The organism is Streptomyces rishiriensis (assembly GCF_003112535.1).
In the GTDB taxonomy this organism is placed as follows: domain Bacteria; phylum Actinomycetota; class Actinomycetes; order Streptomycetales; family Streptomycetaceae; genus Streptomyces; species Streptomyces rishiriensis.
This window is the reverse complement of sequence record NZ_BEWA01000032.1, coordinates 1-46,496: the sequence shown is the minus strand read 5'-3', so window position 1 is coordinate 46,496 and position 46,496 is coordinate 1. Positions and strand designations below refer to the sequence as shown.

38 protein-coding genes and 2 pseudogenes are annotated in these 46,496 nt (G+C 72.0%); 19 read left to right on the top strand and 21 right to left on the bottom strand.

From position 1 onward, the window contains the following. The first annotated feature begins 519 nt into the window (after positions 1–519). From Sri02f_RS38550 to Sri02f_RS38540, 3 genes are all read left to right on the top strand, one after another. Positions 520–1,146, top strand: coding sequence for a DsbA family protein (locus Sri02f_RS38550; RefSeq protein WP_109005958.1), 627 nt, complete (start codon positions 520–522; stop codon positions 1,144–1,146). A 176-nt stretch (positions 1,147–1,322) separates the two neighbouring features. Next, positions 1,323–2,129: an MBL fold metallo-hydrolase gene (locus Sri02f_RS38545; protein ID WP_109005957.1), complete on the top strand. Its 807-nt coding sequence runs from the start codon at positions 1,323–1,325 to the stop codon at positions 2,127–2,129. 1 nt (position 2,130) lies between these two features. Then, a complete protein-coding gene (locus Sri02f_RS38540; RefSeq protein WP_109005956.1) occupies positions 2,131–2,541 on the top strand; it encodes a nuclear transport factor 2 family protein in 411 nt (136 codons plus the stop codon). A gap of 195 nt (positions 2,542–2,736) precedes the next feature. Here Sri02f_RS38540 and Sri02f_RS38535 read toward each other — a convergent pair whose 3' ends face one another. From Sri02f_RS38535 to Sri02f_RS38520, 5 genes are all read right to left on the bottom strand, one after another. Next, entirely contained in the window at positions 2,737–4,491 is a 1,755-nt protein-coding gene (locus Sri02f_RS38535) for a cellulase family glycosylhydrolase (protein ID WP_109005955.1), read from the bottom strand. 137 nt (positions 4,492–4,628) lie between these two features. Continuing rightward, positions 4,629–6,155 carry a glycoside hydrolase family 43 protein gene (locus tag Sri02f_RS38530; protein ID WP_109005954.1) on the bottom strand — a complete coding sequence of 509 codons (1,527 nt, stop codon included), beginning with the start codon at positions 6,153–6,155 and terminating at the stop codon, positions 4,629–4,631. A 50-nt stretch (positions 6,156–6,205) separates the two neighbouring features. After that, on the bottom strand, positions 6,206–8,344 hold the full coding sequence (locus Sri02f_RS38525; RefSeq protein ID WP_109005953.1) for an alpha-galactosidase: 2,139 nt from the start codon (positions 8,342–8,344) through the stop codon (positions 6,206–6,208). 54 nt (positions 8,345–8,398) lie between these two features. Next, positions 8,399–8,539, bottom strand: coding sequence for a hypothetical protein (locus Sri02f_RS41530; RefSeq protein WP_159106858.1), 141 nt, complete (start codon positions 8,537–8,539; stop codon positions 8,399–8,401). Positions 8,540–8,682: 143 nt separating this feature from the next. Further along, positions 8,683–11,436 (bottom strand): LuxR C-terminal-related transcriptional regulator, encoded by a 2,754-nt coding sequence (locus Sri02f_RS38520; protein ID WP_109005952.1) that lies wholly within the window; start codon positions 11,434–11,436, stop codon positions 8,683–8,685. A 171-nt stretch (positions 11,437–11,607) separates the two neighbouring features. On the opposite strand from Sri02f_RS38520, the gene Sri02f_RS38515 reads away from it, so the two are divergent. Continuing rightward, positions 11,608–11,898 carry a hypothetical protein gene (locus tag Sri02f_RS38515; RefSeq protein WP_245970987.1) on the top strand — a complete coding sequence of 97 codons (291 nt, stop codon included), beginning with the start codon at positions 11,608–11,610 and terminating at the stop codon, positions 11,896–11,898. Between the two features lie 63 nt (positions 11,899–11,961). Here Sri02f_RS38515 and Sri02f_RS38510 read toward each other — a convergent pair whose 3' ends face one another. Then, positions 11,962–12,684 carry a sulfite exporter TauE/SafE family protein gene (locus tag Sri02f_RS38510; protein ID WP_109005950.1) on the bottom strand — a complete coding sequence of 241 codons (723 nt, stop codon included), beginning with the start codon at positions 12,682–12,684 and terminating at the stop codon, positions 11,962–11,964. A 246-nt stretch (positions 12,685–12,930) separates the two neighbouring features. After that, positions 12,931–13,920: an aldo/keto reductase gene (locus Sri02f_RS38505; RefSeq protein ID WP_109005949.1), complete on the bottom strand. Its 990-nt coding sequence runs from the start codon at positions 13,918–13,920 to the stop codon at positions 12,931–12,933. A 387-nt stretch (positions 13,921–14,307) separates the two neighbouring features. On the opposite strand from Sri02f_RS38505, the gene Sri02f_RS38500 reads away from it, so the two are divergent. After that, complete coding sequence (locus Sri02f_RS38500) at positions 14,308–16,209, top strand: SMI1/KNR4 family protein (RefSeq protein ID WP_109005948.1); 1,902 nt, start codon at positions 14,308–14,310, stop codon at positions 16,207–16,209. Between the two features lie 155 nt (positions 16,210–16,364). Here the strand turns inward: Sri02f_RS38500 and Sri02f_RS38495 are convergent, their stop codons facing one another. Further along, entirely contained in the window at positions 16,365–16,955 is a 591-nt protein-coding gene (locus Sri02f_RS38495) for a TetR/AcrR family transcriptional regulator (RefSeq protein WP_109005947.1), read from the bottom strand. A 314-nt stretch (positions 16,956–17,269) separates the two neighbouring features. On the opposite strand from Sri02f_RS38495, the gene Sri02f_RS38490 reads away from it, so the two are divergent. The 5 genes from Sri02f_RS38490 to Sri02f_RS38470 all read left to right on the top strand — a co-directional run bounded on the left by Sri02f_RS38490 (position 17,270) and on the right by Sri02f_RS38470 (position 24,881). Further along, positions 17,270–18,109, top strand: coding sequence for an endonuclease/exonuclease/phosphatase family protein (locus Sri02f_RS38490; protein WP_109005946.1), 840 nt, complete (start codon positions 17,270–17,272; stop codon positions 18,107–18,109). 378 nt (positions 18,110–18,487) lie between these two features. Continuing rightward, positions 18,488–19,180, top strand: a complete 693-nt coding sequence (locus Sri02f_RS38485; RefSeq protein ID WP_245970986.1) for a hypothetical protein — start codon at positions 18,488–18,490, stop codon at positions 19,178–19,180. A gap of 251 nt (positions 19,181–19,431) precedes the next feature. Next, complete coding sequence (locus Sri02f_RS38480; RefSeq protein ID WP_109005945.1) at positions 19,432–19,797, top strand: hypothetical protein; 366 nt, start codon at positions 19,432–19,434, stop codon at positions 19,795–19,797. 184 nt (positions 19,798–19,981) lie between these two features. Continuing rightward, a complete protein-coding gene (locus Sri02f_RS38475) occupies positions 19,982–23,854 on the top strand; it encodes an nSTAND1 domain-containing NTPase (RefSeq protein WP_281261922.1) in 3,873 nt (1,290 codons plus the stop codon). A gap of 184 nt (positions 23,855–24,038) precedes the next feature. Continuing rightward, positions 24,039–24,881, top strand: a complete 843-nt coding sequence (locus Sri02f_RS38470) for an SMP-30/gluconolactonase/LRE family protein (RefSeq protein ID WP_109005944.1) — start codon at positions 24,039–24,041, stop codon at positions 24,879–24,881. Positions 24,882–24,963: 82 nt separating this feature from the next. On the opposite strand, the gene rph is transcribed toward Sri02f_RS38470, so the two are convergent. From rph to Sri02f_RS38455, 3 genes and pseudogenes are all read right to left on the bottom strand, one after another. After that, positions 24,964–27,582, bottom strand: a complete 2,619-nt coding sequence (rph, locus tag Sri02f_RS38465) for a rifamycin-inactivating phosphotransferase (protein WP_109005943.1) — start codon at positions 27,580–27,582, stop codon at positions 24,964–24,966. A gap of 376 nt (positions 27,583–27,958) precedes the next feature. Beyond that, a pseudogene (locus Sri02f_RS44395) lies at positions 27,959–28,693 on the bottom strand (phosphotransferase); the annotation flags it as partial. A gap of 2 nt (positions 28,694–28,695) precedes the next feature. Next, entirely contained in the window at positions 28,696–28,923 is a 228-nt protein-coding gene (locus tag Sri02f_RS38455; RefSeq protein WP_307721074.1) for a hypothetical protein, read from the bottom strand. Between the two features lie 74 nt (positions 28,924–28,997). On the opposite strand from Sri02f_RS38455, the gene Sri02f_RS38450 reads away from it, so the two are divergent. Continuing rightward, complete coding sequence (locus Sri02f_RS38450; protein WP_109005942.1) at positions 28,998–29,378, top strand: antibiotic biosynthesis monooxygenase family protein; 381 nt, start codon at positions 28,998–29,000, stop codon at positions 29,376–29,378. A 64-nt stretch (positions 29,379–29,442) separates the two neighbouring features. On the opposite strand, the gene Sri02f_RS38445 is transcribed toward Sri02f_RS38450, so the two are convergent. Both Sri02f_RS38445 and Sri02f_RS38440 read right to left on the bottom strand, forming a co-directional pair. Then, on the bottom strand, positions 29,443–29,796 hold the full coding sequence (locus Sri02f_RS38445) for a hypothetical protein (RefSeq protein ID WP_109005941.1): 354 nt from the start codon (positions 29,794–29,796) through the stop codon (positions 29,443–29,445). Between the two features lie 106 nt (positions 29,797–29,902). Further along, on the bottom strand, positions 29,903–30,757 hold the full coding sequence (locus tag Sri02f_RS38440; RefSeq protein ID WP_109005940.1) for a glycoside hydrolase family 16 protein: 855 nt from the start codon (positions 30,755–30,757) through the stop codon (positions 29,903–29,905). Positions 30,758–31,125: 368 nt separating this feature from the next. Between Sri02f_RS38440 and Sri02f_RS38435 the strand changes: the two genes are divergently transcribed. Then, a complete protein-coding gene (locus tag Sri02f_RS38435) occupies positions 31,126–31,659 on the top strand; it encodes a hypothetical protein (protein ID WP_109005939.1) in 534 nt (177 codons plus the stop codon). A 7-nt stretch (positions 31,660–31,666) separates the two neighbouring features. On the opposite strand, the gene Sri02f_RS38430 is transcribed toward Sri02f_RS38435, so the two are convergent. Further along, on the bottom strand, positions 31,667–32,113 hold the full coding sequence (locus tag Sri02f_RS38430) for a hypothetical protein (protein ID WP_174855791.1): 447 nt from the start codon (positions 32,111–32,113) through the stop codon (positions 31,667–31,669). A 49-nt stretch (positions 32,114–32,162) separates the two neighbouring features. Here Sri02f_RS38430 and Sri02f_RS43415 point away from each other — a divergent pair. Next, positions 32,163–32,311, top strand: a pseudogene (locus tag Sri02f_RS43415) (cytidine deaminase); the annotation flags it as partial. 74 nt (positions 32,312–32,385) lie between these two features. Beyond that, complete coding sequence (locus Sri02f_RS38420) at positions 32,386–33,078, top strand: vWA domain-containing protein (RefSeq protein WP_174855790.1); 693 nt, start codon at positions 32,386–32,388, stop codon at positions 33,076–33,078. Positions 33,079–33,177: 99 nt separating this feature from the next. Here Sri02f_RS38420 and Sri02f_RS38415 read toward each other — a convergent pair whose 3' ends face one another. From Sri02f_RS38415 to Sri02f_RS38395, 6 genes are all read right to left on the bottom strand, one after another. Next, the gene (locus Sri02f_RS38415; RefSeq protein WP_109005938.1) at positions 33,178–33,837 is read right to left on the bottom strand and encodes a DUF5825 family protein; all 660 of its coding nucleotides are present in this window, start codon (positions 33,835–33,837) and stop codon (positions 33,178–33,180) included. Between the two features lie 99 nt (positions 33,838–33,936). Further along, positions 33,937–35,901 (bottom strand): RiPP maturation radical SAM C-methyltransferase, encoded by a 1,965-nt coding sequence (locus tag Sri02f_RS38410; protein ID WP_109005937.1) that lies wholly within the window; start codon positions 35,899–35,901, stop codon positions 33,937–33,939. Between the two features lie 111 nt (positions 35,902–36,012). Next, positions 36,013–36,135: a hypothetical protein gene (locus tag Sri02f_RS43750; RefSeq protein ID WP_281261921.1), complete on the bottom strand. Its 123-nt coding sequence runs from the start codon at positions 36,133–36,135 to the stop codon at positions 36,013–36,015. A 77-nt stretch (positions 36,136–36,212) separates the two neighbouring features. Beyond that, positions 36,213–38,126, bottom strand: a complete 1,914-nt coding sequence (locus Sri02f_RS38405; RefSeq protein ID WP_109005936.1) for a S9 family peptidase — start codon at positions 38,124–38,126, stop codon at positions 36,213–36,215. After that, a complete protein-coding gene (locus tag Sri02f_RS38400) occupies positions 38,119–39,501 on the bottom strand; it encodes an MFS transporter (RefSeq protein ID WP_159106857.1) in 1,383 nt (460 codons plus the stop codon). The genes Sri02f_RS38405 and Sri02f_RS38400 overlap by 8 nt, the downstream gene beginning before the upstream one ends. 709 nt (positions 39,502–40,210) lie before the next feature. Continuing rightward, positions 40,211–40,420, bottom strand: a complete 210-nt coding sequence (locus Sri02f_RS38395; RefSeq protein WP_109005934.1) for a 4-oxalocrotonate tautomerase family protein — start codon at positions 40,418–40,420, stop codon at positions 40,211–40,213. Positions 40,421–40,705: 285 nt separating this feature from the next. On the opposite strand from Sri02f_RS38395, the gene Sri02f_RS38390 reads away from it, so the two are divergent. The 3 genes from Sri02f_RS38390 (at position 40,706) to Sri02f_RS38380 (ending at position 42,635) form a co-directional block, all read left to right on the top strand. Then, positions 40,706–41,566: a helix-turn-helix transcriptional regulator gene (locus tag Sri02f_RS38390; RefSeq protein WP_109005959.1), complete on the top strand. Its 861-nt coding sequence runs from the start codon at positions 40,706–40,708 to the stop codon at positions 41,564–41,566. A 107-nt stretch (positions 41,567–41,673) separates the two neighbouring features. Further along, positions 41,674–42,048 (top strand): PadR family transcriptional regulator, encoded by a 375-nt coding sequence (locus Sri02f_RS38385; RefSeq protein WP_109005933.1) that lies wholly within the window; start codon positions 41,674–41,676, stop codon positions 42,046–42,048. After that, entirely contained in the window at positions 42,045–42,635 is a 591-nt protein-coding gene (locus Sri02f_RS38380; protein ID WP_109005932.1) for an HAAS signaling domain-containing protein, read from the top strand. The genes Sri02f_RS38385 and Sri02f_RS38380 overlap by 4 nt, the downstream gene beginning before the upstream one ends. Before the next feature lie 104 nt (positions 42,636–42,739). Here Sri02f_RS38380 and Sri02f_RS38375 read toward each other — a convergent pair whose 3' ends face one another. Continuing rightward, positions 42,740–43,234 (bottom strand): Asp23/Gls24 family envelope stress response protein, encoded by a 495-nt coding sequence (locus Sri02f_RS38375; protein WP_109005931.1) that lies wholly within the window; start codon positions 43,232–43,234, stop codon positions 42,740–42,742. A 666-nt stretch (positions 43,235–43,900) separates the two neighbouring features. On the opposite strand from Sri02f_RS38375, the gene Sri02f_RS38370 reads away from it, so the two are divergent. Next, on the top strand, positions 43,901–45,088 hold the full coding sequence (locus Sri02f_RS38370; protein ID WP_109005930.1) for a N(5)-(carboxyethyl)ornithine synthase: 1,188 nt from the start codon (positions 43,901–43,903) through the stop codon (positions 45,086–45,088). A 109-nt stretch (positions 45,089–45,197) separates the two neighbouring features. Beyond that, entirely contained in the window at positions 45,198–46,349 is a 1,152-nt protein-coding gene (locus tag Sri02f_RS38365; protein WP_245970984.1) for an amidase family protein, read from the top strand. The last annotated feature ends 147 nt before the right edge of the window (positions 46,350–46,496 follow it).

Below are 46,496 nucleotides of genomic sequence, written 5' to 3'. Positions count from 1 at the left end.
CAGGGCCGAGGGCAGGCCCGCCACGTTGTAGGCGAGGGTGCTGAAGGACCCGGAGGCCGGGTCCGCCGCGGCGGCGGGGGACGCGGTCGCGACGAACCCGCCGCAGGCTACGGCCGCTGCCGCGAGGCAGGTGAGAAGACGGCGCATGAAGGGGAGCTCCTGTGAAGTGGGGGAGGGGCAGCGGGACCGTACCGCTGGTAACCCTCTCCTGTCGCCGGCTCTGGCGAGGGAGATCAAAATTTGACCGCCTGGTCTGATCCAGTGGGTCGGCGGCGGATTGCCGACCGGTGTCGACCGGGTGAACCTCTCGAACGGCACCCGGACGGCGGCGTGTTCGGCATGCACTCACCTCCGGGGCTCCTGGTGGAGTTCAGGGGCTCGGGCGCGACATCCCGGACGGCGGAGCCGGCGGCGCGCCCCCACTGCCGACGAGCGGAATATCTGACGAGTCAGATATTGTTGGTCAGGTGAACCGCCCGCACACGGTGGGCGCCATACCTTTGTCTGCCGAGGTGCGCGATGAAGCTGATCTACGTGTTCGACGCCTACTGCGGCTGGTCGCACGGCTTCTCCCCGACCGTGCGCGAGGTGGCCGCGCGGCATCCGGAGCTCGACGTGGACGTGGTCTCGGGAGGCCTGTTCACCGGATCCCGCCGGGTGCCGATCCGCGCGTTCGGGTACGTCCAGGGCGCGAACGCCCAGATCGCCGAGCTCACCGGCGCCGAGTTCGGAGAGGCTTACGAGCGGCTCATAGGCGACGGCTCGTTCGTCATGGACTCGCAGGCCGCCGCGCGGGGTGTCGCCGCCCTGCGCCGGGCCGCCCCCGCACGGGCGGTGGAACTGGCCACGGCGCTGCAGGACGCCTTCTACGTCGACGGCCTGAGTCTCTCCGATCGGGCGACCTACCGGAAGGTCGCCGAACGGGCCGGTCTGGACGCCGACGTCGTCGTCCCGGCTTTCGAAGGGGCCGAGGCCGAGGCCGCGGCCCGGGCCGACTTCGCGCGCGCGGCCGCGCTGGGCGTCGACGCCTTCCCCACGCTCCTCGCCGCGGACGGCGAGGACGTGACCGTGCTGGCCCGCGGCCGGGCCGGCGCCGAAGACGTGGAGGAGCGGCTCGCGGCGTTCGCCGCCACCCGCTCCTCCTGACACCACCGCCCCGCGCCCCCCGTGCCCGACCCGCCCTCTCCCCACCCCGTCCCCGACCCCGCTCCCCGCACCGTCCTGCGCGGTCTCCCGTCCTGCGCGCCCCCGTCCCCGAGACCTTTCCCCGGACCCCCGTCGTCCCCGAGCCCCTCTCCGTCCCCCTCCTCGAAGGAACCGTCATGAGCACGCTCGACTTCAAGATCCTCGACCTGGACTTCCCGGCCGGCAGCAAGAACAAGACCGCCACCCTCGTCACCGGCGAGCGCGACGCCCTCCTGGTCGACGCCGCCTTCACCCGCGCCGACGGCCACCGCCTGGCCGCCGAGATCCTGGACTCCGGCAAGACCCTCACCACCGTCTTCGTCTCCCACGCCGACCCCGACTTCTACTTCGGCGCGGAGGTCGTCGCCGACGCCTTCCCGGAGGCGAAGTTCGTCGCCACCCCGCTCGTCATCGAGCACATCCAGCACTCCTACGAGGGCAAGCTCAAGGCGTGGGCGGCCCTCGGCGCCAACCTGCCCACCCGCCTGGTGGACCTCGAACCCCTCGTCGGCGACATCACCCTGGAGGGGCACCGCTTCGAGCTCAAGGGCGGCCCGGCCGCGCTGCCCGACCGCCACTACCTGTGGCAGGCCGAGCACCGCGCCCTGCTCGGCGGCGTGCTGCTGTTCCAGCAGGAGCACGTATGGGTCGCCGACACCCCCACCCCGGGCGACCGCGCCGCCTGGATCGACCTGCTGGACGAAATGGCCGCGCTGGAGCCGCAGTTGGTCGTGCCCGGCCACCGTCTGCCCGGCACGGCGGCGGACGTGTCCGCCGTCTCCGCCACCCGCGACTACCTGGTCGCCTTCGAGGAGGAGCTCGGCCGGGCCGCCGACGGCGCCGCGCTGACCGAGGCACTGGTCGAGCGCTACCCCGGCAACGGCATGCTGATCGCCGCGCAGATCGGTGCGAAGGTCGCCAAGGGCGAGATGAAGTGGGGCTGACATGAGCGACTTCGCGACCTCCACCGCCCCCGCCGACGTCGTGCGCCGCCAGTACCTGGCCTCCGCGGCAGGCGACCTGGAGGCCCTTCGGGCCACCCTCGCCCCGGACGTGGAGTGGACCGAGATGGCGGGATTCCCCCTCGCCGGCACCTACCGCACCCCCGAGGGCGTCACCGCCAACGTGATGGAACGGCTCGGCGCGGACTGGACCGACTGGACCGCCCACGACGACACCTACGTCGTCGACGGCGAGAACGTCGTCGTCCTGGCCCGCTACACCGCCGTCAACAACGCCACCTCCAAGGCGATCGACGTGCGGGTCGCGCACCACTTCGTCGTGCGCGGCGGGCTCATCGCCCGTTTCGAGCAGTTCGTCGACACCGCGCTCGTCCGGGAGGCGATGACCGGCTGACCCGCGGCCCCGTCCACACCGCCCCCACCCGTACGCCGTGGCGCTCCCGCGTCGCGGCGTACGGCCGCTCGGGCAGATCCTCTCCCTTCCGGACCGGCAGCGGTCACCATCGCGTACATCGCCGAGTCCGCCGGCGTCTCGGTCCCCACGGCGTCGAAGGTCTCAACGGGCGGTCCGGCGTGTCGGACGGGCCCGTCAGCCGACGGTGCCGGTCACGGAACTTGCGGACTTCGTCACGCGGTACGTCGCGGTGGCTCCGCTCCAGAAGTGGAAGACGAGCGTCGCCTGCGCGCCGTCACGCAGCGAGTTGACGAACTTCGAGGTCAAAAGCAGCGCGTCGTCGGGGTAGTCGGGCGAGAACGCCTCGTTGAACTCCTGGTAGGGAGTCCAGTCGGTGGGGCCGGCGTTGCCGCCGTCCGCGTACGTGGCCTCCATGGTGGCCAGCAGGTCGCCCCGGAACCGGGTGGGAATGGTGACGCCGTTGGTGTCCCCGGTCGCGTCCGACAGGACCGGCCGGTCGTAGGTGGTCACGTGGATCTTCCAGGGCAGGCCCCGGGAGAAGCGGGCCTCGACGGTCGCGTTGATCCCGTACGCGCGGTTGCCCGCCAGCCGGGTGAGCGCCGCCGCGGTCAGCGTGAGCCGGTCGCCGGAGACGGTGTAGTCCCGGCCCCGGGCGAGCTTGCTGCTGCCCTGCCAAAGCCCCCGGAAAGCATGGCCGTTCGGGTTGAGGGTGAGGGTCCTGGCCGTGATCGCATCCGACTTCGCCAGGAAGATCCGGTCCGAGGACGCGGTTCCCGAGCGGGTGGTCCAGCCCGACTTGATCTGGTCGATCAGCGCGGGGTCGCGCCACTGCAGCGTGCTGCGGTTCAGGAAGTTGAAGGCGTCCCACAGGGCCGTGGTCACGCCGGCGGCGCGGGCCTCGTAGCCGAACTGCTCGAAGTACTTCAGCGCCTCGCCCAGCTCTACGCGGGCGGGGTGGTTGTGGTCGGGGTACGACAACAGGCCGTACTCGCCCAGGTAGACGGGGATTCCCTGGGAGGTGAGGGTGGTGCGGATCCGGCTGAAGGTGTCGCTCATGTCCTTCTGCGCGGTGGCGTCGAACTGTGTGCCGCCGGCGATGTTCACACTGAACGGGTACCAGCCGTAGAAGTGCACGGTGGCCACGAGCCGGGGGTCGTTCAGTGACTTCATCTCGCTGACCAGGACGTCCAGGAAGTCCTGGCCGGCATTGGTGTGCAGGCTCGGCAGCATGAGCAGGCGGGTCGCGTTGCCGCCCCCGGACCGGCGTACCACCGTGTGGAACGCTGTGTTGAGTTCGTTGTTGTACTGGTTGCCCTGGGCGTCGGTGGTGTTGTCGAACTGCGGCTCGTTGTTGCTCTCGAAGAGCAGTGCCTGCGAGGTGTCCCTGAATGCGGCCGCGATCTGGGTCCAGGTGGCCTTGAAGCGCGCGAGGACGTTGTCATGGTCGGTGGCCATGGCGGAGATCCACTGCCACGAGTCGTGGTGGACGTTGATCACCACGTAGAGGCCGTCGGCCAGCGCCCAGTCGACCACCTGCTCGACGCGGTTCATCCAGGTCGCGTCGATCGTGTAGGGGGCGGTGGAGGACTGGTGTCCGCTCCAGGTGACGGGGATCCGCACGCTGCGGAAGCCCTGGGCCTTGATGGTGTCGAACAGGGCCTTCGTGGCCAGGGGGTTGCCCCAGGACGTCTCGTCGGGATTGGCGTCCAGGGTGTTGCCCAGGTTCCAGCTGGGCTGCATCGCGGCCACCGTGTCCCGGGACGCGGCGGCGAGCCGGGGCAGCCGTGCCGAGGACGCGTGCTCGTGGCGTGGCACGGCCGGCGCGGTGGTGCTGGTCAGTCCGATCGCGGCGACCAGCGCCAGGAGGAGGCCGAGCACCCGGCCGGGGCCGCGGCTGCGGCGGCCGGGTGTGCGGTGCGTTCCCTTCATCTTCGGACCTCTTTCTCTGTTGGCCGAGCGGGGGTTCCGCCCGTGGGGGGATGGAACGACAGGGGGTCGAGGCAGGGGATCGTCTTCCGGCGGGGATGCGTGCCCGTGCGCGGCGCCGGTTCAGGCCCGGCGCCGGTTCAGGCGCGGAGCGGTTCATAGTCGAACCAGTCGAAGTGGACGGTGCCGGACGAGGCGTACAGGCCGATGACCCGGCCGGTGAAGCCGCCGGCGACCTCGGTCGACAGATAGCGGCCGTCGAGGGCGCCGAGCGCGGTGAACGTGCCGTCCGGCTCCTCGACGCCGAGCGTGAGCGTGTCCGGCCCGCTGCGCGAGTCCCGCTGCGGGGCGCCGGTGATCCGTGCGGCGAGAGTCACGGGCCCGGCGGGCACGGGCCGGGACGCCTCGACGGTGCGCAGCGGTCCGACCCGGCTGAGCACACGCACCTCTCCTTCGCGGGCCTCGATCTCGTAGTGGTGGCGTTCGTCCAGGCGGACGGCGAGGCCGCCGTGTCCTTGCGCGGGGTCGATCCGGGTGCGCGCCCGGCAGGCCAGGTGCTGTTGGCGGCGGCCGACGAACACGACGTCCGGATCGTCCAGGGAAGCCCCCCGGGCGCGCAGGGTGAGCCAGCCGGACCGCTCCTCGGTGGTGCAGTGCTCCGCGGGACGGTCGCGTACCGAGATCCACTGCGGGCGCAGCTCGCTCAGGTCGAAGTCGTCCCGGACGGGTTCGACGGGTCCGGGGACCAGCGGCCAGGAGGGCGCGGGCAGTTCGGTCGTCACCCTGGCGACGACGGGCCAGCCGTCCACCCATGTGACGGGCGTGAGGAAGGTCTCGCGCCCCAGCACGTGCCAGCCCGGGGTGCCGCCGCGCGGCCGGACGCCCAGCACCACCATCCACCAGGAGCCGTCGGGACCCTGGACCAGGTCCGCGTGGCCGGTGTTCTGGACGGGATGGTCGGTGCCGCGGTGCGTGAGGATCGGGTTGTCCGGGCACGGCTCGAACGGGCCGTCCGGCGTGCGTCCGCGAGCGATCGAGACGCCGTGGCAGCGCTCGGTGCCGCCCTCGGCGATGAGCAGGTACCAGTGGTCGCCGATCCGGTACAGGTGCGGCGCCTCCGGAGCCTTGGCGTCGGGTGCGCCGGACCAGAGCTTGCGGGGCGTTTCCGACGTCTCGCCCGTGTACGGGTCGATACGGACCTGGGAGACCCCGGCGACGGTGCACCAGCAGGCGCCGTCCTCGTCCCAGGCGAGGTCGGGGTCGATGCCGGGGACGCCGGGCAGGCGGATCGGGTCGGACCAGGGCCCGGCGGGGTCGGTGGCGGTGAACAGCATGTTGCCGCCGCCGTCGGTCACGTTGGTGACGATCAGCCAGAAGCGGCCGTCGTGGTGGCGCAGGGTGGGGGCGTAGATGCCGCCGGAGGACGGCGCGTCGGCGGGCAGGCGCAGCTGGCTCGGCCGGTCGAGGGCGTTGCCGATCTGTGTCCAGTGGATCAGGTCGCGGCTGTGGAAGACCGGGATGCCGGGGAAGTACTCGAAGCTGGAGCAGACGACGTAGTAGTCGTCGCCCACGCGGCAGACGCTGGGGTCGGGGTGGAAGCCGGGGATCACCGGGTTGGGGAACGTGGCGGGGCGAACGGCGGCGTCCGTCTGCGACTCGTCTGACACTCGTTCAGTTCCTTTGTCTCGTACGGTTGTCACGGTATGCACGGGTGGTTTCACGGCGTGTCCGGCACCGGGTGGGTGAGGCGGACGAGCACGGCGGACGGTGCCGTGGGCAACGTCAGCGTGAGGTCGGCGGTACCGGGGTCCCAGGCCAGGGCGGCCTGGTTCGCGGCGGGGTAGAGCACCTCGACCCGGGCTGCGGCGCCGCGGAGGTGGAGGAGGGGGAGAGCGGCGGTGGCCTTGCCTCCGGGGCGGCGCCAGACGGTGAGGTACGTGGTGGACGGGGTGCGCAGGGCCAGCGCGAGCCAGGGATCGTCCCAGGCCGGCAGGCCAAGCGGCCAGGCGGGCACCGCCCGGGCCAGGTCGGAGCGGATGGCCTTGTGGACGGCGACGCCTTCGTGCACCAGGGCGCGGGCGTCGGGGCGCAGCTCGGGCAGCAGGCCGGACAGATGGATCCGGCCCAGAAGCGCGTTGGCCATGGTGAAGGCCACCTCGTCCAGGGAGTCCTGCGGCAGCGGGTAGGCCCAGACCGCGCCCTGCTCGGGGGTGACCGCGGTCGGCGCGGAGGCCGCGATGGGGGCGTATCGCTGAAGGTTCTGCTGGTCGCTGGTGGACTGCAGTTGCAGCCGGGACAGCAGCGCGTAGTCCCAGCGCATGCCGCCCGAGGAGCAGTTCTCCAGCACGAGGTGCGGGTGGCGGTCCAGGACGCCGTCGAGCCAGTCGAGGTGGGCGCGGTTGTGGCCGAGCAGCCCGGCGGCCGGGGTCTCGCCGGGGTGGGCGCTGGTGCCGGAGCCGGGGTCGACGTTGTGGTCGAGCTTGAGATAGCCGACTCCCCAAGCGCCGACCAGCCGGTCCACGACCTCGTCCAGGTGGGCTCGGGCGGCCGGGTGGCGCAGGTCGAGATGGTGACGCCCGGTCTCGATGACGCGGATGCCGTCGCGGCGGAAGAACGCCTCGTCGGGCAGGGACCTGGCCATGGGGCTGCGGACGCCGATCACCTCCGGCTCCAGCCACAGGCCGGGCACCATGCCACGTTCCCGGATGCGGTCGAGCACTTCGTGGATCCCGCGCTCGCCGGGGAAGCGGGAGGCGGCGGGCTCCCAGGCGCCGACGCTGTCCCACCAGCCGCCGTCCTCGCCGTCGTACCATCCGGCGTCGACGACGAAGTACTCCGCGCCCGCCTCGGCCGCCGCGTCGACCAACGGCAGCAGCTTGTCGGTCGTGGGGTCGCCCATCAGGCAGTTCATGTAGTCGTTGAAGATCACGGGGAGCCGCCGGTGGTCGGGGTGCGGGCGGCGGACGGCCCGGCGGTAGCGGGTGAGCGCGGCGAACGCCTCGTCCGGGCCGCCGTCGTCGCTGAACGCGAGAGCCACCGGCACGGAGCGGAACTCCGTCCCGGCCTCCAGGGGGTGGCGCCAGCCGTGATGCGTGTCGTTCGGGCCGAACAGGGCCAGATAGGCGAGCCGGTCGCGCTCTCCGCACTCCCAGTGCCAGCCGCCCCCGTTGTGCTCGATCTGCCACAGCCAGGTACGTCCGCAGTCACGAACGGTCAGGCCACCCATGGGCAGTCGGCCGCAGCTGGACCACACGCCCCGGCCGCTCTGCGCGAACTCCCCTTTGCCGTTGCCGTAGACGACACGGTCGTCGAGGACCGGCGAGGTCACCCGCATCGGCCTGCGCTGCCAGCGGCATTCGGCGACCCAGTCGTTCTCGGCCCACAGCAGGTCCGCGGCCTCGACGGCTCGCGGACCGTCCGCGAGGCAGCCCACGACGAGGGACGAGACCGACTCCAGGTGCAGGGTGTCCTCCCCGGTGTTGCGCAGGACCACTTCGCCGCGCAGCACCGGCACGCCGTCGGGCGAGGAGTAGCGCACCTCCGCGACGAGACCGGTCCCGGGGTCGTGGAGTTCGACGGTGAGCGAGTGCCGGTCGCCGTCGCGGGATGCTCGGTGCGTGCGGTACCGCAGCCGCCCGCCGAGGGTCGTGTCGATGAGGCGTGCGCCCGACCAGGAACGGCCGTGGCCCGCGGCCGTCACCTCCACCAGGGGCAGGGGAGGCCGTTCGCGTCGCTCGGCGGGCGCCCCGCCCGGGAGCCCGAGGTACGTGAGACGGGCGACGCCGTCGTCGTCGACGCCGATCTCGACGCGCAGAGCCGGGTGGCCCCATCGGATGATCTGCGGTGGGCTGCTCATGGCGGCCTTTCTGGTGGGCGTCACCAGGGGCGACGAGGCGCGTGCGGCGGGCGGTCAGCCCGTGACGGCGCCCGTCAGCACACGCGTGCGCCCTTCCCCTGTGTCGAAGCGCTTCACTTGGCCGCGAACGTTAATGACACGTTTCTCGCGAAACAAGAGGGCGAATGCCGGGAAACTTTCTTCCTGTCCGGTCATTGACAGTCCTGCGCGACCGGTGGCAGCGTCGAAGCGCTTCAACACTCCGCGCTCTCATCAGGCTGTGTCGGCAACCGGGGAGGAGGGTGAGATCCAGGGGCGCTGGCGACGGCTGACGTCAGCGGGCGCTCCCCTGGCGACGCTCAGCCACCGTCCGACGCGCGAGACCCCGGAACCGTCCTGCCGCCGGACGCGGCGCTGTTCATCAGCATGCGGGTGAGGCTGGTGCGGTTCGAGACGCCCAGCTTGCGGTACACCTGCCCGAGGTGGGTCTCCACCGTCCGCACGCTGAGGAACAGGCTCTCGGCGATCCTGATGTTGGTCATGCCGGTGCTGACCAGGCTCGCGATCTCCCGTTCGCGCGCGGTCAGGGAAGGCAGGGAGTCGTCGGTCCCGACGCACGCGGCCAGCCGGGTGCGCCACCCGGCGACATCCCTGCTCAGTCGCGCGGAGCCGCACTGCTCGGCGAGGACCCCGGCGCCGTCCAGCCGGTCGGCGACGCCATCGGTCCTTCCCGCGTCCAGGCACAGCGCCGCTGTCGCGAGCAGGGTGACGCAGGCCTCGACGCGCTCCCCGCTGAAAGAGAAGTCGGAGACCGCTTCCAACGCGTGTCGCAGCGCCGCCTCCGTTTCCCCGGCGGCGGCGTGGGCGCGCATGCGGGCCCGCAGAGCGAACCCCCTGCGGCCGGGGGAGGGGAGCTGTTCCAGGCACTGCTCGGCGAGGTCGGCCCAGTGCTCGACCGACGCACGGTCGCCCAGCGCGTGCGAGGCCTGAGCCAAGGCGTCGCACCAGCGGGGCTTGCGCCAGGTGGTGAGCCGGGGGAGCGCGGGGCCGCCCGCCGCGTCCAGCAGCAGCCAGCGGGACCGCGCCGGATCGCCGGCGCGCTGCACCCACTCGGCGTGAAAACACCGGACGGTGACCCCCCACGCGGTGGGCGAGGCGCTGGCGACGGCGAGGGCGCGTGCGGCAGACGCCTCCGCGTCCGTCCGATCGCCCGGACCGTCCCGCCAGAAGAGCACCTCGGCCCGCACCATCGAGCTGACGGCTTCCTCGGCCGGGCTCGCCTTTCCCGAGGCGTGGCGGTCGATCTCGTCGAGGGCGTCCAGCGCACCGGCCAGATTGCCGCGCCGCAGCTGGGCGTTGGCGAGCACCGTGAGGATCTGCGGCTGGACGTACGTCTGACCGGTGCGCCGGGACAGGGCCGCCGCACGCGTGAGGTGCCGTTCGGCGTCGGCCAGCCGGCCCAGCATTCCCTCGGTCAATCCCGTCTGCAGCGAGGCGTGCAGATTGGTGAGCAGAGCGGTGTCGGGTGCGGCGTCGACGAGCGCCGCCGCGGTCGTCGTCCGCTCCTGCGCGGTGGCCAGATCGCCCGTGAACAGGTGACCGAGGGCGCTCTGCGCCAGTGCCTGCGCCTCACCGACCCGGTCGTGGTGCTGCCGTGCGATGGCCGCGGCCGTCTCGGCGTGCTGCCGGGACGTCACGTACTCCTGGAGGTCGTAGGCGTGGTCGGCCAGTTCGGTGTGCAGGGCGGCCGCGATCGCGGCGTCCTTGTCGGCCAGCGTCGCGAGCCCCGAACGGGCGAGTGCGCCCGCCTCGGCGTACCGTCCCAGGGTCCGCTCGATCCGGCTGGAGTCGGCGAGCGCGCCCGCCTCGCCGGACCGGTCGGGCATGGCCGACCGCAGGGCGTCGAGCAGTTCGCGGCTCTCGGCCGCGTCCCCGGTCAGCAAGCGGGCGCGAGCCAGCAGCACCTGCGCTTCGTGCCAGTGCGCCTGGCCCGGGCGGAGCGACGGCAGCGCGGCCTCCAGGTGTCCGGCCGCCACGGCGGGGGAGCCGTACAGCGTCTCGCGTGCGGCGGCGATCAGGGTGGTCAGGTGCTCGGGCCGGTTCGGGTCGGCGGCGCGGGCCACATGATGGGCGCGCTTGGTGATGGGAGCGCCCTGCTCTGCCAGCACGGCTTCGGCTCGTCGGTGCAGGGTGACGCGGCGGCTGGGTTCGAGCCGTTCGTAGACGACGTCGCCGACGGCTCGATGGCGCAGCGCCAGCTGGGGTGCGGGTTCGGCGGGCCGGACGAGGTCGACACGGGTGAGCGTGTCCAGCGCGCGGACCGTGGCGGCGACGTCGTGCCCCGCGACGGCGGCCAGCAGCTCGGGGTGGAACGGCTCGCGCAGGACCGCCGCCGCCTGGAGGACCGCGAGGGAGTCGGCGTCGAGGCCGGCCAGTTCCCCGAGGACGGCCGTCGAGGCGGCCGCGGCGTCCTGGCCGCGGGCGCCGAGCACCTTGAGGTACTGCGGGTTGCCCTGGGCCTCGCGGTGGATCTCGTCGGCGTCCGGATGGTCTCCGAGCAGTTCGGCGGCCTGCTCGCGGGACAACGACCCGAGGGTCCACACCTCCAGCAGACCCGCGGACTCGGCCCGGGAGACCAGTTCCGCATGCCAGGGCGACAACTGGCGCTGCCGGCAGACGATGAGGCACAGCACCGGCCCCGCCGAGGCCGCATGCAGCAGTCGTTCCACGTGGAGTCGCCGGTCTGCGGGAACGAGGTGGAAGTCCTCCACCACCGCCAGCAGGGGGCTGCCCTGCGCCGCGCGCGCGGCGACCTCGCGCACCTCCTGCAGGCGCAACTCCCCGACGTCGGCGGACGCGTCCGCGGCGCGGCCGCGAGCAGTGCAGACGGGTATGCCGACGGCTCGGGCCTCGGCCACGACGGCCCCCACCAGCGCGCTCTTGCCGATGCCCGGTTCCCCGACGAGCGCGACGGCCCTGCCCGATTCCCTCTCGAGACCGGCCAAGGCTCGCACCAGCTCCTGGACTTCCGCCTCACGGCCGACCAACGGACGTGCGTCACCGAGCACGCGGCGGGCGGGAGAGGGCGCTTCACCCCGTGGATCATCGGACATGAAAGGGCACGATAGTGGCTGCCGATGACAATCAGGCAAAGGGGACGTACTCCGCGCCCCGGCGATCGGGAGGTCCCTCGACCCGAGGCGCCCCGGAGCGCATGAAACTCATCCCGGTGCGGGGGATTTGGCGATTTCGTGGTGCGCCCACGACTGATTATGATCTTGGTCATGTCTGTGCAGAGTTCGGAGAAGTCCCTTTCCCGCAAGCAGCGTCTCCAGGAGAAGCAGCGCCGTCAGCTGGCGGTGGTGGACACCGTGGACAAGGCCGAGGCCAAGATGCGCAAGGCGGAGGTCGAACTGGCCGTGGCCGTCGCCGAGGCGGTGCAGGTGTTCGGCGACGAGGAGTCCGCTTCCGAGGGGCTCGACATGCCGGTCGAGGCGATCCGGCGCTTCCTCGGCATGGCGCGGGACGAAGCCGCCGGCGCCGACGAGGCCGCCGAGGCCGCCGGCGCATCCTGAGCCGGCGGTCGTGACGTCGCCGGACGCGGTGATCGTCCGGCGGGTGGAGAAAGGGGCGAGAGGTCAGCCGGTGACGGTCAGCAGGAGACCGGAGACGATCAGGCCGACCTCGACCACCAGGACGAAGACAGGGGCGGAGAGCCGGTCGACGGTCTTCTTGCCGACCCAGGCGCCGGCCGTCGCTGCCGGCGCGAGGGCCAGGCCGACGACGGCGCTGGACGCGGTCAGCACGGCCGCCGCGCCGAAGACCACCAGCTTGGTCAGGTGCATCACCACGGCGGCAGCGGCTTCGGTGCCGATGTAGGCGCCCTTGAGCAGGCCGCGGGAGAGGAAGAACGGCGCGACCATCGGCCCCACCGAGCCGACCAGCGCGGAGCCGAAACCGGAAGCGGCGCCGAGGGCGGCGAACGCGGTGTCGTCCAGCCGGGCGGCCTGCGGCTTCCAGCGCCGCCAGGCGACCATGACCAGCAGGAACACGCCGATGGCGCGGGTGAGCGCGGGCAGCGGCGCGGTGGCGAACAGCAGCGCCCCGGCGGCCGCGGCCGGGACGGCGCCGACGGCGAACACGCCGACCAGCCGCCGGTCGACCTCGTGACGGTTGAACCACACCCGGCTGCCGTTGCCGGCCAGTTGGGCCACGGTGAGCACGGCGACCGCGTCCCGGGGGCCCAGCACGGCGACGAAGACCGGCAGCAACAGCACGCCGCCGCCGAACCCGGCGATCGCGGACAGAGCGGCGGTGCCGAAGGTGGCGACGAGGGCGACGACCTTCAACGCCAGTTCCATGCGGGCCATTGTCCTGCCCACGGCGGCGGCGGAGAGGGGCGGGGTGACGTGCCCGACTCGCGCACAGCCACAGCCCCGCCGGCGGGCTTTCACGAAGGGGCCCGCAGACAGGGCTTCGCCGCACGGTCACTGCGGCTGAGGCTGAGGCTGCGAATGCGGCTGCGGATGCCCGGATGCGGCTCGGGCGGTGGACGGTGCTTGCCGTCGGGGCGCATGAGGCCGCATTCGCAGGCTCCCGGGCGACGGTTACCGGTCGACGGCCCGCATCCCCGCCTCGTCGTACCGCTCACCCGCGACCTCGGGCAGCTCCGCGTCGATGCGGGCGAGGTCGTCCTTGGTCAGCGTGATGTCGACGGCGCCGGCGTTCTGCTCCAGATAGGTGCGCCGCTTGGTGCCCGGGATCGGCACCAGGTTCTCGCCCTGGGCCAGGACCCAGGCGATGGCCAGCTGCGCCGGAAGCACCTCCTTCTCGGCGGCGATCTCCTTCACCTTCGCGGCCAGCCGCAGGTTCGCCTCCAGGTTGGCGTCCTGGAAACGCGGGTTCTGCCGGCGCCAGTCGTTCGCGTCCAGCTCGTCCGGCGAGCTGAACCGCCCGGCGAGGAAGCCGCGACCGAGCGGCGAGTACGGCACGAAGCCGATGCCCAGCTCACGGCAGGCGGGCAGCACCTCTGCCTCGACGTCCCGTGACCACAGCGAGTACTCGCTCTGCACCGCGGTGACCGGGTGCACGGCGTGGGCCCGCCGGATGGTCTGCGCGCTCGCCTCGCTCAGGCCGATCGCGCGCACCTTGCCCTCGGCGACGAGCTCGCCCAGCGCGCCGACCGTTTCCTCGATCGGGACGTTCGGGTCGACCCGGTGCTGGTAGTACAGGTCGATGTGGTCGGTCCCCAGACGCTTCAGGGAGCCGTGGACGGAGCTGCGGACGTGCTCCGCCGAGCCGTCCTGCGGGCCGACCGTGGTGATGTCGCCGGGTACGGCGTCGTCCATCCGGTAGTTGAACTTCGTCGCGATCACGTACTCCTCGCGATGCCCCCGGATCGCCTCGCCGACGAGCGATTCGTTGGTGAGGGGACCGTACATCTGCGCGGTGTCGAGGAAGTTCACCCCGACGTCGAGGGCCCGCCGGATGGTCGCGATGCCCTCCTCCTGATCGGCGGATCCGTAGAAGGCGGACATGCCCATGCACCCCAGGCCGATGGCCGATACCTGGAGGTCCCGCAGACTGCGCTTCTGCATGCCGTGTTCCAGCCTTTCCCTGCCACTCGTGCGTTGCCACTCGTGCGTTGCGTGCGTTGCCACTCGTGCGTCCTCTCGGACGCCACGAGGCCCGTCATCCATTCAGCGACGATTTCCGCTGCCCGGCATCCCGGGAGGGAAGCCGGGCGGTGCGGGCCTCGTGCGCCGCGGTGTCCGCAACGCTACGACCTGGAGCGCACTCCAGCGCAAGTCGGCCGGTCAGCGGGAGCGGCCGCCGGGAACGGCCGCTCCGAGCGGTTCCCGGCAGCGGATCCCCGGCCGCTCGGCTTTGCCGTCGCTTTGCGATCGGCCGCGGAGGCGCGCGGTGCGCCGCGGGGACGGTCGTCGACGGGCGGCGTTGTCAGTGCCGGATGGCAGTATCCGGCTATGAACGGCGAGACTTTCGACTGGCACGATTTCCTGGGGCGTTGGCAGCAGGAGTGGGTTCCGGGCGCGGACGAGGGCGAGGGCGAGGAGGGCGGGACCGGCGTTTCCCTGGGCAGGCCCGGGGCCGACGAGTCGGCGATCGTCGCGGCCGAGGAGCGGCTGGGCCGGCGTCTGCCGCCCTCGTACCGCGAGTTCCTGGCCGTGAGCGACGGATGGCACGTGGAACAGACGGCCGGGATCTACCAGCTCGGCGGTGCCGCGGACGTCGACTGGTTCCGGGATCCGTTCGACATGACCCCGCTCTACGAGGAGAGCCTGGGCGACGACCCTCGCGAGGAGGAGGTCCTGCTCGCCGGGATGTGGCGACGGGCGCTACGGCTGGAGACCGACTCCGACATGTCGAACGCCCTGCTCGACCCGGGCGACCGCGACGAGAACGGCGAGTGGGCGCTCTACGTCTACAAGGGCTGGGGCGGTGAACTGCCGGACCGTTACCCGTCGTTCCGGGCGTACATGGAAGCCATGTACCGCGCCTTCCACGCCGACCGGGCGCCGAAGCCGGACTTCGTGAACGCGACCACGCGCGCACAGGACGCGCATGTGGAGGAAGGCCGCCTGCTGGCCCTGCGCGGCCGGTACGAGGAGGCCCTGCCCCTGCTGGAAGAGGCGCTGTCCTTCGGACGGCCGGGGAGCGCCGACCTGCTGAACCAGCTCCGGCAGCTGCTGGAGCCGCGCGGCTCCCGCGAGTACGGCCACCTCGTGGCCGACCCCCGGTACCTGCCCGACGTTCTGCCCCTGCAGGCCATGGAGCCGGCACGCGGCGAATGGCGGTTGGGCGGGGACGATCACTGGCTCGCGATGATGGCCGCCCGCGGAGTCGACCGGGAGACCGCCGAGAGCGTGCTGAGCGCGATGCGGGACGGCACTCACGGCTACGCGCCGCCCGGCGCGTGGGGCCGGGCCGTCGCCGAGGCGCGCGAGTCGGCCCGTTGGGGGGTCACCGACGCCGCATGGCGGGTGCTGCGCGACGCGCTCCCGTTGTGGGAGGCGCCCGGACCCTCGCTGATCGCCCCGATCGGCCTGCTCGCGGATCCGGTCCTGGGTCCGCTGATCACCCCGGAGCGTGGCCGGGAGATCCTCGCGACGCCGCGGGCGGGGGAGCCGGGAGCCGTTCCCGAGCCGGTGCCCGATCTCGATCCGCCGGGCCTCGTCTGGCTGACGGAGCCCGCGACGAACCGGCGGCCGTCCGACGGCTACCGCTGTGTCTGGGCGGAGGGCGTCGACCCGGCTCGCCTTCCCGCCCTGATCGGGGAGGAGGGCGCCGAACTGAGCGCGCCCGTGGATCTGCGCAGGGCGTCCTGGCGGGCGCCCCGGCCCCATGAGCGCGAGGGTGTCGAACTCTGGGAGGACCGGGCCCTGGTCGGCGTCGGCCGCACCCTCGAAGCCTGGGCCTTCGCCTTCGACGGTCACTCCCACCGCTACCTCGACGACAGGCTCGTGTCCCCCGCCGCGGCGGCCTCCTCGGCGGGCCGCGCTGTGGTGGTGTGGCGCGAGCAGAGAGGCTCGTCCCCCGGCGACCGCCCGGCCGCGTTCCACCTCTCGGTGGCCGAACGGGGCGCGGAGCTCTACGCGTTCACCGTGCGGGGCACGGACATCCGGCGGCGCGGCGCGATACCCGAGGCTCTGGACCCCGCGCGGCTGTTCCGCCCGGAGGACGCCGAAGCGGACCGCGAACGGCGTGCGTTGGAGGCCCTGCACTCGGAACTCGGGCTCTCCCTGCCCCGGTTCGCGCTGACCCGGGGCAGGCTCCGCACGTTCACCACCCGGTCCTGGACCCGAGCGCCACGCGAGGGCGAGGGATTCGTACACGCCCGCACCGGCGGCGTGCAGCACCGGCTCTGAACCCGGCCGGCCCTCACGGCCTTGCTCGCCGGCCTGCCGTCCTGCCGTCCCGCCGTCACGGGTCACGCCGTCCCGCCGTCCCGCCGTCCTGCCGAGCGGTCGTCGCGTCGGGCCGTCGGGCCGTCGTCCTGAGGAGGAATCTTCGGGTGCCCGGGTCAGCCGGCTCGGCGCAGGCCCGTCAGGAGGAGCGCGACCAGCCGGCGTGCGTCGTAGCGCGGGTCGCTGTCGGCGCCGATGCAGAGGTTTCCGATGCCCCGCATGAACGGGTAGGCGTCGAGACCGGAGGAGATCTCACCGGAGGCGGCGGCGGCGTCGAGCAGCTGGGCGCACACCGGCAGGAGGCGGTCGAGGAAGTAGGCGTGCAGCGTCTCAAAACCGGCGTTGTCGGTCTGCAGCGCTGCTGCGAGGCCGTGCTTGGTGACCAGGAAGTCGACGAACAGGTCGACCCATCGTTCGAGGGCGACGAAAGCGGAAGGGCCGCTCGTCAACAGGGCGGGCCCTGCTTCGGCGCAGGCGTCGACCTGGTGGCGGTAGACGGCGATGACGAGGTCCGCCCTGGTGGGGAAGTGGCGGTATATCGTGCCCACCCCCACGCCGGCCTTGGCCGCGATGTCACGCACCGGCGCTTCCACGCCCGAGGTGACGAAGATCGCGGCGGCGGCGTCCAGCAGAGTCCGCTGGTTGCGCCGGGCGTCCTTGCGTTTGGACCCGGCCGCGCTCGCCGAGCTCTGGCCTGTGTCGTTCACCGCGACCTTCCTCGTCGGCGGGATTCCCGTACGGGACCCGTCCTGTCGTCCACGGAACGAGGTTCCGCTTCCCCCATGATGGCAGACCGACGGGGCGGCCCCAAGACGAAGCCGTTCACCCGGCGGAGGGTGGCGACACGCTCCGCGCACTCGGCCCTCGCCGCTGATTCCGGCTCCTCCCGTCAACTCGCCGCGACGGCGGACCTGTTCAGAAACGCCGGTCGCCGGCCGAGGCGTGTGTCGCCGGCCGGCGGCTTCGCATAGCCTCGTGCACGGGTGTGGCGGGTGCGGTGTGCGTCCGCGGTGAGGAGGCGGTGGTGCCCGGAACGGGTACGCGGTGGCTCGCGGGCGTGGTGACCCTGCTCTGTCTGGTGCTCGTCGGCCCCGGTGCGCCGGCTGACGCCCCTCTCGGGCGAGCGCTGCCCGTCGGCGCCGTCCGGGACGTCATGACGAACCGGGTCATGACGTGGAACATCTGCAACCCCTGCGGCGAGAGCAGCGTCGACCGGGCGGCCGAGATCGCCGCGTTCGCGCCTCAGGTCATCGGCCTGCAGGAAGCCTGCGTGCGCGACGTCGACCGGATCCGCGACCATCTGGAAAGCCTTTACGGGCTGGTCTACCACGTCGAGTACGGCATGGTCCTGCGCGACTGGGGCCGGTGCGGGGGAGTGCCGTGGAACCCGGGCGGGTTCGGGGAGGCGATCCTGTCGGCGGCGCCGATGACGGACCGCGTCAACGTGGAATATCCCGACGGCGGCTCCGAGGACCGTGGATACATGGCGGTGACCACCGTGGTGGGCGGCCGGTCCGTGCGGGTCTTCAACACGCACTTCGCCGAGCGCCGCCAGGAGGCGGTCCGTGCGGAGCAGGCCCGCGTGCTCGCCCCGGTGGTCGCCCCGTACGAGCGCGCCGTCGTTCTGGGCGACTTCAACGCGCAGCCGGACGCCGTGGAGCTCGCCCCGCTGTGGGCGCTGGCGGCGGACGCAGATCCCCGGTGCCGTCCCTCCGGCGCACACGCCTGTCAGCCGACCACCGACTGGCACAGCAAGTTCGACTACGTCTTCCTGCGAGGCATCGCCGCGCTCGCGCACGGGGTGGAGCACACCCGGTACTCCGACCACGACCTGCTCCATGCCGATCTGGACCTCACCTGAGGCGGTTCCGCCCGGCAACCGACGGCGCGGCTCTCCCCTCTTCCTGATCGATTGATCGACCACCCGGTCCACGGTTCGATCGGGCGATCGGGCGATCGGGCGATCGGGCGAATAAGGTGATCGGTCGATCGGGTGTCGTCGGCGGTCCGACCGTCTTCTGCCGAGGGGGAATCCGTGTTCCGCAAGGCAGTCCGATCCGTGTGCGCGGCCCTCCTTGTCGCGCTGCCCCTGCTGGGAACGGCGGCAGGGAGTGCGTGGGCCGGGACACCGGGCCCCGGCCCGGCCGGCAGCCCGTCCCCAGCGGTCCGGCTGGACTACCACGCGCCTCAGGACGGGCGCCTGCGGGCAGGGGACGCCCCGTGGTTCAGCCTCGAGGGGATGCCGCCCGGGTGGGACGCCGTGCAGGTCACCTCCCCGGCCCTTGAGGCGCCGATCGTCCTGACCCCCGTGAAGAAGGGGGCCACGCAGTCGGCGCAGGTCGGCCGGCCCGGAACGGAGCACCGCGTCCGTTCGGACCTGCCCGCCGGGACCTACCCGTTCACCGCGACCAGTCACGGCCGTACCGTCGCCACCGCACGACTCGCGATCACGGCGGAGGACGCGGCCGAGATCGGCCGGTTCGTCATCGGGCCCAGGGACGCGTTCCCCGGCGGCGACACATCGGCTCCCGTGCGACCTGGCAGCGAGGTCCGTGTCGTCCTCATGGACCTGCGGCCCGCACCGGACGAGGAAGCGCTGACGGTCACCTCACCCGTCTTCGACCGTGCCCTGACCATGGAGACGGGCAGTGCGGACGACCCCGGATGCAAGTGCGACGACGGCGGCACCGTCTACGCGGGGCACGCCCGCGTGCGCGACGACCTGGCCGAGGGCCGCTACACCCTGACCGTCGTCAGCCACCACGGACAGCAGACGACCAGGCAGCAGGTCACGGTCGCCGGCGCGCCCGTCGCCCATGTCCCTGCCTCGCTGGTCATCGCCGTGGCCGCGATCGGCGGTGCGGCCCTCGTCGTCGCGGCCGCGGTCCTGCTCCGCCGCCGCTCACGCGACGCTGCCGCCTCCGCCGGATAGCGAGCGGCGAGGCGCGTCCCTTCCCCGTCCGCGTGGCCGCTCGTCCGCACAGCCGGCCCGACCCCGCCGGGTGCCGCGCTTCCAGGGCGTTGCCCTCTTCCGGCTGTTGATGCTGGTCGCGGCTGGTTTCCCGGCGCGCCTCGGGAACGGGAAACAGGAAACCCGTCGACCTCTCCCGACCCGGCGGACAGTCTGATGCCGAAAGACCGAGCACGACCTGCGACCAGGCAGGACCACCGCAAGGGGGAAACATGCGCAAGTTGTTCAGTGGGGCCGTCGCCCTGGCCACCGCGGCCACCGCGATGGTGGCGCTGGCCGGGACGGCCGAAGCCAAGCCGGCCGCCGACTGGGCCGGGTGTCCGTCCGGCGCCGTCTGCGTCTACCCGCAGAACCAGAGTCCCGCCCAGAGCCCGAGCGCCGTCTACTGGAGCTACGGGGGCCATGACCTCAGCAACCAGGTCGGCTGGCACTGGGTCCTCAACAACCAGACCGGTGGCGCCACGGCCGAACTCTGCCTGAACTACGGCGGCACGAACTGCAACTACACCATCGGGGCGCAGAAGGGCGTGTACGCCGACCTGACGCCGATCAACTCGATCAAGCTGAACCGGCCGTAGCGCCACATCTCACGGGGGATCGTCCGGAACCGCGTCGGCGGTTCCGGACGTCCGTGTGCCCGCCACGCCTTCCCGCCAAGCCTTCGCGCCACGCCGGTGCAATGCGTGATCGGTCGTCATATGCCCGCAGTACCCTGAGTGTCGGCCGTCTCACGGCTCATGCGCGCGACACCCGGGGGATGTGGTGGGGGAGCAGCAGCACACCGGCGACCGAAACGAACCGCCACCGTCCGACACCACGGTTCAGGACTTCCCCACCCAGCTCAGACGCCTGCGTCGGCAGCGCGGCCTCTCGCTGGCCGACATGGCCCGCCGGACGCACTACAGCAAGGGCTACCTCAGCAAGATCGAGACCGGTGCGAAGCGGGTCACCGTCGACGTCGCGCGGCGCTGCGACGAGATCCTGCAGGCCGACGGCGGGCTGCTGCACCTGCTGACGAAGACCGCCCAAAACTCCGAGGAACCGCGGCCGGAGCCCGAGGGCGTCCGCCCCTACCGGGGGCTGTCCGCGTTCACCGCGCAGGACGCGCAATGGTTCTTCGGCCGCGAGCGGGCCACCGCCGCCCTGGTCGAGAGGGTCTTCGAACGGATCGGCAACGGGCCGCTGATGGTCGTGGCGCCTTCGGGCGCCGGCAAGTCGTCCCTGTTCCACGCCGGCCTCGTACCGGCCTTCCGTACCCCCGGCGGCTTCCCCATGCCGGGCGCCGAGCGGTGGCCGGTGGTGGCCTTCACGCCCACCGCTCGTCCGCTGGAGGAGCTGCTGACCGGCGTCGCGAAGGCGCTGGACGGCGATCTCGGCGTCACCGTGCGGCAGCTGAGGGACCGGCCCGAGGCGTTGCTGGAAGCCGTGCGGCGCACGGTGGACGACGCCTCGTGCGCCCACGGGGACGGGGCCAGACGGCCGCCGCCGGTGCGTCCGGTGTTCCTCGTCGACCAGTTCGAGGAGCTGTTCACGCTCTGCTCCGACGAGGACGAGCGACGCGCCTTCGCCCGGGTGCTGTGCGCCTTGGCGACGTCCCGCCGCCCGTCGGACCCGGAAGACCGATCCGGCCCCGATCCGGCCGTGGTGGTCCTGGGCGTACGGGCCGACCTGTCCGGCAGGTGCATCGAACTCCCCGAGCTCGGGGCGGTGTTCACCGAAGGGCTGTTCGTTCTGCCCCCGATGTCCGTCGCGGAGCTGCGGGAGGCGATCACCCGCCCCGCCGACCTCGCCGGACTCACCCTGGAGCCGGGTCTCGTCCCGCTGCTGCTGCGCGACGCCGGGCTGCTCGGCGAACCGGGCGGACTGCCCGGCGAACCGGGCGGACTGCCCGGCGACGCGGCGGACCCCGGGCGCGCCCTGCCGGACGTCACCCCTTCCGGTGCGCTGCCGCTGATCTCGCACGCGCTGCTGACCACCTGGCAGCGGCGCGAGGGCGACACCCTCACCGTCGCGGGGTACGAGCGCACCGGCGGGATTCGCGGGGCGGTCGCCCGCACCGCCGAGGACGTGTTCGCGGGCCTGTACCCGAGCGAGCAGCAGACGATCCGCAGGATTCTGGTGCGCCTGGTCCATGTCGCCGACGGCGCCGGACCCGCCCGGTGCCGGATGAGCCGGGCCGCGCTGGTGGACCGGCCGGCCGACGCGGCCGACGCCACGGCCGCCCTGGACGCCTTCGTGCGAGCCCGCCTGATCACCGCCGACCGCGACACCGTCGAGATCGCCCACGAGGCCCTGCTGCACGCCTGGCCCCGGCTGCGCGGCTGGATCGACGCCGACCGCGACGGACTGCTGATCCGCCAGCAACTCGCGCACGCCGCCGGCGAATGGGAGCGCGAGGGCCGCGATCCGTCCGCCCTCTACCGTGGCGCCCGGCTGGACACGGTCGGGGGGTGGGCCGGGGAACTGGACGCCCGCAGCCTGCTCAGCGCACAGGAGGAGGCGTTCCTGCGGGCGAGCCGGGCCGAGGAGGCGGAGCGTCGGCGGCAGGCCCGGCGGCAGATCCGGCGACGGCAGAGCACGCTGGCCACGCTCGTCGTGCTGCTGACCCTTGCCGTGGCCGCCGGAGCGCTGGCGTACCGGCAGCGCTCCGACGCGCTGCACCAGGAGCGGGTCGCCCGGTCCCGGGCCCTCGCCGCGCAGTCCGCCTCCCTCGCCGCGGGCCAGCCTGAGGCGTCGATGCGGCTCGCCGAGGAGGCCTACCGTTCCCAGGCGACGCCCGAGGCCCGGGGCGCCCTCCTGAGCACCCAGGCACAGCCCTTCGAGGCCCGGCTCGGCGGACACCGGGGACCGGTCAACTCGGTGGCGTTCGCACCGGACGGGCGCACGCTGGCGACGGCCAGTTCGGACGGCACGGTGACGCTGCGACGGCTCGCGGACCGCCGTACGACCGCCACGTTCACCATGGCCGGGCAGGTGCGCTCGGTCGCCTTCAGCCCCGACGGCCGCACGCTCGCTGCGGGCTCCACGAACGCGCCGGTGCGACTGTGGGGCGTGGCCGACCACCGGACCAGGGCGGTGTTCCCGCAGAGCACCGCGGGCGCCCGGGCCGTGGCGTTCGACCCCCGGGGCCGCACGCTGGCCCTCGCGGCGGGCGACGGCACGGTCCAGGTCTGGGACACCGGCCGGATGCGCCGTGTCGAGTCGTTCACCGGCCACGTCGGGCAGGTCGACGCGCTGGCGTACGCCCCGGACGGCCGGACGCTCGCGTCGGCCGGCGCCGACCGGACCGTCCGGCTGTGGGACACGGTGCGCGACCGGCCGGGGGGCGTGCTCCACGGGCACACCGACGAGGTGTACGGCGTGGCGTTCGCGCCGGACGGGCGGAGCCTGGCCAGCGGCGGCGCCGACCGGACCGTCCGGCTGTGGGACCTGGCCCGCCGCCGGACGACGTCCGTCCTCACCGGCCACAGCGACGACGTCAACGCGGTCGCCTACACCCCCGACGGCGCCACGGTCGTCAGCGCGGGCGGTGACGGCACGACCCGTCTGTGGGACGTGCACAGCGGTATGCCGACGCTGACGCTCACCGGCCACACCGACTACACGATGGGCGTGGCCGTGAACGCCGACGGGACCATGCTCGCCACCGCGGGGTTCGACCAGACGGTCGTGCTCTGGGACCTGGGCGGCCCGGTCCTGACGGCCCGCCCGTACACCGAGATCTGGCAGTCCGCCTACAGCCCTGACGGAACACTGCTGGCGACGGCCGACACCGATCACACGGTGCGGTTGTGGGACGTGGCCAGGCACCGGCCCGTGGCGACCCTGCGGGGCCATCGCTCGGCGGTGTTCTCGGTCGCGTTCGCCCCCGACGGGCGGACGCTGGCCTCGGCAGGCTCGGACGGCACGGTCCGGCTGTGGGACGTCGCCGCCCACCGCCTCCTGCGCACGCTCACCGGGCACCACGGGGACGTCTTCTCGGTGGCGTTCTCGCCGGACGGCGCGCTGCTGGCGTCGGCGGGCGCGGACCGCACGGTGCGGCTGTGGGACATGGCCGCCCGCCGGCCCCTGGCCACGCTCACCGGACACACCGACTTCGTCAACGACGTGGCCTTCAGCCCCGACGGGCGCACCCTCGCGAGCGCGGGCGACGATCTGACCGTACGGCTGTGGGACGTCGCGTCCCGCGAGCCGCTGGCCACGCTCGGCGGACACACGGGCGCGGTACGGGCGGTGGCGTTCAGCCCGGACGGCAGGGCGCTGGCGAGCAGCGGCAACGACGGGACCGTCCGGCTCTGGGACGTCGGCCGACGACGTCCGACGGCGGTGCTGGGAGGACACACGGGATCGGTGCGCGGCATCGCGTTCTCCCCGGACGGCCGGCTGCTCGCCGGGAGCGGCAGCGACCGTACGGTGCGGGTGTGGGACGTGGCCGGGCGGCGGCCGTGGGCCACCCTGACCGGACACACGAACGCGGTGTGGGGCACGGTGTTCTCCCCGGACGGGCGGACGATTGCGAGCAGCAGCAACGACGGGACCGTACGGCTGTGGAACCTCGACGTTCCGGCCCGGTTCGCCGCGATCTGCCGACTGCGACCGCCCCCGGCCCGCGCGTCGACATGCTCGGACCGCTGACCGCTGGCCCCCGATTGCGGCGGCCGGGGCTCCGGGATTCCCGGCCGCATCCGGCGCCGGTGCCACGACGCGCGCGCCGACGCTGCTCCCCATCCCGTGGAGCCTGTCGATCCGGCCGCCCGGCGTTCGTGTAGAAGGTGAGAGGCGGGCGCCGGGCCGGCCGCGGCGAAAGGCTGCGACGAGGATGACCGACGTACGGACACTGGTCACCGGCCGGGGCCTGGTGGAGTCACCGCGCCGGCACGGCGACCGTTTGTGCTTCTCCGACTGGTCGGCCGGCGAGGTCGTCTCCGTCGATCTCGCCGGCCGCAGCGAGGTGATCGCGCGGGTGGCGTCACTGCCGCTGTGCACGGCCCGGCTCCCGGACGGCCGGCTGGTGATCGTCTCGTCTTCCGACGGACTGCTGCTGCGCCGAGAGCCGGACGGCTCCCTGGTCACGCACACGGACCTCGGCCGGCCGGGCTGGAACGACACAGTGGTGGACGGTCGCAGCAACGCCTACGTCAACCGCGCGGGCTTCGACCCGATGGCAGGTGAGGCGTTCAGGCCCGGACCCATCCACCTGGCCGCCCCCGACGGCTCGATGCGCCAGGTGGCCGACGACATCGCGTTTCCCGACGGCATGGCGGTGACGGCGGACGACTCCACACTGATCGTCGCGGACTCGTACCGTCACAGCCTCGTCGCCTTCGCCATCGACGCGGACGGTGGCCTGTCCGACCGCCGCGTGTGGGCCGACCTCGCCGACGGCGTCCCGGACGGCATCTGCGTCGACGCGCAGAACGCCGTCTGGTACGCCGACGTGCCCCACCGCCGCTGCGTGCGCGTCGGCGAGGGCGGCACGGTCCTGCAGACCGTGCCGGTGGACCGCGGATGTTTCGCCTGCACACTGGGCGGCCCCGACGGGACGACGCTGTTCGTCGTGGCGGCGGAGTGGCGGGGCATGACCGAGTCCGAGATGGTGACGCCCGGCACGGGCCGGGTGCTCACCCTGGAGGTCGCCGTGCCGGGAGCCGGCCGGCCGTGACCTGACGGCGCGGCGCCGCCGCCCCGAGCGCCGTGCGGCGCACGCGGGGCGGCGAGCCGGACGTTCAGTATGTTCAGTACGTTCAGTCGGGGCGCTGTCCGTCCGTGGTCAGGATCTCGACGTAGCCGTCGGTTCCGTGCACGCGGATCCGCTGCCCGTCCTGGATCAGCCGGGTGGCCCCCTCCACGCCCACGACGGCCGGCAGGCCGTACTCCCGGGCGATCACGGCACCATGGGTCATCAGCCCGCCCACCTCCGTCACCAGGCCCGCGATGCCGACGAAGAGGGGCGACCAGCTGGGGTCCGTGTAGGCCGTGACCAGGATGTCATCCGCCTCCAGATCGGCGTCCGCCATGTCGAGGACGACGCGGGCCCTTCCTTCGACGGTCCCGGCGGACACCGGCAGGCCGCTCAGCGCGCCGGCCGGCACGTCGTCGCGCCGGTACGCCCCGGTGACCGCCTCGCCCTCGGACGTGAGCACCCGGGGCGGGGTGAGCGCGTGGTAGGAACGGAACGCCTCCTTGCGCTGCCGGATGAGGTCGTCGTCCACCCGGTGCGAGCGCACGACGTCGTGGAACTCCTGGAACGTGAGGTAGAAGACGTCCTCACGGTCGGAGAGCACGCCGGTCTCCACGAGGCGCTCGGCCTCGCCCAGCAGGGCCTGCTTGTAGACGAAGTAGCGGCTGATGATCCCGTACTTGGGGTACTCGCGGTATCCGATGAAGGTGCGGAGCCGGTCGATCATCCGCTTGGCCTCGGCGGCTTTCGACTCCCCGTCCGGCAGGGCCCGCAGGCGTGACAGCACGTCCTGTTCCTTCTGCTGCGCCTTCTGCCGCCCGCGCTCGAAGCGCTCCTCGGCCGCACCCGGCTCGAAGTTGCGGACGTGGTCGAGGACGACCGGCAGGAGGGTGGTGGGGCGCTCGCTCCAACGCGGCCGCGTGATGTCGATCTCGCCGACGCAGCGCATCCCGTACCGGTCGAGGTAGGCCTCGAGGGCTTCACGCGCTTCGGTCCCGCCCGGGAGCTTCGCCAACTCGTCGAGGAAGTCCCCGTCCTCGACGCCCTGCAGGAAGGCCACCACCTCCGGATGCGGGCGGATCGCGTCCGCGACGTCGAGCAGCGCCAGCCCCATCTCCGAGGTGATGTTGCCGGGCGCGGACAGCGTGAGCGTGTCCGCCGCGTTCTTCTCGCCGAGCCACTCCTGCAGCGTGTCGTTGAGCCACCAGGTGGCCTCCATGCCCGCCATGATCGCCTGCATGCTCTGCCGGTCGCCGAGCGTCCGCCTGTGCTTCTCGAATGCCTCCAGCAGGAAGTCGAACAGGGCCGGCCCGGTCTTCGTCCGGATGTCGCGCTTCAGGGCGGCGAGGTCCGCCTGGTTGCGCTCGACGAGTTCGGTGACGACGGCCGGATCGGTCGGGATCGGCGCTGGTGCGCCTGCGGGCGGCGGCCCCACGGGACCCGCGTCGGGGAGCGACGGGAGGAAGCCCTCACGGCTGAGAACCGTCTCCAGCGCGTCCCTGATCACCGGATCGCCTTTCCCGATGAGGTCGAGGAGCGCGGCACGGCTCGCGGGCGAGGCGAGGCGCCGGGTGGCGTCGACGAACAGCCTCCCGCCGGCCTCGTGCATCGGCGCCATGGCCGTCAGCTGCCACACGGAGAGCCCCAGGGGTTTCATGGGGTCGGTCATCATCTGCTGGTGCCCGACGGAGATGTAGACGTGATTGTCCTGGTCATCCGTCTCGGGGACGGGGAACAGCGTCGTGATCGGCCGGCTCTGCACGATCCGGAAGCCGCCGTCGGCCAGACACCATTCGATGTCCTGCGGACGGCCGAAGCGCGCCTCGATCCGCCGCCCGAGCTCCACGAGCCGCACGACCTGAGCACCCGTCAGCGCCGGCTCCGTCCGCCGCTCCGGGTCGATCGCCACGTCCTGCGTCCCGCCGGCCGGCAGGGCATGGACGGCACGCTGTTTGACGGCGATGGCCTTGTCGACGATCTCGCCGTCTCGCACCTTGAAGACGTCGGGGTTCACCAGGCCGGAGACCAGAGCCTCGCCGAGGCCGAAGCCGGCGTCCACGGTGGCGACCTTCCGGTTGCCCGTGACGGGGTCGGCCGTGAACAGGATGCCGGACGCGTCGGGGAAGACCATCCGCTGCACGACCACGGCCATGTGAACCGTACGGTGGTCGATGCCGTTGCGCCGACGGTAGGTCACCGCCCGCTCGGTGAACAACGAGGCCCAGCACCGGCTGACGTGCCGGAGGACCGCCGTCGGCCCCACGACGTTCAGGTACGTGTCCTGCTGGCCGGCGAAGGAGGCCGTCGGCAGGTCCTCCGCGGTCGCGCTGGATCGCACGGCGTAGGCCGCGTGCTCACCGTATTCGGCGAGCGCGCCGGTGATGGCCGCCGCGATGTCGCCGGGGACGGTGATCTCCTCGACGGTCCGACGGATCTGCGCGCTGAGCGTGCGGACCGCCTCCCGGTCGTCCGTGCTCAGGCGCGACAGCCGATCGAGCAGATCGTCGATCGACGGCGCTTCGGCCATGAGCCGTCGGAAGGCGTCCGTCGTCACGCAGAAGCCGTCCGGCACGCGGACGCCTTCGATCCGCGACAGGGCGCCCAGCTGCGCGCCCTTGCCGCCGACGACCGCGATCTGCCTGACGTCGACGTCCTGAAGGCCCAGCACATACTGCCCCGTCATCGCGACACCTCCGAGACGGCCGTGCCGTCCGGTCGCACAGCACTCGACGATCGCATCGCCGGCGCGTTCCCGAGCGCTCGCCATGGCCTGGCCGGCCCCACCGCCGGTTCGACGTCACCGCGTCCCCCGTACGTCGACAACAACACAAGCACGTCGCGCCCTCATTTCCGCAGGTTGTGGCCTCGGCCGACGATTCTGCGCCCCCACCCGGGGCTTGCGGCAAGCCCCCTGGCGCGCTATAACTTAGGAGAGGCAAGGAGAGCGATCTCCTTGCCTTCGCCATTTCCCGCCCTCCGCTCGACGGCCGGCGACCATCACCGAGGTCCGCGACACGACCAGCCGCGACGAGTCACGATCAGCCCCGATCAGCCATGGACGTCAAAACCGTGGCGATCGAGCGCGGTTCTGATCTGAGGAGTGGATCGGCAGCCGGATATCGCTCGCCGACCGCTTCGGGGGCATGGGCGAGATCGAATGCGACGGGCCCACGGCAACACGTCTCAAGGTCGATGAACACCAACCCGTGCGGGGTGGCGAGCACGTTGCCCGGGTGCGGCTCGCGGTGCAGCAGCTGCTCGGCGCCGCCGCGTTCGCCGACCACGCGTCCCAGGCTTCGCAACGTGTCGCCGGGCAACTCCCGGTCCGCGTCGGGGAGTGCCGGGGTGCGGTCGCGGTTCGCCACGAGCAGTCGCGCCTGCTCGACCCGATCCGTGAAGTGCGGCGTCGGGACGTCGAGCCGGCTCATGCCCGCATGCAACCGCTGGAGCGCGTCGGCGTAGTCGGCCGGTGAGGCCTCTCGGGAGGCCACCGACGCCTAGTGGGTCCACAACGTGACGACGAAGCCGTCACGTTCGTGGACGCGTGGCTCCACTCGGGGGTCGAGCACCGCCACCGGGCACCCGGCCCCGGCGAGCCGCTGGGCCAGGTCGACTTCGAACCGGGCGACCTGATGCGTGACAGGAGCCACCCGGGCCACGACGTCACAGGGCAGCAGACGCAGAGTGAGCTTGTTCGAGTCATGAAGAACCGTCACGTCGTCGGCCGCCGGGCCGAGTGACAGGGCGATCGATCTGGCCGCGGCCACCGCACGCACCACCTCCGACACCAGCACGGTCAGCCGTCCCCTTGCCTCGGGCGGTCGTCGGCATCCGGGAGAGTCACGCGCGGCCCCGACCCGCTCGCGCGCCGCCTCACCGACCAGCAGCCGGACACCGGCTCCCAGAGGTACTCCTCGTCGGTCATGGAGTCGACCTCGGTGTCCGAGCCCTCGCCGCTGTCCATGACAGGCCCGGTCATGCGGCCGGCCAGGCGCTCGCGCCCGATGTCGAACGCTCCGGTCAAGAGTCCGATCCCTCCGGGATCCCGTTCGGCAAAGCCGCTGGATCATGGGTCGCGTACCGCCCTACGGTGACGTCATGAGCGATCACCCGGAACTGCCCGTCGTGCCCGTCGAGGCCTATGAACCGCCCTACTACGTCGCTGTCTTCACCGCGCTGCGGACCGAGGGCCAGAGCGGCTACAGCGAGACCAACGCCCGTATGGAAGACCTGGTGAAGGAGGTACCCGGGTTCCTGGGGATGGACCACGCGCAGACTCCCGGTGGGCTGGGCATCACGGTCGCGTACTTCCGCGACGCCGACGCCCTCACCCAGTGGCGGAGCAACGCCGAGCACCGCGCGGCGCAGAACCGCGGGCGAGCCGAGTGGTACCAGCGCTACACGCTGCACGTGGCGAAAGTGGAGCGGAGTCACGGCTTCGTGCGAACGCAGCTCCCGCAGAACCCCACAGCGGGCTGACCAGCCCCTGGCTTCAGCGGACCCGACCGGCCCCCTGACCCGCAGACCCGGCTGTGAGCTCATCTCAGGGGCGGACGACGGTGACTCCGCCGACCAGGCCCCAGGCGTCGATGCGGACCGTCGGGCCGCCGGACCGGCTCGGGCCGTCGTCCTTCACTCCGCCCAGCCGCAGGCCGTGGACCTCCACCCGGACGTCACGGCGGACTTTGAGACTGACGCCGCCGATCAGGCTCAGCTTGGTGATACGCAGCTCGGCACCGTCGGGGACGTCGATGTCTGTCAGATCGACGTCGGCGCCGCCGATCAGGGAGGCGGTGACCGTCCGCTCGTGGAGGGTGGCGCCCTCCAGACGATGCCCGCCGATCAGGCTCACCTTGACGTCGGTCTTCCGCGGCTTCTCGCCGTTGCTCTTCGTCATGAGAAGTACCTTACGGGCGGCGGCACTTGAGCCTCAGTGGCAGTCATCCAAGGTTGTGCATGACAAGTGTCATGTGGTGCCGGGCTTGCCGTGGACGCAACCGACGTCAGGCCCGGCCCTTGCCGTAGAGGCGCACGTAGTCGATCGTCATCGTCGCGGGGGACGGCGTCGAGGCGTCGGGCGGGCCGGGCCAGTCGCCTCCGACGGCCACATTGAGCAGCAGGTGCATGTCCTGCTCGAAGACCCAGTCGCGTGGTGCGGGCAGCTTCGAGGGAGTCAAGGTGAAGTACGGCTTCCCGTCCACGGACCAGGTGATGCGCCGCGGCTGTTTGTCCACGGCGTATGTGTGGAACGCCTGCGAGGCGTCGGCCGGGAGGGTGAGGGAGCCGCCGATCCCGTTCTCGTTGAAGTAGGCCGGCCCGTGCGCGGTGCCGTACACGGTTCGCGGTTCCCGGCCGACCACCTCGCAGATGTCTATCTCGCCTTGTGCGGGCCATTCGGCCCCGTTGTCGCCGAGCATCCAGATCGCCGGCAGCAGACCGGTGCCGGTGGGAAGCTTCGCGCGGATCTCCGCGCGACCGTGCGTGAGAGCGACCTTTCCCTCGGTGGTCAGACGAGCCGACGTCCAGGTGCAGAACTCCTGCGTGTAGCAGGGCAGCCGGGCGTCGGCGGGAGCCGGCCGCGCAGAGATCAACAGATGGCCCTCGCCGTCAAGGCCGGAGTTGGCCGCCTCGTCCGTGTAGTACTGCAGTTCGTTGTTGCCCCACCCCTCGGCGTCCCGGTTCCCCGTCTCCGTGTTCCAGGACTCCTCCGACGGGCGAGTGGCCGCCTCTCCGTCGAACTCCGCCTGCCAGAAGGGATTTTCCCGGCTGGAGGGCGACGGCGGCTCCTCCGCGGAGCCGCAGCCGCACAGCAGTCCGCTCAGCGCGAGCACAACTGCCAGGACGGTGCGTCGGTTCATCGCGCTGCTCCTGAGGGATCGTGTGGAAGAAGGTGGTCGAGGACGGCGGTGCGGATCCCGCCGGTCACGGTAAGCCGGGCTGCGCGCACCGCGCCTTGAACCGTAATCGGATATGCCGTGCGGCACGACCAGGGACTGATCCTCCTCGGCACCGGCACCGGCGGCGAGACGTGATGACGGGATTGATGGAACCCCGGGCCGCGCGCGGCTCTCTCACCGTGTGAAGGGGGCTCCAGTTGAAGAAGATCATGACTCGGTACGCGTCCGTCGCGGTCCTGCTCGCCTGTTGCTGTCTGCCGCTTGCCGCCTGCGGTACGGAACGCCCCGGGACACGAGCGGTGGCCGAAGCCGGCCAAGGATCGTCCGCGATGGACGAGACGAGCGACGACGGCCAGGAGAACCTGCCCGACACCACGTCCGACGATCAGGGAACCTTGCCCGACACCACGTCCGATGACCAGGGGACTTTGCCCGACACCACGTCCGACGATCAGGGAACCTTGCCCGACACCACGTCCGACGATCAGGGAACCTTGCCCGACACCACCTCGGACGATCAGGGCAGTCTCCCCGACACCACCACGGACGACTACGGGAGCGTGCCGACGAGCGGTCCGAACCGCTGGTTCCCGATGCTCCGCGAATTCCGCGCGTACCTCGCCTCGGGCCTCCCGAAAGCGGATGCCGCCATCGCCGCCCACGTGACGAGCGTCCGCATCCGCGTGCCCGCGGGCAGCGCCCGCAGCGAGGCCGTGGTGCGGGTCGACTACGGTGTGGCTGAAGAGGAAGAGGCGGACCGCACCGCCGACGTCTTCGCCCGCTGGCGGGTTTCCCTCTACGGCGATCACGGCCACGTCGACGTCCTCGGCCCGGCGAAGACGACCGGTCAGAAGGACTGGTGACCGGTGGTCACACCATCCGCCTGTCCCGCGAACGGCCGCGGCTGATCAGCGGGATCCCCCTCCTGTGCTGGAGCACGAGGAAGATCAGGAAGCCTGCGCAGAAGAGGACGACTCCACCCGCCAGAAACGGGACCGGAGCGTACTCGTCCGTGCATGTCTGGCCGTCGGCGACCGTACGGCAGACGTTGCCCGGACCGCTTCGGTTCAGGTAAGCGATGTAGAAGAGCGGAACGGACAGGCCGGCCGACAGTCCGACGATCGCGTTCCTGGGGCTCCGCCACAGCAGGAGACCCGCCGCGACAGCGGCCAGAAGCAGCAGAACGACGCCCACCGACAGGAGGGCTGCCAGTCCTGCTCCGGCACATGCCCCCACCGCGAGCCACCCCAGGAACCAGCCCCAGGGGACCGCGTGTCCATGCGGTTCCGGTTCCACCGTGGCCTCACGCTTCACCATGCTTGTCCCTTCCCCCTTCCCTCTTTCCCGCGAAACCGCGACATCGGACGTCCTTCTCGACTATTTTCCCGCCCTCAAGGTCATCGTCGGCGAAGGGGACCGCGTCCGCACCGCGCCGTCTCCGAGCTGCTGCCCGTCGGCTACATCGGGGCGGACCACCAGCTCGACACCGAGGAGACCGACCAACCGGCAGGATGAGGGTGATACCTGACAGGGGAGTGGTGACCATGGGTAGAGCTCGCAACGAGGCTGCGGCGATCAGTCTGTCCAAGATGCAGGCGCAGGCCCCGGATTTGGTGAGCCTGTACAAGACGGCTGGGTCCAGCGTACGCGCGCACGGTCTTGAGGGAGTGCGCGCCGCTGTCTATCTGGTGCTGGATCGTTCTGGTTCGATGCGGCCTTACTACAAGGACGGCACCATGCAGCATTTCGCTGAGCAGGTCCTCTCGCTGGCCGCTCATCTCGACGACGACGGCACGGTGCCGGTGGTGTTCTTCTCCACCGACGTCGACGGCTCCACGGACCTGCGAATCGGGCGCCATGACGGTCGAATCAACAAGCTGCACGAGAACCTCGGTCACATGGGGCGGACGAACTATCACTGGGCCATGGACGAGGTCATCGACCACTACCTGGCTTCCGGCAGTGACACCCCGGCCCTCGTGATCTTCCAGACCGATGGTGGCCCCACCAGCAAGTTCGCCGCCGAACGGTACCTGTGCAAGGCTGCTCGCCTGCCGCTGTTCTGGCAGTTCGTCGGCTTCGGCGACCCGGACGACAACGAGTTCGCCTTTCTCCGCCGCCTCGACGACCTGGCTGTGCCCAGGCATCGCATCGTCGACAACGCGGGCTTCTTCCACGCGGGCCGCGATCCGCGCACGGTGGGCGACGATCTCCTTTACGACCAACTTCTACAGGAATTCCCCAGTTGGCTTTCGTCGGCCGGCACCGCTCAGATCCTGTAGCCGACTTCGGCCCACGCTTCGCCGGGCGGCACATGCTTGGGCGGCAGCACGTGTTCGCCGGCTGATCCCGGGAGAGCGTCGTGCGCCGATGTCGGCGGCTTACACGGTCATGGCTTCCTGGAGCCAGCGGGAGACCCGGTAGGGCAGCCACCAGGCCAGGTCGCCGACGCGCAGGACCAGGTGCTCGGCGATGAACTCCTCGACGATGTCGGCAGGCACGGCGGTGTGGTGGGCTCCCGGGGCGAGTAGGGCGATTGCTTCGTGGTAGCGGGGCTCCTCGGCGGTGAAGCGGCGCAGTTCTCCCCAACGGCGGTCCCGGATCTGGACGAATCCCGGCCCCCGCCGCCAGACCAGTTTGCACAGGTAGTGCCGGGTCCGCCATGCGTGGAGTGCCCCCTCGGCGTCGTCGAGGCCGGTGACGGTGCGCGGCGGCTGGAGGTGGGACAGCACCTTCCACTGCTGGGCGGACTCCTGCGGGGACAGGCGAAGGTCCCAGTCGACGGAGACGGCGCGTGCGGTGAGGTCACGCACGAGACACAGCCGGTCGACGGCCCGGCGATGGGTCGCGGGATCGTCGCTGGACAGGTCGACGGTGGTGTCCAGTTCGGCGTGGCGCACACCCAGGTCCCACAGACGATCGACCTGCTGGATCTGGTGAGTCACCGGGAAGGTTCCCAGCGACATGCCCGGCAGGTCACGGGCCTGTGGGTCGAGGTCGCGCCAGGCTCTGACGGTGACGTTCGGTGCGGTGGCTGTCATGTGCGGTCCTTCGTCGAGGTCGGCGAGCCGGGCGGCGGACGGTCGCAGGGCGGAGGGCGGAGGGCGGAGGGCGGTAGGGCGGACGGGGAAGGCCGGTGCTCAGGACGAGGCGGGCGCGGGCTCGGCCGCCGCGTCGGCGTCCGCCTCCACCGCGGCCGCGGTCTCGCCGCGGGTGTGGGCATGGCGCATGTAGTCCAGACGCAGCAGGTCCTGGTTCACGCCGGCGGGGGCGATGTGCACGTACTGGCCCGCGTCCGTGAACACGATGCCGTGCGTGACCCACTCCTTGAGAAGGGCCTCGACCTCGTGCGGTGTGCACGCCGTCCCGCCGGGGGAGTCGGCAGCCGCGGTCAGCTTGCGGTGCAGTGCCACGACGGTGTGCGGTTGGTCCAGGAGCCGGAAGAGCGCGATCTCCAGCGGGTCGGTGAGCTGCATGGTCCGCCACGCGAAGGACGGCCGTCTGCTGACCAGCACGATCCGCTCACCCAGGTCGGTGTGGGTGAGGCGGGCGTCGGCGTGGTGCTTCTTCCATGCGGCGATGCCGTCGTTCAGGAGGGTGACCGTGGGCTCGGTGATACCGCGCTCCGGCGCCTGGAAGACATAGGCCAGGTCGTGCAGTTCACTCTCGGGCAGGTCGTACGTGAACAGGTAGTGCTTCTCGGGCCGCAGCCCGGTGAAGCCCAGTTCGGGACGGTTGAAGTACGGACTGAAACGTTCGATGGCGATACGCGCGGACAGGTCGACCGGCGGGTTGAGGTGCTCCAGGGCGGGGAGCTGACGGATGACGGGTTCGTAGTCGTCCGCGGTCTCACCGGGAAAGCCGTGCAGGTAGTTCCATGACACCGACAGCCCGGTCTCCGCCGCGTCGCGCAGCATGCGCACGTTCTGGCAGCCGCTGACTCCCTTGTCCATGAGATCGAGGACACGGCTGTTGAGGCTCTCGATGCCCGGCTGGACGTAGATGAGGCCGGCGTCCGCCAGGACCTGCAGCTGGGGGCGCCGCATGTTGGCCTTGATCTCGATGTGCATGCGCAGGTCGTAGCCGCTGTCGATGATGCGGGGCAGGACGGTGGACAGGTAGCGCATGTCCAGGATGTTGTCGACCACGTACATGTCGAGCACGCGGTGACGTTCCGCCAAGTCCATGATCTCCTGGTAGAACGTGTCCGGGCTCTTGCTGCGGAACTGCATGAAGGAGCCGTTCAGGCCGCAGAAGGTGCAGTGGTGCTTCTCTCCCCACCAGCAGCCGCGTGCGCCCTCGACGACCAGTTTCGGCTCCACCCAGTTGCGGGCCACGGATGCGGCGAGACGTTCGAAGTAGCCGCTGTAGTCGGGAGGCAGGATCGCCGCGGGCGGCAGCGGCCCGCTGGGCATGGGGTTGGCGGTGTGCGCCGACTCGGGCGTGCGGTGACACAGCCCCGGGATCGAGGCGGCGGCGGCCCGGTCGCCGTCGCGCAACGCGTTCAGCAGGCGCGGGAAGGCGTCCTCGCCCTCGCCGCGGACCACGTAGTCCACGAAGGGGAAGTTGCGGTGGACGGCGGCGCCCTGCTCGGCGTCGCAGTTGGCTCCGCCCATGACGGTCACGACGTGCGGGGCCAGGCGCTTGATCTGCCGGGCCGCCGCCAAGGCGGCCGTGTTCTGCTGGAAGGTGGAGGTGAATCCGACCACGTCGGGCTCGAGATCCACGACGCGCCGGGCCACCTCGGCGACGAACTCCGGTACGACGCGGTGCAGTTCCCGGGTCATGCGCATCCGGGACCGGCGCAGTTTGGGCGTCATCGCGTCGACGAACTCCGTCTCCCTCCACGCCGGGTCGTCGTAGAGGGCCGAGGAGAACACCCAGTCCCCGCAGCCGAGGAAGTAGGAGGACAGGGCGTAGTAGTCGTAGTCCTCGGCCGTGAACTCGGTCCGGCCGGTGATCCAGTCGGTGAACTCCAGATTGGCGTGCAGCACCTCGCACGTGGCGTCCTGGACGTGTTCGTCGACGCTTCGTTTCAGGATGCCGAGCGCCAGTGAGGGCAGGTCCATCGGGGACCAGGGCATGTTGACGAGAAGAACGCGCACGGTGGGCTCCTCGGAGCGCGAGCGGCTGGCGGGACGGGAAGCGCGGGATGCGCGGAACACGCGGGGGAGCCCGGCCGGCCCCTGTCGGACAGGGGCCGGCCGGGCCGTGGGTCACTCCTCGTCGTCGCTCTCGTCGGCGTTGCGGATCGGGATGGTGATGGTGATGCCGACTTTCGGCTTCCGATTCTCCTCGTCGCCCGCGAGCGGGTCGTTGTGGATGATGTCCTTCTGCATGGTCGTCCTCCTTCTGGGGTGCATGGCGTGTTCCTCGGGCGGGTGGTGCTGTGCACGACCCGGTCCCGCTGTGTCCATCAGCGGGGCCGGGGTCCTCCCGGCAGTTGCGCCGGGGGACGTGAAGGGGTGTCTGCCGCCGGTGCGGGCAGGCACGTGTGCAGGAAGGTCAGGGAGCGGCGCAGGACGGCGACGTGAGCCGCGCCGTCGTAGCCGTCGTGTCCGGTGTCGAGCCACATCTGCTCGTGGGCCACGCCCGCGGCGGTCAGCGCGGCGGTGTAGTTGCGGATCTGCTCGGGCGGGCACTTGACGTCCCTCTCCGCGCCGACCAGGAGCAGAGGCGCCCTCACCTTCGCCGCGTAGGTGAGCGGGGAGCTGCGGGCGTAACGTTCCGGTGCTTCTTCCGGCGTGCCGCCGAACCAGCGGACGTCCAGCGCGCGCAGCGCCGGCGTGGTCGTCCGGTGCGCGGCCACCCAGTCGGCGACGGGCTTCACCGCGATGCCGGCCTGCCATGTCCGCGGACGGGTACCGAGCGCGAGGAGCACCAGATACGCCCCCCAGGACACCCCCCACAGGGCGGTCGCGCGGTCGTCGGCGAGTCCGCGGCGGACGAGATCGGCGCGCACGGCGGCCAGGTCGTCCACCTGCGCATGGCCGACGTCCGTCCCGAACGCCCGCCGCCAGCGCGGACCGTAGCCGGTCGAGCCACGGTAGTTGACCCGCGCCACGGCGTATCCGGAGGCCACCAGCGAGTGCACGGTGGCGTCGTAGGCGTCCCGGTCGTGGTCCGCGGGTCCGCCGTGCACCAGGAACACGGTCGGCGGCGGAACGGCGGCGGCGCGGAATCCGGTCCCTTCGCCGCCGCTTCGGGTGCCGGTCGCGGATCTGGACGTCACGTCGCCGAGCCGGCCGTCGTCCGTGCCCGGCAGGCTGAGCAAGGTGTGGAGGGAGCCGTGGGGCGTCGGGGTCCACAGTTCCGTGTGACGCCCGGGTACGCGTGGCAGGGGGCCGGGCGCCGGCAGCGCGACGTCGTCGGTCGTGCGCAGGACGGGCGGGTGGGCGGTGTCGGTCCACAGGTAGTGCAGCCCTCCGCCGGGCCGCGGGGCCGCGTCGAGGAGGCTGCCCGCGGGGGTGGGGACGACGCGGCGGGTGCGGTCGTGCAAGGACACCCGGTGCAGCAGCGACCGGCCATGGCGCTCCTGGCGCACCAGCACCTCGTCGGTGTCGGGGTACCAGCATGCGGTGATCTCCGTGTCGAAACGGCACCAGGAGTGAGTGACCAGACCCCGGCGCGCCGTCCAGGTCGCCAACTGGTAGCCGTCCTCCAGCTCGTGCACCAGCAGCAGTTCGGAGCGGCCCGGCCGCGGCGAGAAGCCCCGGCACCAGAATCTGCCGTCCGGGCCGTCCGGGCCGTCGGGTTCGTTCCGGCGGTCGGGGCCGTCAAGGTGGGGGAGGGTGGCGACGACCCGGCCCGAAGGGGTCATGACGATGACGGTCGCCTCGCCGTCGGACACCGTCGCGAGGGCCACGAGGTCGCCTTCCGGCGTGAAGCCGCCCAGCCGGGCCTGCACGGCCGTGCGATAGACCTCACGAGGGGCCCGCCCACGCCGTCCCACCAGCAGACTCGTGCCCCCGTCCCGGGGCGCGACCGCCGCGGCGACCGTCCCGTCGGCCGTCACCGCGAGACCGCGCGCCGCCCCGGTCGGCGCCCCCGGTAGCCCGGGCAGCCGGCAGCCGCCGTCGAACGGCTGGAACCACCAGTGCCCTCGGCCCTCGGCGTCCTCGTCGAACCACCACACGTACGCGTCGGCGTCGACGGCGTGATGCACTGTGCCCTCGGGGCGGTCGGTGACCTGCCGGGCGCTGCGGGTGGCGGCGTCCCACGTGAAGACCTCACAGCGGCCGTCCGCGTCAGCAGCCAGCGCCATGCGCCGGGCGTCGCGGGGGCACACTTCCGGCAGGGCGGCGAGGAAGACCCTGAAGGCGTCACCCATGGCCGTCTCCCGTTCCGGCGGCGGACGCGGCTCCCGCGCGCAGCACGCCGGGGGCCCTCACCTGCGTGTACACGGCCAGCGCAGCGAACAGCACGGTGCACAGCACCACGGGCGCGCGGAGAGTCCACACGGTCACCATGAGCGCGGCGAGCGCCGGCGCACCGGCCGCGGCCAGCGCGGAGACCGAGCCGAGCACACCTGCGGTCCGTGACTGCAAGGTCACCGGTGTGCACGCGACGGCGACACTGGACAGGACCACGGTGATCAGCGGCACGAGCAGGGACAGTCCGGCGAACGCCACTCCCCAGCCGACCGCACCGTCGGTCCACACCAGTGAGCCGCACGGCACGGGCAGCAGCCAGGCGGCCAGGGTCAGCAGCCGCGTCGCACCGAGCCGACGTACCGCGGGGGCCGCGACCAGCGCCCCCAGAAGCCCGGCCGCTCCGGCGGCGGCGAGCACTCCGCCGGCCGCGGTGCCGCGGCCGTCGGGGCCCAGTCGGAAGAGCGCGGTGTAGAAGAGCAGCGTCAGCGTGCCCCCGGCGGTCGACGTCCAGACCAGGACGAGGCGCAGGACCGGGGACCGGGCCACCGTGACCACGCCCGCGCTCACGGCGTCGAGCCGCGCGCTCCACGGCTCGCGCCGGCGGGTGTCGCAGCCGGCCGGTGTGTCCTGCGCGCAGGCAGGTGAGTCGATGGGCGTGCGAAGGGAGCGTACGCCGAGAGCGGCCACCGCATAGGAGACGGCGTCGGCAAGGAAGGGCAGGGGCCGGGAGAGCTGGAAGAGGGCCCCGCCGAGCATCGGCCCCACGACGAGCGAGATCTGGTCGCCCACCTGCAGCCCGGCGGCTGCCCGGGGCAGTTCGTCGGTGGCGGCCAGGTGGACGAGGGCTCCGCGCGACGCGGCCTCGTAGGCCACCGCGCACAGCCGCTCGGCCAGCGCCAGCCCCATCACGACCCATAACGCGGGCCGCCCCAGACAGGTCAGAGCCAGCACCCCCGTGCACAGGGCCGCCAGCGCCGCCGCCCCCGTCATCAGGAGCCGTCGCCGTCCCCGGTCCGCCGGTACCGACACGAGCGGCCCGAGGACGACTCCGCTCAACGCGGCCGCACTGGCCAGCGAACCAGCGGTCCCCGGACTGTGGCCCAGTTCCAGAAGCAGCAACGGCAGGACGAGCCCGGAGGCCTGACTGCCGAGCCCGTCGACGGCGTTGACCCACCACAGGATCCTGAGGTCGCGCTGTGCCCGAGCGGGCGGACCGGTCCGCGGGCTCGGCCCGTGCGCGGAGTGCGGCCGTTCGGCGGCGGGATGTTCGTCATACGGTGGGACGGGCCGGCCCGAAGGCCGGCGAACCGGTGACCCGTCGACGTTCCCCACCCCCCGTGCGCCTGGGAGCCCGCGCCGCAGGGCAGGCCTCCGTGTGCCGTGCGTAGAAAATGTGCGCGAAACGTGAAAGTGAGCGGGAGCCTAGCCATCGCGCGTCTTCAGCGACAAGTGGCGAACAGTGCGCAATCGCCGCCCAATAAGCCGACATGGCCGAGGATCTACTGGCCGGCCTCACGGGCCCTGGCGAGCGGGTCGAGCGCGGGAGCCGGACGGACCTGTGACGGCTCGGCGACAGCGCCCGGCTTTTCGCTTCACGAGCGCACAGTGACGCGGTCGCCGGTCGGGCGTCCGCTCGCATCGGGCTGACGGCGCCTCCCGCACGGTACGCATCGCTGTTCACCGCAGTCGGTGCGCCGGCTCGAGCGCGGCGCACGGACCGAGCAACGGTTGCGCAGCCGAACTCCGTTGTCCACGAAGGGCGGTGATGGCCCATCAGGAGCTTTGGGCGGAGCCTGGAGTGTCTTGTCGTCCATCCCCCGCCACCCGGCGCGGCGGGGGAGTGGCATTGGCCGACAATCCACCTTTCGCACCGATGGATATCGGCCAGAAAGCCGGGGACGGCCGATACCGGCCAACCGGACGGCCCCTTACGGCGGCGCGGTCATGCGGTCATGCGGTCATGCGACGGTGCGGCCTTACGGCGGTACGGGGCCCGTGCCCGTGGCTGCCGGGCCCCGTACGGAGGTGACGGAGGTGGAGGTCAGGCGTCGCCGTTGAGCATGGCAGCCGTCAGGACGGTCCCGCCGAAGCCCCAGCCGCCGTCGGCGACCTCCTCGACCAGTACGACGGTGTTGGGGCGGGCCCGCTCACCGTAGATCTCCGCGTACAGCTCGGTGGTGCGCTCGACGATCTTCTTCTTGTCCTCGGCGGTGACAGTGCCCGCGGGGACCTTGAAGTTGGCGAAAGGCATGGGTGTGTCTCCTGGAGCGAGTGTGGGTGGCGACTGTGGGTGGAACGGGCGCTCTCGGTGCGACGAGCCGATGACCGATGTGACCGCCGCGTTCTCCTCGGCCCTCTCCGGGTCCGCGTCCGGGAGGGCGCAGCCCCGACGGTGCGGCAGGGGCCGGGAAGGACGGTCGTCCGTCGCGAGGAAAGGGGCGTCGGTCATGTCCTCCACGATGCGTGGCGGCGGCCGGCGGAACCAGGGGATGTGATCCCCTGGGTCGGCGGCCCGGCCGGACGCAGAATGGCGCGCATGGGATCTGCGCAGCACATCGAGTTGGGGGCCTTCCTGCGCTCGCGGCGGGCACGCATCCGCCCGGCCGACGTGGGGCTCCCGCACGGGCCTCGCCGCCGGGTGCCCGGGCTGCGCCGCGACGAGGTCGCCCAGCTCGCCGGTGCGTCGGTGGACTACTACAACGAGCTCGAACGCGGCGCCGGATCCCAGCCCTCCGAGCAGATGGTCGCGGCGCTGGCGAGAGCCCTGCGCCTGACCGCTGACGAGCGCGACTACCTGTACCACCTGGCCGACCGCCCGGTGCCCGCGTCGGGCGGACCGGCCTCGCACGTCCACCCCGGCATGCTCGACCTGCTCACCCGTCTGACCTCGACGCCCGCCCAGGTCATCACCGACCTCCACGTCACGCTGGTTCAGAACCCGCAGGCGGTGGCGCTGCTCGGGGATCACTCAGGCTTCCGGGGCGCCCGGGCGAGCTTGGTCCACCGGTGGTTCACCGACCCCGACGCCCGGCAGCTGTATCCCGAGGCCGACCATGAGGGGCAGTCGCGCGCCTTCGTCGCCGATCTGCGGGCAGCCGCCGCCAGGCGAGGGGCGAAGGACACCGAGGCCCGGTCGATGATCGGCTCGCTGCTGGACACGTCATCCGAATTCGCCGTGCTGTGGGCCGACCACGAGGTGGCGTTCCGGCGCGACGACCGCAAGCGCCTCGACCACCCCGTACTGGGCCTGATCGAGGTCAACTGCCTCCACCTGTTCAGCGAGGACGGCCGGCAGCGGCTGCTCTGGTTCACCCCCGCAGTCGGCACCGACAGCGCGGACCTCCTCGACCTGCTCGCCGTCCTCGGCACCCAGACGGTCGCCGGACCGACACGCTGACGGCGTCGCCCCTCGCCCGTCGCCCCTCGTCCCCGCCCCCGAGGCCCGCCCCCCTCTTTCGTCTCTCGCTTTTACATCTGCTTGCTGCACCAGGTATCTTGCATCGCATGGAACCAGGTGATTCGACCAAGCAGGCCCGGGCAGCAGCCCAGCTGCGCAAGGGCGTCCTGGAGTACTGCGTGCTCGCCCTGATGCGGGACCGCCCCCGGTACGGCGTGGAACTCCTCCACGCCCTGGAGGAGTCCGGCGCCCTGGCCACCAGTCAGGGGACGGTCTACCCGCTGCTCTCCCGGCTCCGCCGCGACGACCTGGTCACCACCACCTGGCAGGAGTCCGCCTCCGGACCACCCCGTCGCTACTACGCGCTCACCGACAGCGGCCGGGCCGCGCTCGACGAGTTCACCCGCGTCTGGCCCGGTTTCCGCAACGCGGTCGACGCCTTCCTGACCACCCCGCACCCCTCGACCGGAGACACCCAATGAAGACCTCTGCCGACCCCGTACGCGACTACCTCTCCGCCGTCGAACGCGAGGGCTCCGCACTCCCCGCGGACCGCCGTCAGGAACTGCTCGCCGATCTCGCCGAACACATCGAAGTGACGCGCGCGGAACGCCCCGACGCCCCGATCGGCGAGGTCCTCGCGGAGCTGGGGGACCCTCGCACGATCGCGGCGACGGCGCTGGCCGAGGCGGGGAGCGCGCTCCCGGGGGCCCCGGCCCGCAGCGGTGCGGGCGCACCCCTGAGGCGCGGCAAGGTGCACCCCCTGGTCCCACTGCTGATGCTCACCCTCTCCCTGCCCTTCATGATGGTCTTCCCCGATCTCCCCGGGCCGCTGTTCGGCGTCCTGTTCCGCATCACCGGCGCGGTGCTGCTGTGCACGTCGGTGCACTGGACCGCGGTCCAGAAGACGACCGGGGTGCTGCTCACCGCCGTCCTGCCGAGCGCCGTCATCGCCACCTGGAACCTGTCGGGCGCCCCGGCCGGCACGCCCTCCCTCGTGGCCAACCTGATCACGCTCGCCCTGCTGGCCGGCGCGGCCGCATGGCTCTGGCGGGTCCGCCGCGCCTGAGACTCAGGGCGCGTCCGCCGATGCCCGCCGCGCCAGCGGAAGGGGCGGCCGCGGGTGGACCTGCGGCCGGTGCAGCCGCAGACCGCGCCGTGGAGATCAGCGGTTCACCTCACGCGGCCCTCGCTCGCGTCGGACTCCTCCGCCTCCTCCTCGTCGGGAAGGTGGACGTCGTCGACGGAGATGTTCACCTCCACCACCTCCAGGCCCGTCATCCGCTCCACCGCGCCGATGACGTCGGTGCGCACGTCACCGGTCACGTCGACGATGGAGACGCCGTACTCGACGACGATGTTCAGGTCGACGGCGGCCTGACGCTCGCCGACCTCGACCTTCACTCCTTGGGTGACCGCTCGGCCTCCGCCCCCGCCGGGGACGCGTTCCCGCATGGCGCCGAAGGCGCGGGCCATGCCTCCGCCGAGACGGTGGACACCCGGCACCTCACGGGCGGCCAAGCCCGCGATCTTGGCCACCACGCCGTCCGCCATGGTGGTCTTCCCCCTGGTCTCCGCCGGTGCGCCGGCCCCCGTGCGGCCCTTCAGCGTGCTCACGCCTGCGTCGGGCCGACCGGACGAGCCGACGCCGGTGGTGTTGTCCGTCATGACGATCGCCTCCGCTTTCGTCCGATGTGCTGTGCGGGCCCCGGGTACCCGTACCTGACGAGCCGCGAACGGAATCGCACCGACCGCCAAGGATCGTCCGGCCGGGGAGGAGTAGGCTGAAACCACCGAGGATCTTTCGCGCACGGACTTCCACGCTCGTGTCGTTTTCGGCGATCCACTATGCCGGGCCGGTCCGACCGGCCCGAAGCAAGGTCCGCGTCATGACCGCGACCGTTTCCCCCTCGCCGACCCCCGAAGCGGAAGACCCGCCCTCGGTCCGGGACTCCGAAGGGGGACATGGGGCCCGTTGTCGGACCCCACGTCCACGCACCCCTGGCGTCACCGCCACGACGCCGCCTCGACCGAGGGGAAGGCGAGACCCGTGGAGACCTTCCTGACCGTGATCACCATCCTGGCCATGGTGGCCCTGGGCATGTTCCTCATCCACCGGCTCAACTCCCAGCACGGCGACCGAATCGCCGCCTTCCGCTACGCCCGCTCCGGGCGGCCCGTCTCACGAAGAGCACCACGGTCTCCGCGCGGCTGGGGACGGGAGTACGGTGACGGTACCGAGCGCACCTCGCACGCCGTCACCCGTTTCGGCGTCGCCCTCGGGGAACGGCGATCCCGGAGCGCATCGCCTCCGGCTGGAAATGAGCCGCCCCAATGAGCCTGATGAGCCTCGGAGTGCTCGCCTCCTCGCACAAGGAGAACGAGTTCCGGCTTCCGCTTCACCCCACCCACCTCCCACGCATCCCCTCCGACGTACGCGAGAAGATCTTCCTCGAACGGGGTTACGGCCGACGGTTCGGCGTCGCCGACGACGCGCTGCGACCACACGTGGCGGGTCTGCGCACCCGTGCGGAACTCCTCGCCGAGTGCGACGTCCTGCTGCTGCCGAAACCGACGCACGAGGACGTCGCCGAGCTGCGCGAGGGCCAGGTGCTGTGGGGGTGGCCGCACTGCGTGCAGGACGACAGGATGACCCAGCTCGCCATCGACGCGCGGCTGACCCTGATCGCCTGGGAGGCCATGAACCACTGGACCTCCACCGGCGCCTTCAGCGTCCATGTGTTCCACAAGAACAACGAGCTCGCCGGCTACTGCTCGGTGCTGCACGCCCTGCAGCTCGGCGGGCTCACCGGCAGTTACGGACGCCGCCTGCGAGCCGCGGTGATCAGCTTCGGCGCCACGGCTCGCGGAGCGGTCACGGGGCTGGGCGCGATGGGGATCTCCGACGTCACCGTGCTCACCCAGCGTGCTGCGGCGGCGGTGGCCTCGCCGATGCCGTCGGTGGTGATGGCCCACTTCAAGGAGGACGAGGACGATCCGTCGCGACTGTGCGCCGTCACCGGCGCCGGTTCGGTGCCGCTGGCGGAGTACCTGGCCGGATTCGACGTCATCGTCAATTGCATCCTGCAGGACACCGACGCGCCGCTGACGTTCGTGACCGACGAGGAACTCGCCCTGTTCCGGCCCGGGACCCTCTTCGTCGACGTCTCCTGCGACGAGGGCATGGGCTTCGGATGGGCCCGTCCGACCACCTTCGGCGAGCCGATGCTCGCGGTGGGGCGGAACTGCCACTACTACGCGGTGGATCACAGCCCGTCCCACCTGTGGAACTCGGCCACCTGGGAGATCAGCGAGGCGCTCCTGCCGTATCTGCGCAAGGTCATGAGCGGCCCGCAGGCATGGGACGGCGACGTGACGATCCAGAAGGCCATCGAGATCCGCGACGGCGTCGTCCAGAACCCGAAGATCCTGTCGTTCCAGCACCGGCAAGCCGCCTACCCCCATGGTCTCGAGCCTCCGGCGGCTCCGCTGCACTCCCAGCCGCAGAGATCATCCGTGTGACCGGCTGGTCCGCGTCTCCGGGGGAGTGGGGAGTCGCCGGGCCGGCGGCTTCGGCGGACGGTCGGCGGCAGGTCCTCGGACGAAGACGCGGCGGCTGAACCCGAGGAGCGTGTCACATCGTGGCGTCGTCGCGCCGGCCGACGCGCTCCCGGTGGCGCGGCTGCGCGCCGCCGGGGCCATCCCCATCGGCCACAGCAACCTCCCCACCCTCGTTCTCGCCGGGATGCACACTCGCAGCGAGTTGTACGGCGACACCGTCAACCCCTGGGACCCGGCCCGGACCCCCGGCGGCACCAGCGGGGGCGACGGGGCCGCTGTGGCCACCGGCATGGCGGCGCTCGGGCTTGGCAACGACTCCGGGGGATCGGTGCGCATCCCCGCCCAGTTCTGCGGGGTGGCCGCGCTGAAGCCGACCACCGGGCGCTTCCCGGCGGACCGCCGCGTCCTCGGCCCGGACGACCCGGGCCCGGCGTCCCAGATGCTGGTCACCGACGGCCCGCTGGCCCGCAGCGTCGCGGACCTGCGGCGCGCGTACGAGGTACTGGCCGGGCCCGATCCGCGCGACCCGGCGGCCGTGCCCGTGCCCTTCTACGGAGAACCCCTCGCCGGGCCGGTGAAGGTCGCGGTCGTGGCGGACCCCGGTGGACACGGCGTCCATCCCACGGTCCGCGCGGCCGTCGAGAACGCGGCCGCCGCCCTGCGGGACGCCGGATACGACGTACGGGAGGTGGCGGACGTCCCGCGCCTGGATGAGGCACTCGACGCCTACGAGCGGCTCACGGTCACCGAGTTCGCACCGGCCTGGCCGGTGGTGCGCGGACTGCTCGGCCCGGGCGGGGACCGCTACATCGCGATGGCCATGGAACGGACCCCGCCCGCGAACGCCGACGAGCTGGTGCGGCTGATGGGCGCCTGGCTGAACATCCGCCGCTCGTGGGCCGAGTTCCTCGACGTGTACCCGCTGCTGCTCGGCCCGGTGTTCACCGAACCGCCGGTCGAACCGGGCCTGGAGTCCCGCGACCGGGCGGGCCGGGACCGGGTCGGCAACGCCATGCGCCTGTGTTCGGTGACCAGCTTCGTCGGCGTGCCCGCCGTGGCCGTGCCGACCGGGGTGGACGGCGGGCTGCCGTCCGGAGTCCAGATCGTCGGGCGGGCGTTCCGCGAGGACCTGTGCCTGGCCGCCGCCCAGGCGGTCGAGGACCGGCTCGGCGTCCTCACCCCGATCGACCCCCGCCCGGGGACCGCCCGTACGCGTACCTGACCTCGGCGGGGCCGGTGCGGCCCGAACGTTCGCCGGTGAGCGAGACGGCCCGGCCGGCTGGGGTCTGTCGTTTGGATCAGGTCGCAGGGCGCCGGCGGGGCCTGTCGATGCCGGTGAGCGGGAGGATCCAAACGACGGGCTCTAGCT

Bases quoted from the DNA above. Each gene is read 5' to 3' on its own strand.
- Sri02f_RS38550 (WP_109005958.1), top strand. From the start codon at position 520: ATGAAGCTGATCTACGTGTTCGACGCCTACTGCGGCTGGTCGCACGGC.
- Sri02f_RS38545 (WP_109005957.1), top strand. From the start codon at position 1,323: ATGAGCACGCTCGACTTCAAGATCCTCGACCTGGACTTCCCGGCCGGC.
- Sri02f_RS38540 (WP_109005956.1), top strand. From the start codon at position 2,131: ATGAGCGACTTCGCGACCTCCACCGCCCCCGCCGACGTCGTGCGCCGC.
- Sri02f_RS38535 (WP_109005955.1), bottom strand. From the start codon at position 4,491: ATGAAGGGAACGCACCGCACACCCGGCCGCCGCAGCCGCGGCCCCGGC.
- Sri02f_RS38525 (WP_109005953.1), bottom strand. From the start codon at position 8,344: ATGAGCAGCCCACCGCAGATCATCCGATGGGGCCACCCGGCTCTGCGC.
- Sri02f_RS41530 (WP_159106858.1), bottom strand. From the start codon at position 8,539: ATGACCGGACAGGAAGAAAGTTTCCCGGCATTCGCCCTCTTGTTTCGC.
- Sri02f_RS38520 (WP_109005952.1), bottom strand. From the start codon at position 11,436: ATGTCCGATGATCCACGGGGTGAAGCGCCCTCTCCCGCCCGCCGCGTG.
- Sri02f_RS38515 (WP_245970987.1), top strand. From the start codon at position 11,608: ATGTCTGTGCAGAGTTCGGAGAAGTCCCTTTCCCGCAAGCAGCGTCTC.
- Sri02f_RS38510 (WP_109005950.1), bottom strand. From the start codon at position 12,684: ATGGAACTGGCGTTGAAGGTCGTCGCCCTCGTCGCCACCTTCGGCACC.
- Sri02f_RS38505 (WP_109005949.1), bottom strand. From the start codon at position 13,920: ATGCAGAAGCGCAGTCTGCGGGACCTCCAGGTATCGGCCATCGGCCTG.
- Sri02f_RS38500 (WP_109005948.1), top strand. From the start codon at position 14,308: ATGAACGGCGAGACTTTCGACTGGCACGATTTCCTGGGGCGTTGGCAG.
- Sri02f_RS38485 (WP_245970986.1), top strand. From the start codon at position 18,488: ATGCCGCCCGGGTGGGACGCCGTGCAGGTCACCTCCCCGGCCCTTGAG.
- Sri02f_RS38480 (WP_109005945.1), top strand. From the start codon at position 19,432: ATGCGCAAGTTGTTCAGTGGGGCCGTCGCCCTGGCCACCGCGGCCACC.
- Sri02f_RS38470 (WP_109005944.1), top strand. From the start codon at position 24,039: ATGACCGACGTACGGACACTGGTCACCGGCCGGGGCCTGGTGGAGTCA.
- rph (WP_109005943.1), bottom strand. From the start codon at position 27,582: ATGACGGGGCAGTATGTGCTGGGCCTTCAGGACGTCGACGTCAGGCAG.
- Sri02f_RS38450 (WP_109005942.1), top strand. From the start codon at position 28,998: ATGAGCGATCACCCGGAACTGCCCGTCGTGCCCGTCGAGGCCTATGAA.
- Sri02f_RS38445 (WP_109005941.1), bottom strand. From the start codon at position 29,796: ATGACGAAGAGCAACGGCGAGAAGCCGCGGAAGACCGACGTCAAGGTG.
- Sri02f_RS38440 (WP_109005940.1), bottom strand. From the start codon at position 30,757: ATGAACCGACGCACCGTCCTGGCAGTTGTGCTCGCGCTGAGCGGACTG.
- Sri02f_RS38435 (WP_109005939.1), top strand. From the start codon at position 31,126: ATGGACGAGACGAGCGACGACGGCCAGGAGAACCTGCCCGACACCACG.
- Sri02f_RS38430 (WP_174855791.1), bottom strand. From the start codon at position 32,113: ATGGTGAAGCGTGAGGCCACGGTGGAACCGGAACCGCATGGACACGCG.
- Sri02f_RS38420 (WP_174855790.1), top strand. From the start codon at position 32,386: ATGCAGGCGCAGGCCCCGGATTTGGTGAGCCTGTACAAGACGGCTGGG.
- Sri02f_RS38415 (WP_109005938.1), bottom strand. From the start codon at position 33,837: ATGACAGCCACCGCACCGAACGTCACCGTCAGAGCCTGGCGCGACCTC.
- Sri02f_RS43750 (WP_281261921.1), bottom strand. From the start codon at position 36,135: ATGCAGAAGGACATCATCCACAACGACCCGCTCGCGGGCGACGAGGAG.
- Sri02f_RS38405 (WP_109005936.1), bottom strand. From the start codon at position 38,126: ATGGGTGACGCCTTCAGGGTCTTCCTCGCCGCCCTGCCGGAAGTGTGC.
- Sri02f_RS38395 (WP_109005934.1), bottom strand. From the start codon at position 40,420: ATGCCTTTCGCCAACTTCAAGGTCCCCGCGGGCACTGTCACCGCCGAG.
- Sri02f_RS38390 (WP_109005959.1), top strand. From the start codon at position 40,706: ATGGGATCTGCGCAGCACATCGAGTTGGGGGCCTTCCTGCGCTCGCGG.
- Sri02f_RS38385 (WP_109005933.1), top strand. From the start codon at position 41,674: ATGGAACCAGGTGATTCGACCAAGCAGGCCCGGGCAGCAGCCCAGCTG.
- Sri02f_RS38380 (WP_109005932.1), top strand. From the start codon at position 42,045: ATGAAGACCTCTGCCGACCCCGTACGCGACTACCTCTCCGCCGTCGAA.
- Sri02f_RS38375 (WP_109005931.1), bottom strand. From the start codon at position 43,234: ATGACGGACAACACCACCGGCGTCGGCTCGTCCGGTCGGCCCGACGCA.
- Sri02f_RS38370 (WP_109005930.1), top strand. From the start codon at position 43,901: ATGAGCCTGATGAGCCTCGGAGTGCTCGCCTCCTCGCACAAGGAGAAC.